Source organism: Enterobacter mori, assembly GCF_025244905.1.
GTDB lineage: Bacteria > Pseudomonadota > Gammaproteobacteria > Enterobacterales > Enterobacteriaceae > Enterobacter > Enterobacter mori_A.
Map to the genome: position 1 here is coordinate 1,496,706 of NZ_CP104285.1, position 57,671 is coordinate 1,554,376.

At 56.5% G+C, this 57,671-nt stretch carries 48 protein-coding genes (2 of these 48 cut by a window edge); 32 read left to right on the forward strand and 16 right to left on the reverse strand.

Annotated features, from left to right (window positions below):
- The 14 genes from gspD to N2K86_RS07105 form a co-directional block, all read left to right on the forward strand.
- Positions 1 to 869, forward strand: the 3' portion of a protein-coding gene (gene gspD / locus N2K86_RS07040) for a type II secretion system secretin GspD (RefSeq protein WP_260660950.1). It extends 1,051 nt beyond the left edge of the window; the window shows 869 of its 1,920 coding nt (coding positions 1,052–1,920); its start codon lies off the left edge, out of view; its stop codon occupies positions 867 to 869.
- A gap of 15 nt (positions 870 to 884) precedes the next feature.
- Entirely contained in the window at positions 885 to 2,363 is a 1,479-nt protein-coding gene (gene gspE, locus N2K86_RS07045) for a type II secretion system ATPase GspE (RefSeq protein ID WP_313771639.1), read from the forward strand.
- Complete coding sequence (gene gspF, locus N2K86_RS07050) at positions 2,363 to 3,571, forward strand: type II secretion system inner membrane protein GspF (RefSeq protein WP_260660951.1); 1,209 nt, start codon at positions 2,363 to 2,365, stop codon at positions 3,569 to 3,571. Before gspE ends, gspF begins: the two co-directional genes overlap by 1 nt.
- A 3-nt stretch (positions 3,572 to 3,574) precedes the next feature.
- Positions 3,575 to 4,024, forward strand: a complete 450-nt coding sequence (gspG, locus tag N2K86_RS07055; protein WP_028012525.1) for a type II secretion system major pseudopilin GspG — start codon at positions 3,575 to 3,577, stop codon at positions 4,022 to 4,024.
- Positions 4,024 to 4,509, forward strand: coding sequence for a type II secretion system minor pseudopilin GspH (gene gspH / locus N2K86_RS07060; protein WP_260660952.1), 486 nt, complete (start codon positions 4,024 to 4,026; stop codon positions 4,507 to 4,509). The genes gspG and gspH overlap by 1 nt, the downstream gene beginning before the upstream one ends.
- Positions 4,502 to 4,882, forward strand: a complete 381-nt coding sequence (gspI, locus tag N2K86_RS07065) for a type II secretion system minor pseudopilin GspI (RefSeq protein ID WP_260660953.1) — start codon at positions 4,502 to 4,504, stop codon at positions 4,880 to 4,882. Before gspH ends, gspI begins: the two co-directional genes overlap by 8 nt.
- Entirely contained in the window at positions 4,879 to 5,490 is a 612-nt protein-coding gene (gspJ, locus tag N2K86_RS07070) for a type II secretion system minor pseudopilin GspJ (protein WP_260660954.1), read from the forward strand. The genes gspI and gspJ overlap by 4 nt, the downstream gene beginning before the upstream one ends.
- On the forward strand, positions 5,487 to 6,497 hold the full coding sequence (gene gspK / locus N2K86_RS07075; RefSeq protein ID WP_260660955.1) for a type II secretion system minor pseudopilin GspK: 1,011 nt from the start codon (positions 5,487 to 5,489) through the stop codon (positions 6,495 to 6,497). Before gspJ ends, gspK begins: the two co-directional genes overlap by 4 nt.
- A gap of 15 nt (positions 6,498 to 6,512) precedes the next feature.
- Positions 6,513 to 7,646, forward strand: a complete 1,134-nt coding sequence (gene gspL, locus N2K86_RS07080; RefSeq protein ID WP_260660956.1) for a type II secretion system protein GspL — start codon at positions 6,513 to 6,515, stop codon at positions 7,644 to 7,646.
- Complete coding sequence (locus tag N2K86_RS07085) at positions 7,643 to 8,128, forward strand: type II secretion system protein M (protein ID WP_260660957.1); 486 nt, start codon at positions 7,643 to 7,645, stop codon at positions 8,126 to 8,128. Before gspL ends, N2K86_RS07085 begins: the two co-directional genes overlap by 4 nt.
- Entirely contained in the window at positions 8,125 to 8,922 is a 798-nt protein-coding gene (locus N2K86_RS07090) for a prepilin peptidase (RefSeq protein ID WP_260660958.1), read from the forward strand. Before N2K86_RS07085 ends, N2K86_RS07090 begins: the two co-directional genes overlap by 4 nt.
- A gap of 254 nt (positions 8,923 to 9,176) precedes the next feature.
- A complete protein-coding gene (locus N2K86_RS07095) occupies positions 9,177 to 11,891 on the forward strand; it encodes a glycosyl hydrolase family 18 protein (protein WP_260660959.1) in 2,715 nt (904 codons plus the stop codon).
- Positions 11,892 to 11,994: 103 nt separating this feature from the next.
- Entirely contained in the window at positions 11,995 to 12,432 is a 438-nt protein-coding gene (gene iagB / locus N2K86_RS07100) for a type III secretion system invasion protein IagB (protein WP_260660960.1), read from the forward strand.
- A 134-nt stretch (positions 12,433 to 12,566) separates the two neighbouring features.
- Positions 12,567 to 14,393, forward strand: coding sequence for a glycoside hydrolase family 19 protein (locus tag N2K86_RS07105; protein ID WP_260660961.1), 1,827 nt, complete (start codon positions 12,567 to 12,569; stop codon positions 14,391 to 14,393).
- A gap of 145 nt (positions 14,394 to 14,538) precedes the next feature.
- On the opposite strand, the gene N2K86_RS07110 is transcribed toward N2K86_RS07105, so the two are convergent.
- The 4 genes from N2K86_RS07110 to poxB form a co-directional block, all read right to left on the reverse strand.
- Entirely contained in the window at positions 14,539 to 15,552 is a 1,014-nt protein-coding gene (locus N2K86_RS07110) for an NAD-dependent epimerase/dehydratase family protein (protein WP_238459182.1), read from the reverse strand.
- 92 nt (positions 15,553 to 15,644) lie between these two features.
- Complete coding sequence (locus tag N2K86_RS07115; protein ID WP_260660962.1) at positions 15,645 to 17,081, reverse strand: SDR family oxidoreductase; 1,437 nt, start codon at positions 17,079 to 17,081, stop codon at positions 15,645 to 15,647.
- A 10-nt stretch (positions 17,082 to 17,091) separates the two neighbouring features.
- Positions 17,092 to 18,093 carry a low-specificity L-threonine aldolase gene (ltaE, locus tag N2K86_RS07120; RefSeq protein ID WP_260660963.1) on the reverse strand — a complete coding sequence of 334 codons (1,002 nt, stop codon included), beginning with the start codon at positions 18,091 to 18,093 and terminating at the stop codon, positions 17,092 to 17,094.
- 38 nt (positions 18,094 to 18,131) lie between these two features.
- Positions 18,132 to 19,850, reverse strand: coding sequence for a ubiquinone-dependent pyruvate dehydrogenase (gene poxB / locus N2K86_RS07125; RefSeq protein WP_248206625.1), 1,719 nt, complete (start codon positions 19,848 to 19,850; stop codon positions 18,132 to 18,134).
- 151 nt (positions 19,851 to 20,001) lie between these two features.
- Here poxB and N2K86_RS07130 point away from each other — a divergent pair, with 151 nt between their 5' ends.
- The gene (locus tag N2K86_RS07130; RefSeq protein WP_260660964.1) at positions 20,002 to 20,436 is read left to right on the forward strand and encodes a DoxX family protein; all 435 of its coding nucleotides are present in this window, start codon (positions 20,002 to 20,004) and stop codon (positions 20,434 to 20,436) included.
- Between the two features lie 115 nt (positions 20,437 to 20,551).
- Here the strand turns inward: N2K86_RS07130 and hcr are convergent, their stop codons facing one another.
- From hcr to N2K86_RS07145, 3 genes are all read right to left on the reverse strand, one after another.
- The gene (gene hcr / locus N2K86_RS07135) at positions 20,552 to 21,520 is read right to left on the reverse strand and encodes an NADH oxidoreductase (protein ID WP_260660965.1); all 969 of its coding nucleotides are present in this window, start codon (positions 21,518 to 21,520) and stop codon (positions 20,552 to 20,554) included.
- Positions 21,521 to 21,530: 10 nt separating this feature from the next.
- A complete protein-coding gene (gene hcp / locus N2K86_RS07140; protein ID WP_260660966.1) occupies positions 21,531 to 23,183 on the reverse strand; it encodes a hydroxylamine reductase in 1,653 nt (550 codons plus the stop codon).
- 144 nt (positions 23,184 to 23,327) lie between these two features.
- Positions 23,328 to 24,227 carry a lysine exporter LysO family protein gene (locus tag N2K86_RS07145; RefSeq protein ID WP_260660967.1) on the reverse strand — a complete coding sequence of 300 codons (900 nt, stop codon included), beginning with the start codon at positions 24,225 to 24,227 and terminating at the stop codon, positions 23,328 to 23,330.
- A gap of 304 nt (positions 24,228 to 24,531) precedes the next feature.
- Here N2K86_RS07145 and N2K86_RS07150 point away from each other — a divergent pair, with 304 nt between their 5' ends.
- On the forward strand, positions 24,532 to 25,518 hold the full coding sequence (locus N2K86_RS07150; RefSeq protein ID WP_260658920.1) for an IS110 family transposase: 987 nt from the start codon (positions 24,532 to 24,534) through the stop codon (positions 25,516 to 25,518).
- Between the two features lie 73 nt (positions 25,519 to 25,591).
- Here the strand turns inward: N2K86_RS07150 and aqpZ are convergent, their stop codons facing one another.
- Positions 25,592 to 26,287, reverse strand: a complete 696-nt coding sequence (gene aqpZ / locus N2K86_RS07155; protein WP_126543572.1) for an aquaporin Z — start codon at positions 26,285 to 26,287, stop codon at positions 25,592 to 25,594.
- A gap of 374 nt (positions 26,288 to 26,661) precedes the next feature.
- On the opposite strand from aqpZ, the gene N2K86_RS07160 reads away from it, so the two are divergent.
- Positions 26,662 to 28,320 (forward strand): ATP-dependent endonuclease, encoded by a 1,659-nt coding sequence (locus N2K86_RS07160; protein WP_260660968.1) that lies wholly within the window; start codon positions 26,662 to 26,664, stop codon positions 28,318 to 28,320.
- On the opposite strand, the gene N2K86_RS07165 is transcribed toward N2K86_RS07160, so the two are convergent.
- Positions 28,317 to 29,273 (reverse strand): VirK/YbjX family protein, encoded by a 957-nt coding sequence (locus N2K86_RS07165; protein ID WP_260660969.1) that lies wholly within the window; start codon positions 29,271 to 29,273, stop codon positions 28,317 to 28,319. The genes N2K86_RS07160 and N2K86_RS07165 overlap by 4 nt on opposite strands.
- A gap of 160 nt (positions 29,274 to 29,433) precedes the next feature.
- Between N2K86_RS07165 and macA the strand changes: the two genes are divergently transcribed.
- Positions 29,434 to 30,549 carry a macrolide transporter subunit MacA gene (gene macA / locus N2K86_RS07170; protein ID WP_260660970.1) on the forward strand — a complete coding sequence of 372 codons (1,116 nt, stop codon included), beginning with the start codon at positions 29,434 to 29,436 and terminating at the stop codon, positions 30,547 to 30,549.
- Positions 30,546 to 32,486, forward strand: coding sequence for a macrolide ABC transporter ATP-binding protein/permease MacB (macB, locus tag N2K86_RS07175; RefSeq protein WP_260660971.1), 1,941 nt, complete (start codon positions 30,546 to 30,548; stop codon positions 32,484 to 32,486). The genes macA and macB overlap by 4 nt, the downstream gene beginning before the upstream one ends.
- Positions 32,487 to 32,556: 70 nt before the next feature.
- On the opposite strand, the gene cspD is transcribed toward macB, so the two are convergent.
- Positions 32,557 to 32,778, reverse strand: a complete 222-nt coding sequence (cspD, locus tag N2K86_RS07180; protein WP_260660972.1) for a cold shock-like protein CspD — start codon at positions 32,776 to 32,778, stop codon at positions 32,557 to 32,559.
- A 267-nt stretch (positions 32,779 to 33,045) separates the two neighbouring features.
- On the opposite strand from cspD, the gene clpS reads away from it, so the two are divergent.
- From clpS to N2K86_RS07195, 3 genes are all read left to right on the forward strand, one after another.
- Positions 33,046 to 33,366, forward strand: coding sequence for an ATP-dependent Clp protease adapter ClpS (gene clpS, locus N2K86_RS07185; RefSeq protein WP_006174393.1), 321 nt, complete (start codon positions 33,046 to 33,048; stop codon positions 33,364 to 33,366).
- A gap of 27 nt (positions 33,367 to 33,393) precedes the next feature.
- Positions 33,394 to 35,673: an ATP-dependent Clp protease ATP-binding subunit ClpA gene (clpA, locus tag N2K86_RS07190; protein ID WP_260660973.1), complete on the forward strand. Its 2,280-nt coding sequence runs from the start codon at positions 33,394 to 33,396 to the stop codon at positions 35,671 to 35,673.
- A 725-nt stretch (positions 35,674 to 36,398) separates the two neighbouring features.
- Positions 36,399 to 36,848, forward strand: a complete 450-nt coding sequence (locus tag N2K86_RS07195) for a hypothetical protein (RefSeq protein ID WP_260660974.1) — start codon at positions 36,399 to 36,401, stop codon at positions 36,846 to 36,848.
- 71 nt (positions 36,849 to 36,919) lie between these two features.
- Here N2K86_RS07195 and infA read toward each other — a convergent pair whose 3' ends face one another.
- The 5 genes from infA to trxB form a co-directional block, all read right to left on the reverse strand.
- The gene (infA, locus tag N2K86_RS07200) at positions 36,920 to 37,138 is read right to left on the reverse strand and encodes a translation initiation factor IF-1 (protein WP_002211347.1); all 219 of its coding nucleotides are present in this window, start codon (positions 37,136 to 37,138) and stop codon (positions 36,920 to 36,922) included.
- 284 nt (positions 37,139 to 37,422) lie between these two features.
- Complete coding sequence (aat, locus tag N2K86_RS07205; RefSeq protein WP_010429175.1) at positions 37,423 to 38,127, reverse strand: leucyl/phenylalanyl-tRNA--protein transferase; 705 nt, start codon at positions 38,125 to 38,127, stop codon at positions 37,423 to 37,425.
- A gap of 46 nt (positions 38,128 to 38,173) precedes the next feature.
- Complete coding sequence (gene cydC / locus N2K86_RS07210; RefSeq protein ID WP_260660975.1) at positions 38,174 to 39,895, reverse strand: heme ABC transporter ATP-binding protein/permease CydC; 1,722 nt, start codon at positions 39,893 to 39,895, stop codon at positions 38,174 to 38,176.
- On the reverse strand, positions 39,895 to 41,661 hold the full coding sequence (cydD, locus tag N2K86_RS07215; RefSeq protein WP_260660976.1) for a heme ABC transporter permease/ATP-binding protein CydD: 1,767 nt from the start codon (positions 41,659 to 41,661) through the stop codon (positions 39,895 to 39,897). Before cydD ends, cydC begins: the two co-directional genes overlap by 1 nt.
- A 114-nt stretch (positions 41,662 to 41,775) precedes the next feature.
- Positions 41,776 to 42,744, reverse strand: coding sequence for a thioredoxin-disulfide reductase (gene trxB, locus N2K86_RS07220; RefSeq protein ID WP_260660977.1), 969 nt, complete (start codon positions 42,742 to 42,744; stop codon positions 41,776 to 41,778).
- A gap of 544 nt (positions 42,745 to 43,288) precedes the next feature.
- On the opposite strand from trxB, the gene lrp reads away from it, so the two are divergent.
- The 10 genes from lrp (at position 43,289) to N2K86_RS07270 (ending at position 57,282) form a co-directional block, all read left to right on the forward strand.
- Positions 43,289 to 43,783 (forward strand): leucine-responsive transcriptional regulator Lrp, encoded by a 495-nt coding sequence (gene lrp / locus N2K86_RS07225; RefSeq protein ID WP_002439523.1) that lies wholly within the window; start codon positions 43,289 to 43,291, stop codon positions 43,781 to 43,783.
- A gap of 136 nt (positions 43,784 to 43,919) precedes the next feature.
- Positions 43,920 to 47,585, forward strand: a complete 3,666-nt coding sequence (locus N2K86_RS07230; RefSeq protein WP_260660978.1) for a DNA translocase FtsK 4TM domain-containing protein — start codon at positions 43,920 to 43,922, stop codon at positions 47,583 to 47,585.
- A 128-nt stretch (positions 47,586 to 47,713) separates the two neighbouring features.
- Positions 47,714 to 48,328 (forward strand): outer membrane lipoprotein chaperone LolA, encoded by a 615-nt coding sequence (gene lolA, locus N2K86_RS07235; protein WP_260660979.1) that lies wholly within the window; start codon positions 47,714 to 47,716, stop codon positions 48,326 to 48,328.
- A 9-nt stretch (positions 48,329 to 48,337) separates the two neighbouring features.
- Entirely contained in the window at positions 48,338 to 49,681 is a 1,344-nt protein-coding gene (gene rarA, locus N2K86_RS07240) for a replication-associated recombination protein RarA (RefSeq protein WP_260660980.1), read from the forward strand.
- A gap of 92 nt (positions 49,682 to 49,773) precedes the next feature.
- Positions 49,774 to 51,066: a serine--tRNA ligase gene (gene serS / locus N2K86_RS07245; RefSeq protein WP_260660981.1), complete on the forward strand. Its 1,293-nt coding sequence runs from the start codon at positions 49,774 to 49,776 to the stop codon at positions 51,064 to 51,066.
- A 211-nt stretch (positions 51,067 to 51,277) separates the two neighbouring features.
- On the forward strand, positions 51,278 to 53,722 hold the full coding sequence (dmsA, locus tag N2K86_RS07250) for a dimethylsulfoxide reductase subunit A (protein ID WP_238460355.1): 2,445 nt from the start codon (positions 51,278 to 51,280) through the stop codon (positions 53,720 to 53,722).
- A gap of 10 nt (positions 53,723 to 53,732) precedes the next feature.
- Positions 53,733 to 54,350 carry a dimethylsulfoxide reductase iron-sulfur subunit DmsB gene (gene dmsB / locus N2K86_RS07255; protein WP_089597769.1) on the forward strand — a complete coding sequence of 206 codons (618 nt, stop codon included), beginning with the start codon at positions 53,733 to 53,735 and terminating at the stop codon, positions 54,348 to 54,350.
- Between the two features lies 1 nt (position 54,351).
- Positions 54,352 to 55,215 carry a dimethyl sulfoxide reductase anchor subunit family protein gene (locus N2K86_RS07260; protein WP_260660982.1) on the forward strand — a complete coding sequence of 288 codons (864 nt, stop codon included), beginning with the start codon at positions 54,352 to 54,354 and terminating at the stop codon, positions 55,213 to 55,215.
- Positions 55,216 to 55,488: 273 nt separating this feature from the next.
- Positions 55,489 to 56,637, forward strand: a complete 1,149-nt coding sequence (locus N2K86_RS07265) for an MFS transporter (RefSeq protein WP_260660983.1) — start codon at positions 55,489 to 55,491, stop codon at positions 56,635 to 56,637.
- 123 nt (positions 56,638 to 56,760) lie between these two features.
- Positions 56,761 to 57,282, forward strand: coding sequence for an RcnB family protein (locus N2K86_RS07270; protein ID WP_260660984.1), 522 nt, complete (start codon positions 56,761 to 56,763; stop codon positions 57,280 to 57,282).
- A 35-nt stretch (positions 57,283 to 57,317) separates the two neighbouring features.
- On the opposite strand, the gene pflA is transcribed toward N2K86_RS07270, so the two are convergent.
- Positions 57,318 to 57,671, reverse strand: the 3' portion of a protein-coding gene (gene pflA, locus N2K86_RS07275; RefSeq protein WP_010429226.1) for a pyruvate formate lyase 1-activating protein. Its footprint extends 387 nt past the window's final position; only the last 354 of its 741 coding nucleotides appear in the window; the start codon falls outside the window, past its right edge; the stop codon is at positions 57,318 to 57,320.

Consider the following 57,671-nt stretch of genomic DNA (forward strand, 5'->3'; position numbering starts at 1 on the left):
CTGAAGTGCAGGACGGCAACGGTCTGGATCTTGGCGTGCAGTGGACCAGCAAGCACGGCGGCGTGCAGTTTGGCTCCACCGGCCTGCCGATCGGCCAGATTAAGAACGGCACCATGAAGGGGGCGAGCTTCACCGGCCTTGCGACCGGCTTCTTTAACGGCGATTTCGGGGCGCTGATGACCGCGCTCTCCACCGACGGCAAAAACGACATTCTCTCCACGCCAAGCGTCGTGACGCTGGATAACAAAGAGGCGTCGTTCAACGTCGGCCAGGACGTGCCTGTACTCTCAGGCTCCCAGACCACCAGCGGCGACAACGTCTTTAACTCCGTTGAGCGTAAGACGGTGGGTACCAAGCTAAAAATTGTGCCGCAAATCAACGATGGCGACATGATCCATCTGAAGATTGAGCAGGAAGTCTCCAGCGTCGACAACAGCGCGACGGAGGATTCCAGCCTCGGCCCAACCTTCAATACGCGCACGATTAACAACGAAGTGATGGTCCACAGCGGCCAAACGGTGGTGCTCGGCGGTCTGATGGAGAACGTGACCAAACAGTCGGTCTCTAAAGTGCCGCTGCTGGGCGATATCCCGCTGGTCGGTCAGCTGTTCCGCTACACCTCGCAGGATTCGTCCAAGCGTAACCTGATGGTGTTTATCCATACCACCGTCCTGCGCGACGACGACAACTACAGCGCGGCGTCAAAAGAGAAATATGACCAGATCCGGGCCCGTCAGCAGCAGCGCGTAGAAGAGAAAAAGCTCGGGATTATTGAGCCAGCGGATAACGCGGTACTGCCCGCGTTTCCCGTCGACGCCAGCGCCGCGCCGGTGAAAACCAGCGCATCGCGTAATCCGTTTAAACACTAAGGCGGAGAGGGCACCGTGGACGAACTGACTAAAACCCTGTGTAGCAGCAGCTACGCAAAAGATAACGGCGTTCTGTTTTACAACAACGACGTCTATATCCGTGAAGACACCCCGGCGTTTGCACTGCTGGAGGTGCGCCGGGTGCTGGAACGCGCGTTCGTTCCGGTGACCCTGACATCAGAAGCCTTTGATGAGCTGCTGGCCAAAATCTGGCAGCAGAGCAGCGGCGTCTCTCAGCAGCTGGTGGACGACATGGACGCGGATATCGATCTGATGGCGTTAACCGAGGAGATCCCGGATAACGAGGATCTGCTCGATAACGACGAAAACTCCCCGGTGATCCGCCTGATTAACGCCATTCTCGGCGAGGCGGTGAAAGACGGTGCGTCGGATATTCATATCGAAACCTTCGAGCGCACGCTGAGCATTCGCTTTCGCGTTGACGGCGTGCTGCGCCCGGTGCTGCAGCCTGCGCGTAAGCTCGCGCCGCTGCTGGTGTCGCGCATCAAGGTCATGTCGAAACTCGACATCGCCGAGAAGCGCCTGCCGCAGGATGGCCGTATCTCCCTGCGCATTGGCCGCAAGGCCATCGACGTGCGCGTCTCGACCATTCCGTCCCAGTACGGCGAGCGCGTGGTGATGCGTCTGCTCGACAAAAGCAACCTGAAGCCCGACATCAACAGGCTGGGCCTGATCGATGAAGAGCTGGATAAGTTAAAAGGGCTGATTGACCGCCCGCACGGCATTATCCTGGTCACCGGGCCAACGGGCTCCGGTAAAAGTACCACCCTGTACGCCATTCTCTCGGCGCTGAACGGCCATGAACGCAACATCCTGACCGTTGAAGACCCGATTGAATACGAGCTGGAAGGGGTGGGGCAGACGCAGGTTAACCCGCGCGTGGACATGACCTTTGCCCGCGGGCTGCGCGCCATTCTGCGTCAGGACCCGGACGTGGTGATGATCGGGGAAATTCGTGACGGCGAAACCGCGCAAATTGCGGTGCAGGCCTCGCTCACCGGTCACCTGGTCATGTCGACGCTGCACACCAACAGCGCCGCAGGGGCGATTACTCGCCTGCGGGACATGGGGCTGGAGTCATTTTTAATCGGATCATCGTTGCTCGGTGTCATTGCCCAGCGTCTGGTGCGTCGGCTGTGTACCCACTGCCGGACCACCAGTCCGCTGGACGCCAATGAAAAAGCGCTGTTCAGCTTTATGGACGCGCCGCCAAAAGTGATTTACCGCGCGGTGGGGTGCGAACACTGCCGTCAGAGCGGCTATCAGGGCCGCGCTGGTATACATGAATTCCTGGTGGTGGACAGCGCCATGCGCCGCGCCATCCATGAAGATAAGGACGAAATGACCATCGAAACGCAGCTGTTTAAGCAGGCCTACAGCCTGCGCGAAAACGGGCTGCTGAAGGTGATTAACGGTGTGACCTCGCTGGAAGAGGTGATGCGCGTCACCGCCGAGCGTGGGGGGGATGCGTAATGGCCTTCTACGCCTGGACGGCGACGAATGCCGCGGGGAAAACCCAGCGCGGGACGCTACAGGCCGAGGGGCAGAAGCAGGTTCGCCAGATGTTGCGCGAGCAAAAGCTGATGCCCGTCAGCATCACTGAAACCCGCGAGGCAACGGCAGGCGGGAAAGTAAAAACCGGGGCGAAGCTCTCCACCCCGGTGCTGTCGATGTTTACCCGTCAGCTTTCGACGCTGGTCAACGCCGCGCTGCCGCTGGAGAGCGCGCTGAAAGCGATCTCGAAGCAGACGGAAGACAAAAAGCTGGCGGCGATGGTGGTGGAGATCCGCGAGAAGGTGGTGGAAGGTCATACCCTGTTTGACGCCTTCAGCCAGTTCCCGCGCACCTTCGACAAGCTCTACTGCACCCTGGTGATGGCCGGGGAAAAGACCGGCCACCTGGGGGACGTGCTGGAGAAGCTGGCGGAGTACAACGAACAGCGTCAGAAGATGAAAAGCAAGCTGACGCAGGCGATGGTCTACCCGATTACCCTGACGGTGGTTGCCATCGCGGTTATCAGCATACTGCTGGTGGCGGTGGTGCCGCAGGTAATCGAGCAGTTCACCCACATGAAGCAGCAGCTGCCGATCACCACCCGCACGCTGATTGCGGTGAGCGATTTCCTGCAGGCCTACGGCATCTATATCGTCGGGATCCTGGGCGGTGGGTTTGTCGGTTTTAAAACCTGGCTCAGAAATGCCAAAAACCGCTTTCGCTGGAACCGCTGGCTGGTGAACGGTTCACCGATTAAAAAGCTGGTCTGCGCCATCAACAGCGCCCGCTATATCCGCACCCTGAGCATCCTGCAGGCCAGCAGCGTGCCGCTGCTGGAGGGGATGTATATCGCCATGGACGGTATTGAAAACCTCTACGCCCGACAGGTGCTGGAGCAGGCCGCCGATACCGTGCGCCAGGGGGCATCCCTGTATGCCGCGCTGGAACAGGCGAAGCTCTTTCCACCGACCATGCTGTATATGATCGCCTCCGGTGAGGAGAGCGGCGAATTAGGCAATTTAATGGACCGCGCCGCGGAAAACCAGGAATCGGCACTACAGCATCGCATTACATTAACGCTGTCGGTATTTGAACCGGCGCTGGTGGTCTCCATGGCGACGATTGTTTTATTCATCGTGCTGTCAATATTACAGCCGCTTCTGCAACTTAATAATATGGTAGGTTAAATCATGGCTTTAAAACGTAAAAACCTGGCGCGCCAGGCGGGCTTCACGTTGCTCGAATTAATGGTGGTCATTGTTATTCTCGGCGTTCTGGCGAGTATGGTGGTGCCAAACTTAATGGGTAATAAGGAAAAAGCGGATACGCAAAAAGCGACGAGCGATATTGTCGCGCTCGAAGGCTCGCTGGATATGTATAAGCTGGATAACCACCGTTATCCGACCACAGAGCAGGGACTGCAGGCGCTGGTCACCAAACCTGAAATCGCGCCAATCCCGAACGGCTACCGCGCCGATGGCTATATCCGTCGCCTGCCGCAGGATCCGTGGGGCGGGGATTATATTCTCGTGAGCCCGGGTGAACACGGCGCGGTTGACGTCTTCTCGGCCGGTCCGGACGGTGAAGCCAATACCGCCGACGATATTACGAACTGGTCTCTGGATAAGAAAGAGAAATAATGAGAAATCAACGCGGCTTTACGTTGCTGGAAATTATTCTGGCGCTGGTGATATTTGCCAGCTGCGCCATGATGGTGGTGTCCACAATACCCTCGCGCAGCGGTGCGGATATATTTGGCCAGCAATTAAAAGCGCTCGTTGATTATGGTTCTGACCGCGCGGTGATGGATGGAAATATCGTTGGGCTGGTAATGACCACGAATAACTATCAGCTGGTGACGCTCGACGATAAAAACGGCGAGCGCCGCTGGGTGCCGTTATCTGCGGGGCGAATTACCACCAAAGGCGATTTCCCGGAGGAGATGCACGTTTCGCTCTCGCCGCAGCGTCTTGCCGCCACGGTATCGTCCGACCCGCAGGTGCTTTTTTTACCGGACGGCGAAATCAGCCGCTTCACCCTGACGCTGCAAAGCTACGACAAGCAGCACCATTTCCGCGTGGTGTCGCAGGGCGCGGCTCCGGTATCGGTAGAAAACGATGACTAACGCAAAGAAAAAGCAAACGGGAATGACGCTGCTGGAGGTCATGGTCGCGCTGGTGATCTTCTCCACCGCCGCGCTGGCGCTGATGAACTCGGTCTCCCTGAACGTGCGTTTTACCCACGGTCTGGCCGACACGCTGCAGGCGAGCTGGGTGGCCGAGAATCAGCTGGCAGAAGCGCAGCTCGCGAAAACTGACTTCCCGGATGCTGAGCAGCAGGGAACGGAAACCATGGGCGGACGCAGCTGGAACTGGCGCAAGCAGCGGGTCAAAACCGCCGACGGCGTCTGGGCTAACGCCATCCGCGTGTATGCGGAAGGCGACGACAGCCAGCCGGTTATTTCGCTACATATTATTCCGCCGGGAGAGAGCCAGTGAAGAGAACCCGACGCCAGCGCGGTTTTACCCTGCTGGAGATCATGATTGCGCTGACCATCTTTGCGGTGATCGGCACTCTGGCCTGGCAAATTCTGGACGGGGCGATGCGCACCAGTTCGGCCACCGATGCCAGCGCGGCGAAGCTCAATCAGCTGCAGCGTGCCTGGAGCCTGATGGAGCGCGATTTCTACCAGCTGCAGGCGCGCGCGCCGCGCAACGAGCCGGAACGGTTTCGTCCGGCTGATGATGCGCTTGAGCTGACCACGCTGAACGGCGTGAGCGGAACGGTCCAGCTGGAGCGCGTGCGCTGGCGGCTCGAAGCGGGGCGATTGTATCGCGACGTCTGGCCGGTGATTGACGGCCCGGCGGACGCCAAACCCGACGAGGTGCCGATTGTCAGCGAGGTGAAATCACTCCAGTGGCGCTTTTACCGTCAGGGCTGGCAGAAAAGCTGGAACGACCCGGCGCATCTGCCGGACGGCGTGGAGCTGACGCTGACCATGGAAAACGGCGATACCTGGCGCTGGGTCTTTACGACCCCGGGCGATTTGCCTGAAGCGGCCACACCCGCGCCTTCGCCACAACCGGCACCGGAAGCAAAATCATGAGTGCATTACGCAAACAGAAAGGGGTGGCGCTGCTGGTGGTGCTGATCCTGCTGGTGATGATGTCGGCGCTGGCCGCCAAAATCAGCCAGCAGTTCTGCCGCAACCTGCAAAAAACGCATTACCAGGTGAGCCAGCAGCAGCTGCGCTGGGCAATGCAGGCCCAGGAAAAGGTGGTGAAAGACCGGCTGCTGGCCGACGCCAGCGGGGAAAGCAAACCGCTCTCCCTCGACGGCGACTGGCATCAGCCGCTGGAAACCCGGGGTGAAGACTACACGGTGGTCAGCCAGGTGGAAGACGCGCAGGACTGCTTTAACGTTAACAACCTGCTGGCGGTCGAAAAAATTGCGCAGGGGAAAAATACCCCGGAGGTGCCGGAAAAGCCGCGCCGGGAGCAGATTGTGGAACAGCTTCTGACGCAGAGCGGCCTGAGCCAGACCAACGCGGAAGAGGTGTATCTGCAGCTGGTGGACTATCTCGATGGCGACACGACAACGGCCAAAGAGGGCGCCGAGTCCGATGCCTGGGCAGGCGTGGTGCCCGCTCGCCAACCGGCGAACCAGATGATGCGCACCATTGCCGAGATCAGGCTGCTGCCTGCGTTCCCGGCTGCCGCTTACCCGAAGGTAAGCAAGCTGCTGTGCGCGCTGCCGGACTCTGCCAGCAAGGTGGATGTGAACACCCTTAAACCGGAGCAGGCTGCCTTACTGGCCGCCCTGTTTCCCGGAAAACTCAATGAAGATGATGCCGTTCGCCTGATTGAATCGCGTCCTGAAACCGGCTGGGAAAATTGGGAAACCTTCAGCAAAGCGCTGGAGCAGACCTTCCCGCAGTTAAAAGACGATCTCCCGCAGGTGGCTGAGCAGCTCTCCATTAACAGCCGGTATTTCCGCGTGAACTCGACCGGCAATACCGATGAATTAACGCTTCGCGTGGTGAGCCAGCTTCAGGTGAATAACGAAGCCGGTGAGATCGTGACGTGGCAACGTCGTTACCGAATGATTGAATAAGAAAAGTAGAACGCTATGAAACAGGTCCTTTTTGTTCGTCCCGACAGCCGCGAGGGCGGGAAAATAATGTGGTGTGTCTCCGGCAGCGAGCAGGTTGAGGTGCTGAAGAGCCTGGACGCGCTGGCAGACCACCCACTTGCTGCACGCGTCTGTTTACTTCTGCCTGCCAGCAAGATGATCTTCCGCCACTTCACGCTGCCAAAAAAAGTCGCCTCGCAGGCGACGGCATTCTCGTGGATGGCGGAAGAGACGCTGATTGGCGACGTGGATAATCTCCACTGGACGGTGCTCAACAAAAAGGGCGCCGAGGTTGACGCGGTGGCCATCGACGCCGATTGCCTGCGCGGGTGGTTAACCCGCTGTCAGGAGGCCGGATTAAAGGTCATTCAGGCGCTGCCGGATGCGTGGCTGTTGCCCGTGACGGCGGGCGGAAGCACGCTTGTTGCCCAGGACGACGGCTACTGGCTGCGCTTATCGCCCCATGTCGCGGGTGAAATGGAGGCGAGCCTGCTGCCGCTGCTGATGCAGAAAGCCGGAGAGGGGAGCGTGTGCTGCTACGGTGACGTGCCTGCTGGCGTCGATATTGACGTCGGGCACCCCTGGCAGCATCCGCTGGTTCTGATCCAGCCGCAGTGGCACGCCTGCCGCGTCACGCTCCTGCACGGCGAATTCAGCGCGAAAGCGGCCTCGGGTAAAGCCTCGAAGGGCATCAAGGCGGCAATAGCCGCGGCGGGCCTGCTCTCTCTCGGCCTGTTGCTGGGACCGCGCGTCGCCATGGCCTGGATGCTCGTGCAGCAGGAAAACCAGGTTCAGCAGGAGATCGCTCAGGTTTATCAGCACCATTTTCCGAGTATGCGCCAGCAGACCAACATCAAATACCACTTTGGTCAAAACCTTAAGAAGCAAACCAAAGGCGTCTTTTTGCAGCTTGAGGCGCTGGAGAAAGCCAGGCAGGCCGTGCCGGCAATGGAAATCGATCTGCTGGAGTACGACGCCCAACAGAACACGCTGACGCTGAGCGTCAGTGCGCAAAGCCCAACCGCGTTGCAGACGTTTGTGAATCAGGCCGGTGAGAATTTTGATTTCATCCTGCAGCCTGTTTCCACCTCTGCACCTTATACCGCCATGATCGCAGGGAAATACAAATGAAAGAGCGAATTGCGCAGCTTAAGTCTCGTTATCAGAATTACAGCGCCAGGGAAAAAGTTATTCTGAAAATATGCGCCATCGCCCTTCTGGTGGCGGCAGTATATTACGGGGGCATAATCCCGCTGGATAATATGATTCAGAACAGCAAATCCACGCTGACCCGACAAAAAGAGTCGCTGAACTGGATGCGCAGTGAAATAGATAAAAACCATCTCCAGGTTCAGATTATCAAAACGGATAACCCGCGTGCGGTGGTAGAGAGTAGCGCGCAGGAAATTCATCTGCCCCTGACGGATATGCGTCAGGATGGACAAACGTTATCGTTCGTCGTTAATCGCGTAAACGTGTATGAATTAAAGAACTGGCTGCGGGAAATTAACCAGACCTCCGGCGTCAGGCTGCAAAAAATGAACCTCACGCCGGTCGATCACCTCAGTGATGTAAAAGCGGAAGTACAGCTCACCTGGAGCAAAATCGCATGAACACCTTCGCGCTGATGCGGGAGGTTTACCCGGTGGGGTTCCCGGTGATGAGTGCGATCCTGGGCGGCATTGTGGGGAGCTTTCTGGGCGTTGTCGCCGAGCGCGTGCCGAACATGGTGATGGAAGAGGAGAGCGGCGGTAATTTGCTCTTTCCGGCGTCGCACTGCCCGGCGTGTCAGCACGCGCTGGCCGCCTGGGAGAATATCCCGCTGGTCAGCTGGCTTGTTTTACACGGACGCTGTAGCCGCTGCGGCACCGCTATCCCGTTGCGGATATTTTTGTTCGAGCTTTTTTCCGCGCTGTTTTTTGGCATCACCGCCTGGTGTATGCCGGACGTCCAGGCTTTGTTCTCTCTGTGGCTGCTGGCGGCGTTTTTATTGCCCCTGGCCATGATCGACTGGCGGCACCAGCTGCTGCCGGACTGCCTGACGCAACCCCTGCTGTGGGCGGGATTACTGCTCCATGCCTTTGCTCATACGCTGCCGCTTCGAGATGCGCTGTTCGGTGCCGTGGCGGGCTATCTGTCGCTCTGGCTGTTGTACTGGGCGTTTCGCCTGACCACCGGACGGGAGGGGCTGGGATATGGTGATTTTAAGCTGCTGGCGGCTCTGGGCGCCTGGTGCGGCTGGCAGGCGTTGCCCATGATTGAATTAATCGCCGCGCTGGGCGGTATTATCGGTTATTTCGCTTTAACTCATTCAAATAAAAATAACCTCACTATTTCTTTCGGACCTTATCTCTCATTTGCTGGAATAGTGGTGTTTATTGGTCAGCAGTTTGCTTTCACATTTTAAATATACAGGTCAAGTTTTTTTATAATTCTTTTTGACGGTGGAAGAGAAGGACGTCTCTTTACGCTCAGTGTATCGTAAGGGATATAAGCTACACGGAATTTGGGCTTGTATCTTTTTATGGAGGAATACAGCGCAGCAAAACGTTTTTTTCACGGTTGTCAGGTTGGTTTAATACGCATTATGCAAAGCAAATCCATGTTCTCAAGGAAGGCATGGTTTATTAACGTTACGAATAAATTTATCAGGAAATAAAAATGAAATTTATGAAGCCTAAATATCTGGCGCTCTTTATTGCAGCGGCTACCAGCTCTGCATTTGCAGCGGCGCCAGGCACTCCGTCTATTAGCAGCGGTAATGATAAATTTGCGCTGGTAGAGGTCGATCAGGCGGCACAGGACTATAACAGCCTCGTTAAAGTTCACCCTGACGGTGTGGATGTGAAGGTTGAGTGGAACGTCTGGAGCGGCGACGCGCCAACCTCTGCCAAAGTCTTGCTGGACGGCCAGACCGTCTGGTCCGGCGCGGGCAGCGCCTCTGGCTCTGCGACCTTCAAAGTGAAAAAAGGCGGACGCTACCAGGAGCAGGTGGAACTCTGTAATGCCAGCGGCTGCACCAAAAGCGCCAGCAAGCTGATTATCGTAGCGGACACCGACGGTAGCCACCTGCTGCCGCTGAACGCGCCGATGCAGGAAAACAACAAAACCTTCGCGCAGCATACCGATAAAGTGGTCGGCGCCTACTTCCCTGAGTGGGGCGTGTATGGCCGCAACTTCCCGGTGGATAAAATCCCTGCGGCTAACCTGAACCATATTCTGTACGGCTTCATTCCCATCTGCGGCGGTGACGGCATCAACGACAGCCTGAAATCCATTGAGGGCGGTAACAGCTTTGAAGCCCTGAAGCGCGCCTGTAACGGCCGTCAGGACTACACCGTGGCGATCCACGATCCGTGGGCTGCCCTGCAAAAACCCCAGTCTGGCGTCTCTAACTGGGACGACCCGTACAAAGGTAACTTTGGCCAACTGATGGCGCTGAAAAAAGCACATCCGGGTCTGAAAGTTCTGCCGTCCATCGGCGGCTGGACCCTGTCTGACCCGTTCTATCAGATGAACGATCCGGCCATTCGCGCACGCTTCGTCTCCTCCGTGAAAGAGTTCCTGCAGACCTGGAAATTCTTTGACGGTGTGGATATCGACTGGGAATTCCCGGGCGGCGGCGGCGAGAACGCGGCGCTGGGTAACCCGCAGCAGGACAAGGCAACCTACACCGCGCTGATGCACGACCTGCGCACCATGATGAACGAACTGTCTGCGCAGACGGGCCGCACCTACGAACTGACCACTGCGATTGGTTCCGGTAAAGATAAGATTGAAGATGTGGACTACACCACGGCGCAGCAGTACCTCGATCATATCTTCCTGATGAGCTACGACTTCTACGGCGCGTGGAGCAACACCGTGCTGGGCCATCAGGCGGCGCTGCACGCGCCGGCATGGCGTCCTGACACGGACTACACCACCGAAAACGGCGTAAACGCGCTGCTGCAGCAGGGCGTACAGCCGGGCAAAATTGTGGTGGGTGCGGGCATGTACGGTCGCGGCTGGACCGGCGTACACGGCCAGACGGGCAACAACCCGTTCACCGGTACCGCAACGGGTCCGGTTAAAGGTACCTGGGAACCGGGCGTGGTGGATTACCGTCAGATTGTGAACGAGTACAAAGGCAAGCCTGGCTGGGAATACGGTTATGACGCTGACGCAGAAGCGCCTTACGTCTTCAACAAGTCAACCGGCGACCTGATCTCTTATGAAGATGCGCGTTCCGCTGCGGCAAAAGGCAAATACGTTCTGGCCAACAAACTGGGCGGTCTGTTCTCCTGGTCTATTGACTCTGACAACGGCGACATTCTGAATGCGATGAACGAAAGCCTGCTGGGGGGCGGCTCTACCCCGGTTGAGCCGGTTGTCACCAACCATGCGCCAATCGCGTCATCTGCGGATCAAAACGTCTCTGGCCCGGCAACCGTCACGCTCGATGGTTCTGCTTCCAGCGATCCAGACGGTGATGCAATCACCTACAAATGGACCCAGATCTCTGGCCCATCGGTGACCCTCACCAACAGCACCAAAGCGAAAGCAACCTTCAACGTTGCGGCAGCCACCAGCGACCAGACCATGGCGTTCCGCCTGACGGTAACGGATACAAAAGGGCTGAGCAACGCGATTGACGTGCAGGTTGTGAACAAAGCGCCGAAAGCGAACCAGGCACCCGTGGTGAACGCCATGGAAGCGGTGACGCTGCAGGCCGGTGAAACCTACGCTCTGCACGCGCAGGCTGCGGATCCTGACGGTGATACGCTGACTTATGCCTGGAGCGTCCCGGCGGATATGCACGCCACCGGTACCGATACCGCGAACGTGACCATCACTGCGCCAGAGGTGACTTCTACGTCTACTTACACCCTGAGCGTGGTGGTCGGCGATGGGAAAACCAGCGTGCAGTCTAACGTGCAGGTTACCGTGAATCCGAAACCGGCTGACGTTACGCCACCGGCTGACGAGGTTACGCCTCCAGCCGATGAAGTGACACCGCCGTCTGACGAGGTGACCCCACCTTCTGACGAAGGCTCTGCCACCGGAAGCTGCGACGCGCCTGTCGATGCTAACGCCAGCAAATATGCCGCGTGGGATGCCAGCAAAATCTACAACAATGGCGATACCGTGAGCGCTGACCATCTGGTGTGGAAAGCGAAGTACTGGACGCAGGGCAACCAGCCTGGCTTCGGTGTGGATGCCTGGGAGCTGGTCAGCAACGTCAAGATGAACTGGCGTTCAGACCTGGTTTACAACGGCGGCGAAACCACCACTTACCAGGGCAACGTTTACCGTGCCAAATGGTGGACCCGCGGTGATAACCCGGCTAACAGCGATGTCTGGGTGAAAGAAGGTCCGTCAACAGACTGTAAATAATCGAGCCCAATAAGCACTTCCCCTCCTCATTGAGGAGGGGATTAAAAATTCATTTTACAGGATGTTGCTAAGGAGAAATAACCGACGCTTACAGCAGGTAAAAATGAAAAAGTTAATGTTGTTGTTATTGATAATAAGCCAAAGCGCACTGGCAAACTGTTGGGACAGAGCCGCACACTATTATCATGTCGATCCTTATTTATTGTATGCCATAGCCAACGTTGAATCCGGTATGAATCCGTATGCGGTTGGGAAAAATCATGATGGCACGCGTGATGTCGGGCTAATGCAAATTAACAGCTCCCACTTTACCGCGCTGGAAAGTCGGGGAATCGACGAATACCGGCTGATGACCGAGCCCTGTACCTCCATTATGGTCGGCGCGTCCATCCTTTCCGGGATGATCAAGGTGTATGGCTATAACTGGGAAGCGGTAGGTGCCTATAACGCCGGATTGAAGAAAGAGAATTATTCGCAGCGAATGAAATATGCCCATAAGGTCTGGGCGAAATATCAGCAGTTGAAATTAGCGGCACGTTAGTAATGTTTTTTATTTTTGAAGAATTCCTGAGGGTGTTCTTCGAAAAGTGAAAACAGCTGTCTATGGTTTATTTATTAATGGATTAATACATAAGCCGGGATTTAACTTTAACTTCAATTAACAGGAATACTGAAATGAATAAAAGGACGTTACTGAGTGTACTCGTTGCCGGCGCATGCGTAGCACCGTTTATGGCGCAGGCTGCCTCTCTGCAGGCGACCACCAGTGAACCATACACCATGAAAGCCAGCGATCTGGCGAAGAAAGAAAAAGAGCTGACCAGCTTCCCCCTGATGGCCTCCGTGAAAGAGACCATCAAAACGTTGGACAATGCTCAGGTAGAAATGATTGAGCCAGGCCGCGCGGCAAACCCTGACAACGTGAAGCGTGTGGAAGGGATCGTAAAGGCCAGCGACTGGGAATACCTGTTCCCGATGCGCGCGCAGTCTTACACCTACAGCAACTTCCTGAAAGCGGTGGGCAAATTCCCGGCGCTGTGTAAGACCTACAACGACGGTCGCGACAGCGATGCCATCTGCCGTAAAGAGCTGGCAACCATGTTTGCCCACTTTGCTCAGGAAACCGGCGGCCATGAAAGCTGGCGTCCGGAAGCCGAATGGCGTCAGGCCCTGGTTCACGTGCGGGAAATGGGCTGGACCGAAGGCCAGAAGGGTGGCTATAACGGCGAATGTAACCCGGATATCTGGCAGGGGCAGACCTGGCCTTGTGGTAAAGATAAAGACGGTGACTTCCTGAGCTACTTCGGTCGCGGTGCGAAGCAGTTGTCCTATAACTACAACTACGGTCCGTTCTCTGAAGCAATGTACGGTGACGTGCGTACCCTGCTCGACAAGCCTGAGCTGGTGGCAGACACCTGGCTGAACCTGGCGAGCGCGATCTTCTTCTTCGCCTATCCGCAGCCGCCAAAACCAAGCATGCTGCAGGTTATCGACGGTACGTGGCAGCCGAACGATCACGATAAAGCCAGCGGTCTGGTGCCGGGCTTTGGCGTGACCACCCAGATCATCAACGGCGGCGTTGAGTGCGGCGGCCCGACTGAAATTGCCCAGTCTCAGAACCGTATCAAGTATTACAAAGAGTTCGCGAATTACCTGAAAGTGCCCGTTCCGGCGAACGAGGTGCTGGGCTGCGCCAACATGAAGCAGTTCGACGAAGGCGGCGCAGGTGCGCTGAAGATTTACTGGGAGCAGGACTGGGGATGGAGCGCCGATACGCCAGACGGAAAGACCTACTCTTGCCAACTGGTGGGCTACCAGACGCCTTTCAGCGCCTTTAAAGAGGGTGACTACAGCAAGTGTGTGCAGAAGTTCTATAACGTGAACATCGTTAACGACGATGGCTCTGCCACCACCCCGGACGAAACCCCGGTCACGCCAGCGCCGACGCCAGCAGAAGATGAAACACCGGCTCCAGCGCCAGCGCCGACGCCGGATGAAACCCCGGCTGAACCTGCTACTGTGAACCACGCTCCGGTCGCGCATATTGCGGGTCCAATCGGTGCGGTTGACGCCGGTGCGCAGGTTTCTCTGAGCGCGGAAGGGTCTACCGATGCGGATGGCAACAAGCTGACCTACACCTGGCGTTCACAGGATGGTCAGACCGTCACCGGTCAGGATAAAGCGGTTGTGACTTTCAAGGCACCAGAAGCGGCAACGGCTCAGCAAATTGAAGTCAGCCTGACTGTTAGCGATGGCGAACTGAGCAGCACCACGTCCTATCTCCTGAACGTGAAAGCGAAAGCATCAACGCCTGCACAGGATGACGGTGCTTACCCGGCATGGAGCGCGAACAGCAAGTACAACGCAGGTGATATCGTGAACAACCACGGTAAACTGTTCCAGTGCAAACCGTTCCCGTACAGCGGCTGGTGTAACAACGCCCCGGCATACTATGAACCGGGCGCAGGTCTGGCATGGTCTGATGCCTGGACGGCATTATAAACAGCAAACGGCAACCGAAAGGTTGCCGTTTTAGTGTTTGCACCCTCTCCCTGTGGGAGAGGGACGGGGTGAGGGCATCAGGCCGCACTCCCTGTCTTTTTCCGGGTGGCGCTGCGCTTACCCGGCCTACGTGAGCCTGAATCGCTTATCGGTGCAATTTCCCGTGATCCCGCAGCCACGCCGCCGTGCGCACAATCCCTTCATCCAGCGTCACAACCGGTTTATACCCTAGCTCGTTCTCTGCCCGCGAAATATCCAGCGTAAAATCAAAGTTAAGCTTCGACACACCGTAATGCGTCAGCGCGGGCTCTTTGGCCGATTTACTGCCAAAACGCTCCATGCTGCGGGCAATCATGTCCAGCATCGGGTAGGGCACAGAACGGATACGGCAGTCGATCTGCAGCTCGTCAATCAGCCTTTGCACAATGCTGCGAAGCGTGCACGGTTCGCCGTTGGTGATGTTGTAGGCGCGACCGGAGATCAGCTTATCGCAGTCCGGCTGGCTTGCCAGCCACATGGCGTGAACGGCATTTTCGTAGTAGGTCATATCCACCAGCGCATCGCCGCCGCGCGGCAGCAGCACGCTGCCGTAGTGGTGCATCATCTGCGCCAGACGCGGAATAAACACTTTGTCGTGTGGCCCGAACAGGCTCTGCGGGCGCAGCACCGTAAAACGGGTATGCGGGTTCGACTGCGCCAGCAGGTCGATCACCTCTTCGCTGGCCGCCTTGCTGCGGGCAAACTCACAGGCAAAGCGAGCCGGGCGGAAATCTTCCTGCACATCGCGATGGTGGTGATAGTCAAAATAGAGTGACGGAGAGGAGATATGAATGAAATTACGCACGCCCCAGGCAACGGCCCATTCGCCCAGGCGGCGCGTGGCGCGCACGTTGGCGAGATCGAAGGCTTCCTGGGTGCCCCACGGGGAGGTAAAACTGGAGCAGTGCCACAGTGTGTCGATACCGGCGAGCATCACTTTCGCCTGAGAGGAGACCAGCTCCGTCAGGTCGGCATGGACAAACTCTGCGCCCATTTTTTGCAGCAGCTTACCCATCGCCTCGTTGCGACCGGTAGCCCTGACGCTGATGCCTTTGTTGCGCAGAAACTCGACCGCATTTCGGCCTAAGCCGCTGGTCGCCCCGGTAACCAGTACCTTCATATCAATCCACTGTGTCGAAAAAGAATTTCGTGCGCATTCTTTCGTGAATTACGACGCTATGCAATGGGAAAGGTGAAAGAATAAGAGTTTTATTAAGTTGTTTTCGTTTTTTGTTCTGCCAGTTGCGCAATACGTTTTGCCATTCCGCGGAAGATAAACAGGTGTGCGGGGATCATCAACAGCCAGTAGAACAGACCCGGCATTCCGTGCGGATGCCACCAGGCGCGGACGTCCAGTTCCCGGTGGTCGCCTTTGTCCTTCAGCGTAAAGCAGAGCCGGCCCAGCCCTGGCGCTTTCATCCCAAACAGCAGCGCCAGCTGTTTTTCCGGCTCGACGATAATTACCTTCCAGCTGTCTACCGTATCGCCCACCGCCAGATACGGATGCGCCGGACGGCCTTTCGCCAGCCTGTGCCCCACCAGCAGATCCATCGCCCCGCGCGTTTGCCAGAGGAGATTACCGAAGAAATAGCGTTCTTTGCCGCCAATCTGGTTCACGACCTCCCACAGCGCTGCAAGGCTGGCGGAAGACTTCACCGTGCAGCCCGCCTGTTTCGGGTAATAGCCATACTCCGGCCGCCAGCGGGCAAAGGCCTGCGCGTCGTAGCCCCAGTCGCTGGAGTTCACCAGCTGCTCTTCCTCTTTCAGCGTATTACGCACGGCATCGTCAAAGCGGATCAAATCCTGGGGAATGATCGCCCGCAGCGCGCGATCGTCCGCCAGCAGATCGTGTTTGAGTCCCTGGATCAGCGCCCTGGCGGTCGTCGGCGGCACGGAAGTGATCACATTCAAAAACCACACCGAAATCCAGCGGGTCGGGAAGGGAATGGGGATGAGCCAGCGGCGGCGTCCGCTGACGCGCATAAAATGTTCGAACTGCTCCTGATAGCTCAGCACTTCCGGGCCAGCCGCTTCCAGCACGCGGTGTTGCTCCGCCGGGTGATCCAGCAGCGCCACCAGGTAATGCAGCAGGTTCTCCAGCGCAATCGGCGTGGTGCGCGAACGGACCCAGCGCGGCGGCGTGAGTACCGGCAGGTTGTAGACCATATCGCGCATCACTTCGAAGGCGGCTGAACCCGCGCCAACGATGATCCCGGCGCGCAGTTCGGTGACGGGGATATTGGCACCGCGCAGCGTATCGGCCGTCAGCTGGCGGGCACGCAGATGATCGGACTGCTCGCTTTCGGGGGCCTGGAGCGAGCTTAAAAAAATCACCTGCTTCACCGGCGTTTGCAGCAGGGCATCGCGGACGTTCATCGCCACCTGCCGCTCGTGGGCGATAAAATCTCCGCCTTCGCCCATGCTGTGCACCAGGTAGTAAAGCGTGTCGACCCCTTCCAGCAGCGCGGGAAGTTCCTTCGGCCAGTTGAGGTCAACGCTATGGCAGGTGACGCCAGGCAAGCTGAGCTTTTGCAGGCGTTCGGTGTTGCGTGCCGCAGCCAGCACCTGGTGTCCCTGCTGGCTTAGCGCCGCGGTGAGATGCTGACCGATATACCCGCTGGCGCCGAGCACCAGAATGCGTTGCGGCACGTGCTGCTCCTTAGCGCTGTAAAAACGCCTGCCAGTGTTTCACCACGTCCGCCAGCTGTTCGCGGCTCACGTCGAGGTGCATCACCAGACGCACGACAGGTGAGGCGTTGATCAGCACGCCACGGGATTTCATAAAGTCGCCCAACGCGGCGGCGTGCTCGTCACCGACGCGCACGAACAGCATGTTGGTGTCGTGGCGCATCACGTCGGCGCCAATTTCGCGCAGCTGCGCCGCCATCCACGCGGCGTTGTCGTGATCGTCCTTCAGGCGCGCCACGTTGTTTTTCAGGGCATACAGCCCGGCCGCCGCCAGAATACCCGCCTGACGCATGCCGCCGCCGGTCATTTTACGCCAGCGGTTGGCGCGCTTAATGTAGTCCGCATTGCCGACCAGCAGAGAACCCACCGGCGTGCCCAGACCTTTAGAGAGGCAAATGGTGAACGAGTCGCAATATTGCGTAATCTCTTTCAGCTCGCAGCCGTATGCCACCACGGCGTTAAAGATACGCGCGCCGTCCACGTGCAGGCCCAGCTTACGTTCACGGGTGAATTCCCACGCTGCTTTCAGGTATTCGCGCGGCAGCACTTTACCGTTATGGGTGTTTTCGAGGCTGAGCAGCCTGGTGCGGGCGAAGTGAATATCGTCAGCTTTGATTTTCGCGGCGACCTTATCGAGCGGCAGGGAGCCGTCCGGCGCGGCGTCAATCGGCTGCGGCTGAATGCTGCCGAGCACCGCTGCGCCGCCGGCTTCGTAGAGATAGTTATGCGCGCCCTGGCCGACGATATACTCTTCACCGCGCTCGCAGTGGCTGAGCAGCGCCACCAGGTTAGCCTGCGTTCCGGTGGGCAGGAACAGGGCGGCCTCCTTACCGCTCAGCTCAGCCGCGTAGCGCTGCAGTTCGTTGACCGTCGGGTCATCGCCGTAGACGTCGTCCCCGACCGGGGCGGCCATCATCTCTTCGAGCATGGCGCGGCTCGGGCGGGTTACGGTATCACTGCGTAAATCGATCATGGCATGTCCTTATTATTTAAAAGGCGATGCCAGATGTTTTACCTGAGCCAGTTGGTTTTTGCCAGTTCGATCACTTCGTCGCCGCGCCCGCTGATGATCGCGCGCAGCATATACAGGCTAAAGCCTTTGGCCTGTTCCAGCTTGATCTGCGGCGGGATCGCCAGCTCCTCTTTGGCGACGACGACATCCACCAGCACCGGACCGTCAATGGAGAAGGCGCGCTGCAGGGCTTCATCCACCTCTGAGGCTTTCTCCACGCGAATACCGGTGATGCCGCAGGCCTCGGCGATGCGCGCGAAGTTGGTGTCGTGCAGCTCGGTGCCGTCCGTGAGGTAGCCTCCGGCCTTCATCTCCATCGCCACAAAGCCCAGCACGCTATTGTTAAAGACCACGATTTTCAGCGGGAGCTTCATCTGCACCACCGACAGGAAATCCCCCATCAGCATGCTGAACCCGCCGTCGCCGCACATCGCCACCACCTGACGCTCCGGCGCTGTCGCTTTTGCGCCCAGCGCCTGCGGCATGGCGTTGGCCATCGAGCCGTGGTTGAACGAGCCAAGCAGGCGGCGTTTGCCGTTCATCTTCAGGTAGCGGGCCGCCCAGACGGTGGGCGTGCCGACATCGCAGGTAAAGATGGCGTCGTCGTCCGCGAAATGACTGATCTGCTGAGCCAGATACTGCGGGTGAATGGCTTTGTCGCTCGGTTTGGCGAGGTCATCCAGCCCCTTGCGGGCATCGCGATAGTCGCTCAACGCCTTATCAAGGAACTTGCGATCGGTTTTCTCTTCCAGCAGCGGCAGCAGGGCGGCAAGGGTCGATTTGATGTCGCCCACCAGCGCCATATCGACCTTGCTGTGCGCGCCGATGCTGGCCGGGTTGATATCAATCTGAATAATTTTCGCATCCGCCGGGTAGAACGGACGATACGGGAACTGGGTGCCGAGCAGGATCAGCGTGTCGGCATTCATCATGGTGTGGAAACCGCTGGAGAAACCGATCAGACCGGTCATTCCCACGTCGTAAGGGTTGTCGTACTCGACGTGCTCTTTGCCGCGCAGGGCGTGGACAATCGGCGCTTTCAGCTTCCCGGCAAATTCGAGCAGCTCTTTATGCGCGCCCGCGCAGCCGCTGCCGCACATCAGGGCGATATTGCTGGAGTAACGCAGCAGCTGCGCCAGCTTTTTCAGCTCCTCTTCAGCAGGCGTTACCACGGGCTGTGGGGCATGATACCAGTGGGTGCTGGCCCCTTCAGGCGCGGCCTTGAGGGCCACATCGCCCGGGATAACGACCACAGAAACCCCGCGGTTCAGCACGGCTTTACGCATGGCAATCGCCAGCACCTGCGGGATCTGCTCCGGGGATGAAACCAGCTCGCAGTAGTGGCTGCATTCACGGAACAGCTCCTGCGGATGCGTTTCCTGAAAATAGCCGCTGCCGATTTCGGAAGAGGGGATATGGGCGGCGATGGCCAGCACCGGTACGTGATTGCGGTGGCAGTCGAAGAGACCATTGATCAAGTGCAGGTTACCTGGTCCGCAGGATCCGGCGCAGACGGCCAGTTCCCCCGTAAGCTGTGCTTCCGCGCCTGCGGCGAAGGCGGCAACCTCTTCATGGCGGGTGGGCATCCATTCGATGGTCTTCATCTTGTTGAGGCTGTCGCTAAGCCCGTTTAGGGAATCGCCTGTTACGCCCCAGATACGCTTTACGCCAGCCTGTTCGAGGGTTTTCGCTATGTATGCAGCCACGGTTTGTTTCATGGGTGTCCTTCTCCTTTTTGTGATATCGCTTACAAGCTTAGAAGAAAGTCTCCGTATTGCCCGTCCAATCCCCCCAATTAAAAGGTGCTTTTCATGCGCAACGCTTCGGCATAATCTGGTGATACCTCAGTGAAAACAGGAATCATTTCAAATGGTTAAATCATTGTTAATTGCTGTTAATGAAAAGCTATCGTGCGACGATCTTGGCAAACTCTTGTTACGACTTGCCGTCGGCGGGCTGATGCTGTTTCACGGGTTGCATAAGCTTTTTGGTGGCGTGGGGTTCATCAGCGGCATGCTGGTGGAAAAGGGGTTGCCGGGGTTTATCGCCTACGGCGTATTGATTGGCGAAGTGGTGGCCCCGATCCTGATTATTGTCGGGCTCTTCACACGCCCGGCCGCGCTGGTGCTGGCGTTTACGATGATTGTGGCGTGGCTGATGGTGGGAACGAGTGAAACGTTCGCTCTCGATAAGGTTGGGGCATGGGCGATTGAAAGCCTGGTGTACTTCTTTATTGGCTCGCTGGCAGTCGCGTTTTTAGGGGCAGGGCGGTTTGCGGTAGGGAAAGCGCCGGCGTGGCGGTGAGGATAACAAAAGCCCGGTGGCGCTAGCGCTTACCGGGCCTACGAAGAGCAAACCTGTACAAAGTAGGCCGGGTAAACGCAGTGCCACCCGGCAAAGAAGGGGGCACCGCAGCGGATTACGCCAGCACCAGATCCCCCTGCGGATGACAGGAACATGCCAGCACATAGCCCTCGGCAATTTCCGCGTCGGTCAGCGTCATGGTGCTGGTGACGCTATACTCCCCGGAAATCACCTTCGTCTTACAGCAGCCGCACACGCCCGCACGACAGGCCGCCACTACCGGCACCTTGTTGCTTTCCAGCGCCTCCAGCAGCGTGGTGCCCACGCGGCCAAAGAAGGTCTGCGCAGGCTGCAGTTTGGTGAACTTAACGCCGCTGGTTGCCGCTTCCGCCACCGGCGTGAAGAACTGCTCTTTGAAGAAGCGGGTCACGCCAAGCGCTTTCACCTCTTTTTCGACGATATCCATGTAAGGCGCCGGGCCGCAGGTCATCACGGTGCGGTTCGCCATATCCGGCACGCTTTGCAGCAGCTCGCGGCTCAGGCGACCGGGCACAAAGCCGTGGGTCGCGTTGTGCTCAGCCACCAGCGTCACCGGATAATTACGCCACTCCTCGGCAAAAATGACATCTTCCGGTGAACGCACGCTGAAGATCACCTGCACGTCGGCCTGTGGGCGGTTCTTCGCCAGCCAGCGGCGCATCGACATAATCGGCGTTACGCCACACCCCGCCGCCAGCAGCAGGAACTTATCGTCTGCTTTATCGTCACAGGTGAAATCCCCCTGCGCGTCAGACAGCCAGATATAATCCCCGCGCTTCACGTCCCGCGTCAGCCACTGCGAGCCCGCGCCGTCGTCAATGCGGCGGACGGTGAGCGTAATGTACTCGCTCACGCCTGGCGTTGAGGAGATCGTGTAGGCGCGCAGGGTGTCCGCGGAATGGCGAACGCTGACCAGCGCATACTGGCCTGCACGGTACGGATAATAGTCATGGCACAGCAGTGACAGCGTCCACACATCCGGCGTCTCCTGATGGATGTGATGAACCTGCATCCGCCACGGACATTGTGAGGTTGGCATGGTCATGAATTACTCCTTACGCGCTCAGCAGCTGCTTCATGTCATCTTCAACGTTGGTCACGGAACGCAGACCGAATTTCTCGTTCAGCACCGCCAGCAGGTCCGGCGTCAGGAAGCCAGGCGCGGTTGGGCCGGTCACGATGTTGGTCACGCCCAATGAAAGCAGGGTCAGCAGGATGACAATCGCTTTCTGCTCGAACCAGGAGAGCACCAGCGACAGCGGCAGATCGTTCACGCCGCAGCCCAGTTTCTCCGCCAGGGTGACCGCCAGAATGATGGCCGAGTAAGCATCGTTACACTGGCCCGCATCGATCAGGCGCGGCAGACCTTCGATGTCGCCGAAGTCCAGCTTGTTGAAACGGTATTTGCCGCACGCAAGCGTCAGGATCAGGCAGTCTTCCGGCACGCGGGTGGCGAAATCGGTGAAGTAGTTACGCTCGCCGCGCGCGCCGTCGCAGCCGCCAACGAGGAAGATGTGGCGCAGCTTTTCACGGCTGACGAGATCGATCAGCGAATCAGCGGCGCCCAGCAGGGTCTCGCGACCAAAGCCGACGGTGATCAGGTGTGGAATTTCGCTGTACGGGAAGCCCGCCATCTGCTGTGCCTGGGCGATAACCGGACCGAAATCGTCACCTTCAAGATGGCTCACGCCCGGCCAGCCGACGATGCTGCGGGTCCAGATGCGGTCGTCATACGCGCCCACGGTAGGGTCGATGATGCAGTTTGAGGTCATCACGATAGGGCCCGGGAAGCGAGCGAACTCCACCTGCTGGTTCTGCCAGCCGCTGCCGTAGTTACCGATCAGATGCTTAAATTTACGCAGCTCCGGGTAGCCGTGCGCCGGCAGCATTTCGCCGTGGGTATAGACGTTAACGCCGGTGCCTTCGGTCTGCTTCAGCAGGTTGAAGAGATCTTTCAGGTCGTGACCGGAAATCAGGATGCACTTACCTTCGGTCGCCTTGACGTTGACCTGCGTTGGCGTTGGGTGGCCGTAGGTGCTGGTTTCACCGGCATCCAGAATGCTCATCACGCGGAAGTTCATCTGGCCGATTTCCATCGCGCATTCCAGCAGCGCGTTCATATCGGCAGGCCAGGTGCCCAGCCACGCCATGATTTTGTGGTACTGGGCGTAGATGTCGTTGTCGTACTGACCGAGCACATGCGCGTGTTCCATATAGGCCGCAGCGCCTTTCAGGCCGTACAGGCACAGCAGGCGCAGGCCGAGAATGTTCTCGCCAATCGCCGCTTTGTCTTTATTCGGGGTGAATTCTGCTGCCTGACGCTGGAGGTCGCCCAGATCGTCGCTCACCAGCTGCAGTTCAGACATCGGGTTTTCCACGCGGGCGCTGGCATCAGCCTTCAGGCACTGCGCTTTCAGCGCTTCACGCAGGGCAATCGCTTCGCGGGCATAACCTACAATGCGCGGAGAGTCGAAGTTAACGTTGGTCAGCGTGGAGAAGAAAGCGCGAGGGGCGAAGTTGTCTACATAGTGGTCGACAATGCCGTATTCACGGGCCTTGAACGCCCAGGCGGAAAGGCCTTGCAGGGCAGCAATCAGCAGATCCTGCAGGTCAGATGTTTCTGCGGTTTTGCCGCACATACCCTGTGCGTAGGAGCAGCCATTGCCTGCCGGGGTACGGATGGTTTGTTCACATTGCACACAAAACATAATCACACCTGTTAAAGTTATATTTGATATACATGTTTAAGGTTATGCCTGTGCCAGAACGGTGAAAAGGGCTTTCTGCTACAAAATAGAGGGAGATTGATTTAGCGCAATTTTGGCGGCAGGGAACCTACCGCCAAAGAAGTATCAGGCCGAGAAGAAGGCCATCAGAATGGGGACCAGCAGACTTAAAATAAAGCCGTGTACGATGGCGGCAGGCACCAGCTCCAGCCCTCCCGATCGTTGTAAAACCGGCAGGGTAAAGTCCATCGAGGTCGCGCCACACAGCCCCAGCGCGGTTGAGCGGCTGCGGCGTACCAGACCTGGGATCAGCATAATGGCAATCAATTCGCGCGCAAGGTCATTGAAGAAAGCGGCGCTGCCAATGACCGGACCGAACGATTCGGTCAGAAGAATACCGGAGAGGGAGTACCAGCCAAAACCTGACGCCATCGCCAGGCCGGTTTTCAGCGGCAGGTCGAGAATAACGGCATTAATCACGCCTGCGACCATTGAACTGGCGACGACGACAATGGCCACTATCATTCCCCGGCGGTTGAGGACAATCTGTTTCAGCGTCATGCCATTATTTCGCAGTTGAATACCGATCAGGAACAGCAGGAAGATCAGGGTATATTCGCTGGCCTCCGTGGCGTGCTGTAAAAATGACCATCCGGTAAGGCCCAGAAGAAAACCGAGTACCACGACGCCGCAGAGTTTTAATGATTCCAGCGCCATCGCAATACGGGAAGGGAGTTTTTCCTGTTGATGGTTATTTTTCCAGGGAATAGTGCGTTCCAGCCAGAAGAGTGCGGCAATATTGCACAGCAAAATAACCACCACAGTGACGGCGGAATAATGGAGGATGGAGAGTAAATTCGCTGACAGATTATCCAGGAATGCCAGGCTTATCCCCATAAAGAAAAGAATAACGTAAACAATCCAGCTGAGAAAACGGTTGATAAGCCGTAATGCGGATGCCTGATGCAGCGGAATAAGGTAGCCCACAATCAGGGGCAGCAGAATAATGAGGAGTCCTGAAAACATGAACAGCCGGTCCTTTTAGGTATCTGTTAAGCGCCAGAGACACTACCCAATAAAGGCTGTTCAGTAAAGCGGCAAAAGAAAGCCGGGTGGCGGCTGCGCCTTACCCGGCCTTGTATTATCCTCCCGTACAGAAAGAACCGGCCAGTTCTTTCTGTCAGGCAGTCCACATGCCGTACCCGGCCTTAGGCCTCGAGCCTGTGTTGTAGATCCCTGCAGTGGACTGCCCCTTCTCCACAAGTGACAAACCGGACAGTATCATGGACCGGTTTTCCCGGTAATCCGCATTCACAAGGTTGGTTTCACTATGGAACAGGAACTTCACTTTATTGGTATCGATGTCTCCAAAGCTAAGCTGGATGTCGATGTGTTGCGACCTGATGGCCGTCACCGCAGCAAAAAGTTTACTAACACCCCTAAAGGTCACGAGGAGCTGCTCAGGTGGCTCCGCAGCCATAATGTGGCTCCGGCCCACATCTGCATGGAGGCGACCAGCACCTATATGGAAGACGTCGCGGCTTCCCTCAGCGATGCCGGTTTCACCGTATCCATCATCAACCCGGCTCTGGGTAAAGCCTTTGCGCAGAGCGAAGGCCTGCGCAGTAAAACCGATGCCGTGGATGCCCGTATGCTGGCAGAGTTCTGCCGGCAGAAGCGTCCGGCAGCCTGGGAGGCACCGCATCCGGTGGAGCGCGCGTTGCGGGCGCTGGTACTGCGGCATCAGTCCCTGACGGACATGCACACGCAGGAGCTGAACCGCCGTGAGACGGCGCGGGAGGTGCAGATGCCGAGCATTGATGCGCACCTTCTGTGGCTGGAAGCGGAGCTGAAGCGGCTGGAGAAACAGATAAAGGACCTGACGGATGACGACCCGGACCTGAAGCACCGGCGAAAACTGCTGGACAGCATACCGGGTATCGGTGAAAAGACGTCCGCCGTGCTGCTGGCGTATGTGGGACTGAAGGACAGGTTCGGGCAGGCGCGGCAGTTCGCGGCGTTCGCAGGGCTGACACCGCGGCAACATGAATCCGGAAGCAGCGTAAACAGGGCAAGCAGGATGAGTAAGGCTGGCCATGTCTCGCTTCGCCGGGCGCTGTATATGCCCGCGATGGTGGCGCTGTACAAAACGGAGTGGGGAAAAGGATTCAGGGCGCGTCTGGAAAAGAACGGTAAGGGAGCGAAGCTGATAATCGGAGCGATGATGCGTAAGCTGGCGCAGGTGGCGTATGGCGTCCTGAAGTCAGGACGCCCGTTCGATGTCACGTTGCATCAGGAAAATGCTTGCGTGGCATAACAGTATCTACAAGTGCACACTCACGTAGGTCGGGTAAGCGTTAGCGCCACCCGACACCACAGGCCGCACGTAATTAATCGCGTTTTTCCAGCAGGGTGCGATACAGCACGCCGCCCAGAATACCGCCGATAATTGGCATCACCCAGAACAGCCACAGCTGTTCAAGCGCCCAGCCGCCCTGGAAGATGGCAACCGCGGTGCTGCGCGCCGGGTTAACGGAGGTGTTGGTCACCGGGATTGAGATCAGGTGAATCAGCGTCAGCGCCAGACCAATGGCGATTGGCGCGAAGCCTGCAGGTGCATATTTGTCCGTAGCGCCGTGAATGACCAGCAGGAAGCCTGCGGTCAGTACGATTTCAATCACGATGGCAGACAGCATTGAGTAGCCGCCTGGTGAGTGTTCACCGAAACCGTTAGAGGCGAAACCACTGGCTGCGGCGTCAAAGCCTGCTTTGCCGCTGGCAATTACGTACAGGACTGCGGCTGCAATAATGCCGCCAATAACCTGGGCAATAATATAGCCTAATACGTCTTTCAACGGGAAACGACCGCCCGCCCATAAACCCAGCGTGACAGCAGGGTTAAAATGACCGCCGGAAATATGCCCTACCGCGAATGCCATGGTTAAGACCGTTAAGCCGAATGCCAGTGCGACACCGACAAAACCAATTCCTAATTCCGGGAATGCCGCTGCCAGCACTGCACTACCGCAGCCACCAAACACCAGCCAGAATGTACCAAAGCATTCTGCTGCTAATTTTCTGAACATAACCACCTCAATAATAAATTTCCGCACACTATCCTGCGCACGGGATATATCGCCATAAAGGGATGACGACTCAAAGAGCCTTTATTTTAGAAAGCAACAACACCCCTTCGCCACTTAAATAAATTCGGATAATTTGATTTAAGGCAATGTGATGTCAATCCTTGTTCAAACTGGAGGTAAATAGAGCATAGTCCAATTTTCGAACGGGAGTATCTTGTTCTGGAAGCACCTTTTCAAATGAAATTTGACGGGTAAATTCTGAATTTTTCGTGCGTCATCGGAATAACGGAGGTATCTGGCAGTGTCCAGTCGGCGCCGCTGCCGCTATACTGCTGATAACTTAAAGGAAAAAGTGATCATTCCGCGGGGGATTTATGCTTCTCGAACGTGTGGAAATTGTCGGGTTTCGCGGTATTAACCGCCTGTCGCTGCAGCTGGAACAGAACAACGTCCTGATCGGTGAAAACGCCTGGGGTAAATCCAGCCTGCTGGATGCGCTGACCCTGCTGCTTTCCCCTGAAAATGACTTGTACCACTTCGTTCATGATGACTTCTGGTTTCCGCCGGGCGACGTAACGGGGCGCGAGAAGCACCTGCATATCATCCTGACGTTCCGCGAGTCCGAGCCGGGACGGCATCGTGTGCGTCGTTTCCGCCCGATGTCGCCATGTTGGGTGCCATGCGATGATGACTATCACCGGATTTTCTATCGGCTGGAAGGTGAAATGGCGGAAAACGAGGGGGTACTCACCCTGCGTGAATTTCTCGATGAGAAAGGTAATCCCATCCCGCTGGAGAATATCGACGACCTGGCGCGCCACCTGATCCGCTTGACGCCGGTGCTGCGCCTGCGCGATGCACGCTTTATGCGCCGGATCCGCAACGGTACCGTACCCAATATGCCGGAGGTGGAAGTTACCGCCCGCGAGCTGGATTTCCTGGCGCGTGAGCTGGTCTCTCGCCCGCAGAACCTCACCGACGGTCAAATCCGCCAGGGGCTTTCGGCCATGGTGCAGCTGCTGGAGCACTATTTTTCCGAGCAGGGGACGTCACAGTCACGCCATCGCCTGATGCGTCGCCGTTCGCACGATGAACAACGCAGTTGGCGTTATCTTGATATCATTAACCGGATGATAGACCGGCCCGGTGGACGTACCCATCGGGTGATCCTGCTGGGGTTATTCTCAACGCTTTTGCAGGCGAAAGGCACCGTCCGGTTAGATCGGGACGCCCGCCCGTTGCTGCTGGTAGAAGATCCTGAGACGCGCCTGCATCCGATCATGCTCTCCGTTGCGTGGCACTTGTTGAACCTGCTGCCGCTGCAACGCGTGACCACCACCAACTCCGGTGAGTTGCTCTCGCTAACGCCCGTGGAATATGTTTGCCGTCTGGTGCGTGAATCCTCACGCGTATCCGCATACCGGCTGGGGCCGGGTGGCCTGAATGCGGAAGACGGTCGCCGCATTGCGTTCCATATACGCTTTAATCGTGCGTCATCGCTGTTTGCCCGCTGCTGGCTGTTGGTGGAAGGTGAAACCGAGACCTGGGTTATCAACGAACTGGCACGTCAGTGCGGTCACCACTTCGATGCGGAAGGTATTAAGGTCATAGAGTTTGCCCAGTCGGGATTAAAACCGCTGATCAAATTTGCTCGCAGGATGGGGATTGAATGGCACGTTTTGGTCGATGGCGATGAAGCAGGTAAAAAGTATGCCGCAACCGTGCGCGGTTTGTTGAATAACGATCGTGAAGAAGAGCGTGATCACCTGACTATGCTGCCCGCGATGGACATGGAACATTTTATGTATCGCCAGGGGTTTGACGATGTTTTTCACCGCGTGGCGATGATCCCGGTGGATGTTCCGATGAACATGCGGCGGGTGATCGCCAAAGCGATTCATCGATCGTCAAAACCGGACCTGGCCATCGAAGTGGCGACGGAGGCGGGAAGGCGAGGCGTGGAGTCCGTGCCCACGCTGCTGCGTAAAATGTTCTCCCGCGTGCTTTGGCTGGCACGAGGGAGAGCGGATTAACGTCGGGTCGCCTGCGTCATTTGTAGGATCAGGCTATCCAGCAGTCCGTAGCGGCGGCGGTATTCAGCACGTTTCTTACTCGCAATCTCTTCCATCGGTTTACGCGGCATGGTTAACGGCAGCGCGAAATGACCGCTTTCCTGGCGCTGACCGCCCAGGGAGAACCAGAAACTGTCGTAATCCGCCAGCAGTTTCCCCTCTTTTTTCTTGCGGTAACGCCAGCTACGGTAAATGTGGGTGGCATTGCTCACGGCGAAGATCTGTTCAACCGGGAACGTGGTGCCCAGCGTCATCGCAGCTTCAACCAGCAGACGTTTCGGGAACAGGCCGTGGCACGCTTTGGTTGCGCCCTGAATCAACTCATGCGGAACGTGCGCTTTTGCGCCCTGTAACCCGCCGATGAACAGCGTGGATTTTCCCTCAAACGGGCACAGCGTAAAGGTCATTTCGGCCAGCACGGTGTTCTGATGGTCACAGAAGGTGAGAGTCGCTTCACCCTCTTTGTCCATAAAGGCATCGGCGCACAGGCGAATCGTGAATTGCTGCTCGTCCTTACCGGTTAGCGTCAGCAGCGTCATCCCCTGCCTTGAAAGATAGCCATTGAGCAGCGCCGTGGGAAGGTGTTGGCTCATCGTCTGATAGTGCCCGTTTAGCGCCTCCAGCGCGTTCCGGCGGTTCATACTGACTGTCAGCCACGGACGATGCAGGCGGCACGGCAACCCGGGCTGAACCTGCAAGATTTGCATCAGACGCGGTTGCTTTGCCAGGCTTGCCAGCAGGCGAGCGGTGCTGAAGGGGGAAGCCAGGGAACGTAACATAAATTTGCGTCGATATGAGGAATTCTGCCACGCCAGACCAGGCGTGATGGCACCGGTTGCCAGACTTTTAAAAAGCGCCCAGCCGGATGTAGGCTGCGGCAGAGAGGAATAAGGTGTATCGACGATGGAAGACATGTTAGATCCTGCTTCTTGGGGGAAGAACGCTATTTCAGCAGGCGTTTTGTCAACGTCATGTAAACAAATACGGCCATTTCCAGAAAACAGGGGTTTCGTTGAGGAGTGGTTTAGATAGAATCAACGGTGATGTTAGCCAGAATAATTATTTGGAATATTTATGAACCTTAAGGGAAAACGCAGAAAACTGTTTCTGCTGCTGGCGGTCGTGCTGGTGGTCGGTGGATTCTGGCTTTGGCAGGTCCTCAATGCGCCTGTACCCCAGTATCAAACGCTGATCGTTCGCCCCGGCGAGCTGCAGCAAAACGTGCTGGCGACCGGCAAACTGGATGCCCTGCGTAAAGTCGATGTTGGCGCGCAGGTGAGCGGCCAGTTGAAAACGCTGTCCGTCGAGATTGGCGACAAGGTCAAAAAAGGCCAGCTGCTTGGCGTTATCGATCCTGAACAGGCCGAAAACCAGATCCGCGAAGTGGAAGCGACGCTGATGGAGCTGCGCGCGCAGCGTGCGCAGTCGCTGGCAGAGCGTAACCTGGCTCAGGTGACGCTGACCCGTCAGCAGGCGCTCGCGAAAACTCAGGTTATCTCAAAACAGGATTTAGACACCGCCGTGACTGAACTGGCGGTAAAGCAGGCGCAGATCGGCGCTATCGATGCGCAAATCAAACGCAATCAGGCCTCGCTGGATACGGCGAAAACCAACCTCGACTACACCAAAATTGTCGCGCCGATGGCCGGAGAAGTGACGCAAATCACCACGCTGCAGGGCCAGACGGTGATTGCGGCGCAGCAGGCGCCAAATATCCTGACGCTGGCGGACATGGGCACCATGCTGGTCAAAGCCCAGGTTTCCGAGGCGGATGTGATCCATCTTAAGCCGGGGCAGAACGCCTGGTTTACGGTGCTTGGCGATCCGCAAACTCGCTACGAAGGGGTGCTGAAAGACATTCTGCCGACGCCGGAAAAAGTGAACGATGCCATCTTCTACTATGCCCGCTTTGAGGTGCCTAACCCGCAGGGCGTGCTGCGTCTGGACATGACCGCTCAGGTGCATATCCAGCTGACCGGCGTGAAAAACGTGCTGACCGTGCCGCTCTCTGCGCTGGGTGAATCCGCCGGGGATAGCCGCTACAAGGTGAAGGTGCTGCGCAACGGCGAAACGCGCGAGCGGGAAGTGGTGATTGGCGCGCGCAACGATACCGACGTGGTGGTGGTAAAAGGGCTGGAAGAGGGTGAGGAGGTTGTCACCAGCGAAAGCCTGCCCGGAGCCGCTAAATGACCGCGCTGCTTGAGCTGAAGGATATTCGCCGCAGCTATCCGTCCGGTGACGGCCCGGTGGAGGTGCTGAAAGGGATCTCGCTGCGTGTGGAAGCGGGCGAGATGGTGGCGATTGTCGGCGCGTCCGGTTCGGGTAAATCAACGCTGATGAACATTCTCGGCTGTCTGGATAAACCCACCAGCGGTACGTACCGGGTGGCCGGAACGGATGTCTCCACGCTCGACGGCGACGCGCTGGCGAAGCTGCGCCGGGAACACTTTGGCTTTATCTTCCAGCGTTACCATCTGCTTTCTCACCTGAGCGCGGCACAGAACGTTGAGGTTCCTGCGGTCTATGCGGGCGTCGAGCGGAAGAAACGGCTTGAGCGCGCCAGGGCGCTGTTAACGCGTCTGGGGCTGGCGGAACGCGTGGAGTATCAGCCGTCGCAGCTTTCCGGCGGCCAGCAGCAGCGCGTGAGTATCGCGCGCGCCCTGATGAACGGCGGGCAGGTGATCCTCGCGGATGAACCGACGGGAGCGCTCGACAGCCATTCCGGCGAAGAGGTGATGGCGATCCTCCATCAGCTTCGCGATCAGGGGCACACGGTGATTATCGTTACCCACGATCCGCTGGTGGCGGCGCAGGCGGAACGCATTATTGAGATCCACGACGGCGAGCTGGTCAGCAACCCGCCGCCGCGTGAGTCCCGGGCGGCGGCACCGAAAGAAGTGCTACCGGCATCAACCGGCTGGGGGCAGTTCTCCAGCGGTTTTCGCGAGGCGCTGACCATGGCCTGGCTGGCGATGGCGGCCAACAAAATGCGTACCCTGTTGACGATGCTCGGCATCATTATCGGTATCGCCTCGGTGGTGTCGATTGTGGTGGTGGGCGACGCGGCCAAGCAGCTTGTTCTGGCGGATATTCGCGCCATCGGCACCAATACCATTGACGTTTATCCCGGCAAAGACTTTGGCGACGACGAGCCGCAGTATCAGCAGGCGCTGAAGTATGACGATCTGGCGGCGATCCAGAAGCAGCCGTGGGTGAACTCCGCCACGCCTGCCGTCTCGCAAAACCTGCGCCTGCGCTACGGCAACATTGACGTAGCGGCCAGCGCCAACGGCGTCAGCGGTGACTACTTCAACGTCTACGGCATGACCTTCAGCGAAGGGGCGACCTTCAACGCCGAGCAGCTGGCGGGCAGGGCGCAGGTGGTGGTATTAGACGCCAACTCCCGCAGGCAGCTGTTCCCGAATAAAACAAACGTGGTGGGGGAAGTGATCCTCGTCGGCAACATGCCTGCCACGGTGATCGGCGTGGCGGAAGAGAAGCAGTCGATGTTCGGCAGCAGCAAGATCCTGCGCGTCTGGCTGCCCTACACGACGATTTCCGGGCGCATTATGGGACAGTCCTGGCTTAACTCTATCACCGTTCGCGTGAAGGAGGGCTACGACAGCGCTATGGCCGAACAGCAGCTTGAGCGATTGCTCACCCTGCGCCACGGGAAGAAGGATTTCTTCACCTGGAACATGGACGGCCTCTTGAAAACGGCGGAAAAGACCACACGTACTCTTCAGATGTTCCTGACGCTGGTGGCGGTGATTTCGCTGGTCGTCGGCGGTATCGGGGTGATGAATATCATGCTGGTGTCGGTCACGGAGCGCACGCGGGAGATTGGCATCCGCATGGCGGTTGGGGCCAGAGCCAGCGACGTGCTCCAGCAGTTTCTGATTGAAGCGGTGCTGGTGTGTCTGGTGGGCGGCGCGATGGGGATTGCGCTTTCGATGATGATCGCGTTTGCGCTCCAGCTCTTTTTACCCGGTTGGGAGATTGGCTTTTCCCCCGTGGCGATCCTCACGGCGTTCTTATGCTCGACCTTCACGGGTATTTTGTTTGGCTGGTTACCGGCACGCAATGCGGCGCGGCTGGATCCGGTGGATGCGCTGGCGCGGGAATAACCCGAAAATAAAAATGCCAGCCGATCGGGCTGGCATTTTGCCTGCGTGGTGTACACAATAAATCAGAGAGCTATGCGGCCGTTTCAGCTTCAACGGGCACGATAAGACTGGCATGATTGCCTTTTGGCCCCTGGTGTACATCGAACCGGACGGATTGCCCGGCTTTGAGCGTCCTGTAACCATCCATCTGAATGGTGGAATAGTGAGCGAAGATATCCTCGCCGCCGCCTTCAGGGCAGATGAAACCAAACCCTTTGGCGTTGTTGAACCACTTAACAGTACCCATTTCCATGCTTCGACATCCTTCGTAAATCTTATAAATTAAGATGGAATGAACCGGTGGTGGAGTGGGGGCTGTTCAAAACCTCGCCATCTCACGCTTGTACAATTTAGAGAAACGGAAGAAGCCGTCAAGCGTTTGGCGCTGGAGTTGGGACAATAATCAACCAAAATTTGAGGCAGTTAACGCTATTGCAACAGTTTGTGACAGACATCGCGGATGACAGTAATAGATGATTGTTATCTAACATCTGAGGTAGATTCAAAGTGGTTATGCATAATGGGTAAGACCAACGATTGGCTGGATTTTGACCAGCTGGCGGAAGATAAGGTGCGCGACGCGCTAAAACCGCCATCTATGTATAAAGTTATGTTAATGAACGATGATTACACGCCGATGGAATTTGTTATTGACGTGCTACAAAAGTTCTTTTCTTATGATGTAGAACGTGCAACGCAACTGATGCTTACCGTTCATTATCGAGGCAAAGCGATCTGCGGCATCTTTACTGCCGAAGTCGCGGAAACCAAAGTGGCGATGGTGAACGACTATGCGAGGGAGAACGAGCATCCGTTGCTGTGTACGCTGGAAAAGGCCTGATAAGGCATAAAATTGGGGGAGGTGCCTATGCTCAATCAAGAACTGGAACTCAGTTTAAACATGGCTTTCGCCAGAGCGCGTGAGCACCGACATGAGTTTATGACCGTCGAGCATTTACTGCTCGCACTGCTCAGCAACCCATCTGCCCGCGAAGCGCTGGAAGCCTGCTCCGTGGATCTGGTGGCGCTACGTCAGGAACTCGAAGCCTTCATCGAACAAACCACACCGGTGCTGCCAGCCAGTGAAGAAGAGCGCGACACGCAGCCGACGCTCAGCTTCCAGCGCGTGCTGCAGCGCGCGGTATTCCACGTCCAGTCTTCCGGGCGTAGTGAAGTGACTGGCGCAAATGTCTTAGTCGCCATCTTCAGCGAGCAGGAGTCACAGGCTGCCTACCTGCTGCGTAAACACGAAGTCAGCCGCCTCGACGTGGTTAACTTTATTTCTCACGGAACGCGCAAAGACGAGCCTAACCAGGCATCGGATCCCGGCAATCAGGTCAATAACAATGAAGAGCAAGCAGGCGGGGAGGATCGTATGGAAAACTTCACCACCAACCTTAATCAGCTTGCTCGCGTTGGCGGTATCGACCCGCTGATTGGCCGCGATAAAGAGCTGGAACGTGCGATCCAGGTGCTGTGCCGTCGCCGCAAGAACAACCCGCTGCTGGTGGGTGAGTCAGGCGTGGGTAAAACCGCGATTGCCGAAGGCCTTGCCTGGCGTATTGTGCAGGGCGACGTGCCGGAAGTGATTGCCGACTGCACCATCTACTCGCTGGATATCGGTTCGCTGCTGGCGGGCACCAAATACCGCGGTGATTTTGAAAAACGCTTCAAGGCGCTGCTGAAACAGCTGGAGCAGGATACCAACAGCATCCTGTTCATTGATGAGATCCACACCATCATCGGCGCGGGTGCGGCCTCCGGTGGCCAGGTGGATGCGGCTAACCTGATCAAACCGCTGCTCTCCAGCGGCAAGATCCGCGTGATGGGCTCCACGACCTACCAGGAGTTCAGCAACATCTTTGAGAAAGACCGTGCGCTGGCGCGTCGCTTCCAGAAAATCGACGTTACCGAGCCGTCTGTTGACGAAACGGTGCAGATCATCAACGGCCTGAAAACCAAGTACGAAGCGCACCACGACGTGCGTTACACCGCGAAAGCGGTACGTGCGGCGGTGGAGCTGGCGGTGAAATACATCAATGACCGTCATCTGCCGGATAAGGCGATTGACGTGATTGATGAAGCAGGGGCGCGTGCGCGCCTGATGCCGGCCAGCAAGCGTAAGAAAACCGTTAACGTGGCGGATATTGAGTCCGTGGTGGCCCGCATCGCGCGTATCCCTGAGAAGAGCGTTTCTCAGAGCGACCGCGACACGCTGCGCACCCTCGGCAATCGCCTGAAAATGCTGGTCTTTGGTCAGGATAAAGCCATTGAGGCCTTAACCGAAGCGATCAAGATGGCCCGTGCCGGACTGGGGCATGACCACAAGCCTGTCGGTTCCTTCCTGTTCGCAGGCCCGACCGGCGTGGGGAAAACCGAGGTGACGGTTCAGCTCTCCAAAGCGCTGGGCATTGAGCTGCTGCGCTTTGATATGTCCGAATATATGGAGCGTCACACCGTCAGTCGTCTGATTGGTGCACCTCCGGGATACGTGGGCTTTGACCAGGGCGGCCTGCTCACCGACGCGGTGATCAAGCATCCGCACGCGGTTCTGCTGCTTGATGAAATCGAGAAAGCGCACCCGGACGTGTTCAACATCCTGCTGCAGGTGATGGATAACGGGACGCTGACCGACAACAACGGGCGCAAGGCGGACTTCCGCAACGTGGTGCTGGTGATGACCACCAACGCCGGGGTGCGTGAAACCGAGCGCAAATCCATCGGCCTGATCCACCAGGACAACAGCACCGATGCGATGGAGGAGATCAAGAAGATCTTCACACCGGAGTTCCGTAACCGTCTGGACAACATTATCTGGTTTGATCACCTGTCTACCGAGGTGATCCATCAGGTGGTGGACAAGTTCATCGTCGAGCTGCAGGTTCAGCTGGATCAGAAAGGCGTGTCGCTGGAAGTGAGCCAGGAAGCCCGCAACTGGCTGGCCGAGAAAGGCTACGACCGTGCGATGGGTGCCCGTCCGATGGCGCGCGTGATTCAGGACAACCTGAAGAAACCGCTGGCGAACGAGCTGCTGTTTGGCTCGCTGGTGGACGGCGGCCAGGTGACCGTGGCGCTGGATCAGGCGAAGAACGAGCTGACGTACGATTTCCAGAGTGCGGCGAAGCACAAGCCGGAAGCGGCTCACTGAGTTAAACGTTAAACGTAAAAACCGGGCGAATGCCCGGTTTTTTTATGCCTGCCAAGGTAAAAGCAAAACGACAACAGTGTTGTCTTTTTTAGTGTTTTCTCCCTCTCCCTGTGGGCTGAGGAATCCCCAGTAAATTTTTTCCTGAACCGATGAACATTGCTTCAGAGAAATGAATAACTTACAGCGATGTCCTGGTCCGGCTGTAAATCGCTGAGGCGTTTGCCTTCCGCTCATCCCCGACAAGCCGGAAGGAATAAGCCGAAGGCACCGCGAAGCGGCGATTGAGCCGCCCTGGCACGTTCACAGGTCATGTCATTACAGAGTAGCAAGGAACATAAAGTGAACGGAATGACCACCAGAGCCGTATGTTCCCCCTCACCCCAGCCCTCTCCCTCAAGGGAGAGGGGGTCGTCCGTGCTGGTATTATTTTGTGGGGATCCCTCAGCCCTGTAGGAGAGGGCTGGGGTGAGGCATCAGGCCAAGGTAAAAGCAAAACGGCAACAGGGTTGTCGTTTTTAGTGTTTTCTCCCTCTCCCTGTGGGAGAGGGTTGGGGTGAGGGCATCAGGCCGCAGAGGAATTTTGCGAGGCGCTTTCCAGTTTCTTTCGAAGTTAGTTGCTGGATAAATCCACAGTAATAAAATGGCGGCGCACCTGCAAAATCAGGTGCCGGGATTGGCGTCCTGAAAGTGTGCACAAACAATCTTACGTGCATAAAGGATCACATATGACTGATATTAATAATTTCGCCCAACTTTACACCGAACTCTCCCTCAACCCCGATCTCCCCACCCTGGCCGAGCGCTGCAAACTGCTCACCGAAATCCTCCTCGACTGCAAATCACTCCCGCAAACGCAGCCCGTTTGCCGCTGTCTCGGAGCCTACCTGGAAGAGGTAAAAACCGGTCTCACAGAATCAATGCGTGATTTTCAGATAGTGGAATTTGAGGATGAAGCGGAACAACCGCGACAAAAAGAGTGGCTGCTGGAAGATACCGAAACGAAATGTGACTACTGCCGGGCGTTGAATCATGTACTGCTGGTATCGCATTTTGACCGCGATATGTTGCCGCATCTGACGGGATTACTCCACGACATGGCTCATTCTATGGCAGGGGATTTAATCGCTCCTGCACAACCGTGGATGACAATACATCTTCCGACGCAGCAACACTAAAGCCATAAATAAAAAAGGCCGGGATTATCCCGACCTTTTAAATATTCATCTGCCATTACAGGCGAAAACAATTAGCGACTACGGAAGACAATGCGGCCTTTGCTCAGGTCGTACGGGGTCAGTTCAACAGTCACTTTGTCGCCCGTTAAAATGCGGATGTAGTTTTTGCGCATTTTACCGGAGATGTGCGCAGTTACCACGTGACCGTTTTCCAGCTCTACGCGAAACATGGTATTAGGCAACGTATCAAGTACGGTACCCTGCATTTCAATATTGTCTTCTTTGGCCATCTAATCCTCTGGGGTATCACTACCAAGTTTTGAACCGGCAAGATAATGCCGAAATTCATCAATTAAGTAAAGAATTGCGCGTTTAAAACGCAGCAAAACAGTTTCAGCGCATTGCCCAAGCGTCACGGTACAACCGAACGGAAAGCGCATTCGTAAAGGGGAAACGACAGGATAAACGTCAGGACGTTATCTGAAGCGAGGGTCCCAAACGGCGGCGGGGCAACAGGCAGAAGCTACTCTGCGGCATAATTATAACACCCTCATAAAAAATATGCGGAAAACATTTAGGCATTGGGCAGAAAGAGTGTACGCGGTACCCAGAAGTCGCGCGGGAGCTTCTCCTGACGACAATTATCGAGATGTTCAATGTAGTGGCGGCGGGAGATTTCGACTGCGCCGAGCGAGGCGGTGTGCTCGTTAAGCACCTGGCAATCCATCAGTCGTCCCCCACGTTGGGCAAACTCCTCGCAGAACACCAGCAGTGCCGTTTTTGACGCATTAACCGCACGCGAGAACATCGACTCCCCACAAAACAGCGTTCCCTGCGCTACGCCGTACATGCCGCCCATCAGCTCACCCCCATCCCATACTTCAATAGAATGCGCGTAACCCAGCTCATGCAACTGATGATAGGCGGTGATGATATCGCGAGTGATCCATGTGCCTTCGTGCCGGTCTTCAGCACAGCCTTCAATGACCTGACCAAAGGCGTGATTCAGGGTAACGCGATACGGCGACTTCGCGTGAAAGCGCTTCATGCTGCGGCTAATGTGAAACTGTGCTGGCCACAATACGGCTCGGGGATCGGGCGACCACCATAAAATCGGGTCGCCTGGGGAAAACCACGGAAAAATCCCGCGCTGATAAGCCATCAACAGGCGAGCAGGGCTGAGATCGCCGCCCAGTGCCAGCAACCCGTTGGGTTCACGTAGCGCGCCTTCCGGAGAAGGGAACGCAATATTATGACGAGACAGCTGGACCAGGCGCATGACAGCAGAACTCCAATACGCGAGTGAGGATCGGTAAAAATATAGTCTACAGACGCTGTTTAAACTGGTAGTAGCGACCCTGTTTTGCCAACAGTTCTGCGTGATTACCTTGCTCAATAATGTGTCCGTTGTCCATCACAATTATCCGATCGAAACTCGCCAGCCCACGCAGGCGATGCGTGACCATCAACACCGTTTTACCCGCCATGACGGTAGCCAGTAAATCAAGGATTTGACTCTCAGTCGTCGCATCAAGCCCTTCGGTCGGTTCGTCGAGCAACATCAGCGGCGCATCGTGAAGCAGCGCCCGCGCAATCGCCAGTCGGCGCAGTTCGCCGCCGGAGAGCTGGCGACCCCCTTCACCCAGCCAGCTGTTTAGCCCTTCGTCTTCAAGCAACTTATGCAGCCCGACCTGTTCGAGCGTGGTACGAAGTGCATCGTCAGATGCGTCCGGCGCTGCCAGCAGCAGGTTGTCGCGCAGCGTAGCGCTAAACAGATGCACGCGCTGTGGGACAACGCTGACGGTCTTGCGTAAGGTCTGCTCGCTGAAATCAACCAGCGGCACCTCGTTAAACAGGATCTGACCGTGCTGCGGATCCCAGGCGCGCGTCAACAGCTGCAGCAGCGTTGACTTACCGCAGCCGGTACGACCCAGGATTGCAATGCGCTGGCCCGGGTTAACGGAGAGATTGATATCTTCAAGTGCATTCTGCGCCTGTGTGTCATAGGCGAAGGTGACGTTATTCAGCGTCAGCGCAACCTGCGCGGGGACCGCACTCTGTTCAGCAGTGAATTTCACCTCTGGTTCCTGCTCGGCAATTTCCGTGATGCGCAGGGCAGAGGCGATAACCTGTCCAAGATGCTGGAAGGCCCCCGTCACGGGTGCCAGCGCTTCGAAGGCTGCCAGGGCACAGAAAACAAAGAGCGCAATTAGCGGGCCTGGCTGCAGATTTCCACCCACGCCGCCGGAGGCCATCCACAGCATCGCGATAACAGCCACGCCACCGATGAGCATCATCAGCGCCTGGGAAAAGGCCGTGAGTTCAGACTGTCGACGCTGGGCTTCATGCCAGTTCAACTCCGTACTTTCCATACGCGCACGGTAACGCTTGCTGGCACCGAAAATGGTCAGTTCTGCCTGTCCCTGCAGCCAGGAGGTCAGCTGCTGACGATATTCTCCCCGCAGGCGCGTCAGGCTTTCGCCAGTGGATTTACCGGCTCGATAGAACAGCGGCGGCAGGATAATCAACGTCAGCAGCATAATGCCGCCTAGCGTCAGCGCGATCGGTACGTCCAGAACACACAGACCCAGCGTGACGACAACAATCACCACAAACGCGCCGACTATCGGTGAAATCACGCGCAGATAGAGGTGATCCAGCGTATCGACATCCGCAACCACGCGGTTGAGCAATTCTCCCTGACGAAAACGCGCCAGCCCGGCAGGGGAGAGCGGGAGCAGCTTGCTGAAAGTGTAAATGCGCAGGTGCTGGAGCACGCGGAACGTAGCGTCATGGCTGACCAGACGCTCGAAGTAACGCCCAGCGGTACGGGTAATGGCGGTGCCACGCACGCCTGCTGCCGGGAGCATGTAGTTAAAGCTGTAGAGCCCGGCGAAACCTGCAACGGCAGAGGCAGACAAGAACCAGCCGGAAAGGGTGAGCAGGCCTATGCTGGCAAGCAGGGTAATAATCGCCAGAACGATCCCCAGCGCCAGCATCCATCTGTGACGCTTATACAGGGCAAGATAAGGAAGCAGGGCACGCATCAGATGTCCTCCTGGCGATTTGCGAGAAGGGCCGCAAAAGGCCCCTGCGCGGCAACGAGTGAGGCATAATTGCCTTGCTCAACGAGTTGACCGTTTTCCATCACCCAAATCTGGTCCCAGTCGGCGATGCCTTCAAGCTGGTGGGTGACCATCAGCGTCGTCTGCTGCTGTGAGGCGGCGTTAAGCGCTTCCATCACGCGTTGTTCGCTGTGCGCGTCCAGGCTGGCGGCTGGCTCATCCAGCAACATTAGCTGGCAAGGATTCAACAACGCACGGGCAACAGCCACACGCTGCGCTTGCCCTACGGACAGCCCGGCAGACTGATCGCCAACGACCGTATCCACGCCCTGCGGGAGCAGCGGCAGAAACTCGCTAACCCAGGCGCGATCGAGGACCGATTGCAACTCATCTTCCCGCGCGTTCGGGCGAGCCAGAAGCACGTTTTCACGTAGCGTGGAAGCCGGAAGCTGCGGATTTTGCCCCACCCAGCTCAGCTGTTTGCGCCAGGCATCAGGCTCCAAATCGCGCAACTCAGTTTTATTAATGCACAGCGAACCGGTGTAAGCCATAAAGCCGGAGAGTGCGTTTAACAACGAGCTTTTCCCGGAGCCACTGGTTCCGACCAGCACCACGCGCTGCCCGGCAGGCAGGGTAAAGTTGAGCGGACCTGCCAGCACTTTGCCTTCTGGTGACAACACAGAAAAATCTTTCGCCTCAATCGTCACGGGCTCTTTGGCGTTCAGAACGATGTCACCACGCTCGGGATGCGCCAGCGGTGTTTCAAGGAAGGTTTTCAGGCTATCGGCAGCGCCAACCGCCTGTGCTTTGGCATGATAAAAGGTACCGAGATCGCGCAGCGGCTGGAAAAACTCCGGAGCCAGGATCAGTGCCAGGAAACCTGCTGAAAGCGTTACGGCTGTGCCGTAGTGGCCGAAATCCAGCGCACCGAGATACGAGAACCCGAAGTAGACCGCTACAAGGGCAATCGACAGCGAGGTGAAGAATTCAAGCACGCCAGAGGAGAGGAATGCGAGACGCAGCACCTCCATGGTGCGCTGACGGAAATCCTGAGACGCCAGGCGAATATTTTCCGTTTCCGCTTCACCCCGGCCAAAAATACGCAGGGTTTCCATTCCGCGCAGCCGGTCAAGGAAATGGCCGCTCAGGCGGCCCAGCGCGAGGAAGTTACGACGGTTAGCATCCGCCGCACCCATCCCGACCATCGCCATAAACAGCGGGATCAGCGGGGCGGTACCCAGCAGGATCAGCGCCGCTACCCAGTTGGTCGGGAAAATCGCAATCAGTATCAGTAGCGGTACGCAAACGGCCAGCGCCATCTGCGGCAGGTAGCGGGCGTAGTAGTCGTGCATATCGTCGATCTGCTCAAGGATCAGCGTCGCCCAGCTTCCTGCCGGTTTACCCTGGATCCAGGCCGGCCCGGCCTCCTGAAGACGATCCAGGACCTTACGGCGGATCTCGTAGCGGATATGCTGCCCGGCATGAAAACCAACACGTTCACGCAGCCAGACTACCCACGCACGAAGAACAAAAACCAGAATCAGGACAATAAAGGGCAACAGGAGCGCTTCACGCGGAATGTTCTCCATGATCATATGATTAAGAATGCGGGCCAGCAGCCATGCCTGGGCAACAATCAACAAACCACTGACGAGTCCCAGAAGACGGGAAATCATGAGCCAGCGGCGGGAAAGAACGCTTTGCTGTTTCAGCCAGCGTGTTAACTCTTGTTGACGGGTTTTTTCCATTGCGTACTTTGCAGGTGACGTTATAAGAAATTAGACCACTGCATGTTACACGTGGGGAAAAATAAAGGCGACCTGTGGCCGCCTTTATTTACGTTTGTTACTGACTTGTAAAGATTATTTACCTTGTTCAGCCAGTCCGTCGAGGTAGCGTTCGGCGTCAAGCGCGGCCATACAGCCGGTGCCAGCAGAGGTAATCGCCTGACGGTAAATATGGTCCATCACGTCGCCTGCCGCGAACACGCCCGGGATGCTGGTCTGGGTCGCGTTACCATGAATGCCGGACTGCACTTTGATGTAGCCGTTTTCCAGCTCCAGCTGACCGTCGAAGATCGCGGTGTTCGGGCTGTGACCGATAGCCACAAACAGACCCGCCACTTCAAGCGTCTCGATGTTATCGGTGTTCTGGGTATCGCGCAGACGCAGACCGGCAACGCCCATTTGATCGCCCGTCACCTCTTCCAGGGTTCGGTGGGTGTGCAGCACGATGTTGCCGCTTGCCACTTTATCCATCAGGCGTTTGATCAGGATCTTCTCCGCGCGGAAGGTGTCGCGACGGTGGATCAGGTGCACTTCAGAGGCGATGTTTGCCAGGTAGAGCGCTTCTTCCACCGCGGTGTTACCGCCGCCGATCACTGCAACTTTCTGGTTGCGATAGAAGAAGCCGTCGCAGGTGGCGCAGGCAGAGACGCCGCGGCCCTTGAACGCTTCTTCAGACGGCAGACCAAGGTAACGGGCAGAGGCGCCGGTGGCGATGATCAGCGCGTCACAGGTGTATTCGCCGCTGTCGCCCGTCAGGCGGAACGGACGGTTCTGCAGATCGACCTTATTGATGTGGTCGAACAGAATTTCAGTTTCGAATTTAGCGGCATGCTCGTGCATACGTTCCATCAGCAGCGGCCCGGTCAGGTCGTTTGGATCCCCTGGCCAGTTTTCCACTTCGGTGGTGGTGGTCAGCTGACCGCCTTTTTCCATACCGGTGATGAGTACCGGGTGCAGGTTAGCGCGTGCAGCATAGACCGCTGCGGTATATCCCGCAGGTCCAGAACCAAGGATTAGCAGCTTACTGTGTTTGGCCGTGCCCATGAGATCCCCATTGTTGTTTGCAGACATTTGGCTGGATTGTAGGGAATTTGTTGTCGTAAAAAAAGAGCGCAGCAATTTTGATATCAATCTGTGTAATAGCCACGGACGATGAATGATGCGCTATAACATCACTATTTCTCCTGAAAACCGGTCGTTTATAAGGCAATAAAATGACGATTAATACCCTGCCGTAATGAATATCCGGCATGTTGTACTAAAAATCGATGTTTTGCTTTGACAATCCCCTGCGCTTTTGCGAAAACATTCAAGGAAGAAAAAAAACCGCGTTAACCGTGTGCCGCATAGGCATGCACGTAAATGCCATTTTTACCGTGTCAGTGAAATCTACGCATGGCGTGGACAGACGCCATACGTGATGTCGGTGACTGCCTTCGGGCAACGGTTTTCTTACCAACAGAACCCGAATCCGCATCGCGTCTAATACATAACCAGGCGATGTGATGACTAACGGGTACAGGCTCTGAACAGTGATGTGCACAGGGTCCAGGCAGGAGTAGGGAAGGAATACAGAGAGACAATAATAATGGTAGATAGCAAGAAGCGCCCTGGCAAAGATCTCGACCGTATCGATCGTAACATTCTTAATGAATTGCAAAAGGATGGGCGTATTTCCAACGTCGAGCTTTCAAAACGTGTGGGACTTTCCCCGACGCCGTGCCTTGAGCGTGTGCGCCGACTGGAAAGACAGGGTTTTATTCAGGGCTATACGGCTCTGCTGAACCCGCATTATCTGGATGCCTCACTTCTGGTATTTGTTGAGATTACTCTGAATCGTGGTGCGCCGGATGTGTTTGAACAATTCAACTCCGCTGTACAAAAACTTGAAGAAATTCAAGAGTGTCATCTGGTTTCCGGTGATTTCGACTACCTGTTGAAAACCCGTGTGCCTGATATGTCCGCCTACCGTAAGCTGCTGGGTGAAACCTTGCTGCGTCTGCCGGGCGTGAACGACACCCGTACGTATGTGGTGATGGAAGAGGTTAAACAGAGCAATCGTCTGGTTATTAAGACGCGCTAACACGGAACAGGTGCAAAATCAGCGTAGTTTGATTACACTCCTGTTAATCCATACAGCAACAGTGCCGGGGAGTCCCCGGCGCTGTTGTCCGTTTTAGCAAACAGGCAGGATATGCCTGATACCTGGAGAGCCTTTCTTGAGCCAGGAATACACTGAAGACAAAGAAGTCACACTATCGAAGCTAAGCAGCGGACGTCGTCTCCTCGAGGCTTTGCTGTTGCTTATTGCCCTTTTCGCCGTCTGGCTGATGGCAGCCTTACTCAGTTTCAATCCCTCCGATCCCAGCTGGTCGCAAACCGCATGGCATGAGCCTATCCATAATTTAGGCGGTGTACCGGGTGCCTGGCTTGCGGATACGCTGTTTTTCATTTTCGGTGTAATGGCCTATACCCTTCCCGTCATTATCATTGGCGGATGCTGGTTTGCCTGGCGTCATCGTCAGAATGATGATTACATCGACTACTTCGCGGTGTCGCTGCGCCTGATTGGCGCGCTGGCGCTGATCCTCACTTCATGCGGGCTGGCGGCTATAAATGCCGACGATATCTGGTACTTCGCTTCCGGTGGCGTCATCGGTAGCCTGCTGAGTTCCGCCCTGCAGCCGATGCTTCACAGCAGTGGCGGCACCCTGACGCTGCTTTGCATCTGGGCCGCAGGGTTGACCCTGTTTACTGGCTGGTCGTGGGTGAACATCGCCGAGAAGATCGGCAGCTTTATTCTCACTATCCTTACTTTCGCCAGTAACCGTACCCGTCGTGACGATACGTGGGTCGATGAAGACGAATATGAAGATGAGTACGAAGAGGAAGACGAGGCACCGGTACAGCGTCGTGAATCTCGTCGTGCCCGTATTCTTCGCGGCGCGCTCGCGCGTCGTCAGCGCGTCGCTGAAAAATTTGCCAATCCGCTTGGGCGTAAAACCGATGCGGCGCTCTTCTCCGGTAAACGCATGGATGAAGGCGAGCAGGTTGAGTACCGTGCGGCGGGTGCCGCCGTCGATCCTGATGATGTGCTCTTCTCCGGCAACCGTGCGATGCCTGGCGATTTTGACGAATACGATCCGCTGCTGAATGGTCATTCAGTTACAGAGCCGGTCGCAGCCGCCGCTGCCGCAACCACGGCAGCGCAGGCTTTTACTGCGCCAGCGGAAGCCGTAATGCCGTCTGCGCCCGTTCCTGCTCCGGAGTCGGTTATCCAGCAACCTCAGGTTGACTGGCAGACTGCGCCGGGTGTTCACACCCCGGAACCTGTTATTGCGCCGGAACCGGAGAGCTATGTTCCTGTGCAGCAGGAACAATGGCAGCAGCCTTATCAGCCGGAGCCTGTGTATGAACCACAGGGTTACCCGGAATATGAGCAGCCGGTCGCACAGCCCTATGTACCGGAACCGGTTGAACCTGCGCAGCCATACGTACAACCTGAGCCTGACGTGGCGGAAGAGGCGAAACCGTCTCGTCCACCAATGTACTACTTTGAAGAAGTGGAAGAGCGCCGCGCCCGTGAGCGGGAGCAGCTGGCTGCCTGGTATCAACCTGTGCCGGAGCCGGTGCAAGAGCCTGTCACAAAAGCGCCATCCGTTTCCGTACCGCCAGTAGATCCAACGCCTGTGGCAGAGAGCGTGAAGCAAGCCTCTGTCGCTGCCGCCGCTGCGGCACCGGTCTTTAGCCTGGCGACAGGCGGCGCGCCTCGTCCTCAGGTGAAAGAGGGCATTGGCCCGCAATTGCCTCGTCCTAATCGCGTGCGTGTGCCCACGCGCCGCGAGCTGGCTTCCTACGGTATCAAGCTGCCTTCCCAGCGTATGGCTGAGGAAAAAGCGCGTGAATCGGACTATGAAGACGACGCCGATGAACGTCATCAGGATGAGCTGGCGCGTCAGTTCGCCGCGCAGCAAAATCAGCGTTACGGTGAAGAATATCAGCACGACGAGCAAATTCAGGAAGATGAAGACGATGCGGCAGAAGCGGAATTAGCCCGCCAGTTCGCCGCTACGCAGCAGCAGCGTTATTCGGGTGAACAGCCTTCGGGCGCGAACCCGTTCTCGCTGACGGATTTTGAATTCTCACCGATGAAAGATCTGGTGGATGATGGCCCAAGCGAACCGTTGTTTACGCCGAGCGTAATGCCGGACGCTGAGCCCGTGCGCCAGCAGCCAGCAGCTCAGACCTACGCGCAGCCGCAACAACCTGCTCAGCAGCCGTATGCGCAACCGCAGCAGCAACAGCAGCCGCCGCAGTTCCAGCAGCCTGCGCCTCAGCAGCAGGAAAGCCTTATTCATCCGCTGCTAATGCGTAACGGTGATAGCCGTCCGCTGCAGCGTCCAAGCACGCCGCTGCCGTCGCTGGATCTGTTAACGCCGCCGCCGTCAGAAGTGGAGCCGGTCGATACCTTTGCGCTCGAACAAATGGCGCGTCTTGTAGAAGCCCGTCTGGCTGATTTCCGCATCAAGGCGGATGTGGTGAACTACTCACCGGGTCCGGTGATCACTCGATTCGAACTGAATCTGGCGCCAGGCGTAAAAGCGGCGCGTATTTCTAACCTGTCCCGCGACCTGGCGCGTTCTCTGTCGACCGTTGCGGTACGTGTGGTGGAAGTCATCCCAGGCAAGCCGTACGTTGGTCTTGAACTGCCGAACAAGAAACGTCAGACGGTTTACCTGCGTGAAGTGCTGGATAACACCAAGTTCCGCGATAATCCGTCCCCGCTGACCGTGGTGCTGGGTAAAGATATCGCGGGCGATCCGGTGGTGGCAGATCTCGCGAAAATGCCTCACCTGCTGGTTGCCGGTACCACCGGTTCCGGTAAGTCAGTCGGCGTGAACGCCATGATCCTCAGCATGCTGTACAAAGCGCAGCCGGAAGATGTGCGTTTCATCATGATCGACCCGAAAATGCTCGAACTGTCGGTCTACGAAGGTATTCCGCATCTGCTCACTGAAGTGGTGACGGATATGAAAGACGCCGCCAATGCCCTGCGCTGGAGCGTCAATGAGATGGAACGTCGCTACAAGCTGATGTCAGCGCTGGGCGTGCGTAACCTGGCCGGTTATAACGAGAAAATCGCCCAGGCTGTGCGCATGGGACGTCCTATTCCGGATCCTTACTGGAAGCCGGGTGACAGCATGGATGCCCAGCATCCGGTGCTGGAAAAACTGCCTTATATCGTCGTGCTGGTTGATGAGTTCGCTGACCTGATGATGACCGTCGGTAAGAAAGTGGAAGAGCTGATTGCTCGTCTGGCGCAGAAAGCGCGTGCGGCGGGTATTCACCTTGTGCTGGCGACACAGCGTCCTTCCGTAGACGTTATTACCGGGTTAATCAAAGCGAACATTCCGACGCGTATTGCGTTTACCGTATCAAGTAAAATTGACTCCCGTACCATTCTTGACCAGGGCGGCGCTGAGTCGCTGCTGGGTATGGGTGATATGCTTTACTCAGGCCCGAACTCCACCTCGCCAGTGCGTGTCCACGGTGCGTTTGTCCGCGATGAGGAAGTTCACGCTGTGGTGCAGGACTGGAAAGCGCGCGGTCGTCCACAATATGTGGACGGGATCACCTCTGACAGCGAGAGCGAAGGCGGCGGCGGTGGCTTTGACGGCGGTGAAGAGCTGGATCCGTTGTTCGACCAGGCGGTTAACTTCGTGACCGAAAAACGTAAGGCGTCTATTTCTGGCGTGCAGCGTCAGTTCCGCATCGGCTACAACCGCGCGGCGCGTATCATCGAGCAGATGGAAGCGCAGGGCATTGTGAGCGAGCAGGGGCATAACGGTAACCGCGAGGTGCTGGCTCCGCCGCCGTTTGATTAACCTTCAGCGATTGCAAAGAAGGGTAAATCAGCCAAAATTAAGCATTTTCTTCTGTCGCCTGCCTGCGGGCAGGTCCAGAATGGAAGACGGAAACCCCATATCGGGAAGACGTATTTTAAGGAATAACAATGAAAAAAATCGCCATCGCCTGTGCATTACTCACCAGTTTTGTCGCCAGCAGCGTCTGGGCTGATGCAGCCAGCGACCTTAAAAGCCGACTGGATAAAGTGAGCAGCTTCCACGCCAGCTTCATGCAAAAAGTGACGGACGGCAGCGGCAACGCGGTGCAGGAAGGCCAGGGAGATTTGTGGGTAAAACGCCCAAATCTCTTCAACTGGCACATGACCCAACCGGATGAGAGCATCCTGGTGTCCGACGGTAAAACCCTGTGGTTCTTCAACCCGTTTGTTGAACAAGCCACGGCGACCTGGCTGAAAGACGCGACCAGCAATACGCCATTTATGCTGATTGCCCGCAACCAGTCCAGCGACTGGCAACAATACAACATCAAACAAAATGGTGATGAGTTTGTTCTGACGCCGAAAGGCAGCAACGGCAACCTGAAGCAGTTCACCATTAACGTGAGCAGCAACGGTACGATCAATCAGTTCGGTGCGGTTGAGCAAGATGACCAGCGCAGCAGCTACCAGCTGAAAACGCAGCAAAACGGCGCTGTTGATGCATCGAAATTCACCTTTACCCCGCCGCAGGGCGTAACGGTGGATGACCAACGCAATAAGTAAGAGGCATGAGTGGGCAACCTGTCGCTCGATTTTTCAGATAATGCGTTTCAACCTCTGGCCGCTCGTATGCGGCCAGAAAATTTAGCGCAGTACATCGGCCAGCAGCATCTGCTGGCTGCCGGGAAACCGTTGCCACGCGCCATTGAGGCCGGGCATCTGCACTCGATGATCCTCTGGGGGCCACCAGGCACCGGTAAAACGACCCTCGCTGAAGTGATCGCCCGATATGCAAACGCGGACGTTGAGCGGATTTCTGCCGTGACCTCCGGCGTGAAGGAGATCCGCGAAGCAATCGAGCGTGCGCGGCAGAACCGCAATGCAGGACGTCGGACTATCCTCTTCGTGGACGAAGTTCACCGCTTCAACAAGAGCCAGCAGGATGCCTTCCTGCCGCATATTGAAGACGGTACGATTTTCTTCATTGGTGCCACCACGGAAAACCCGTCGTTTGAACTCAACTCAGCGCTGCTGTCCCGTGCGCGCGTTTACCTGCTCAAATCGCTGACGACCGAAGATATCGAAAAGGTGCTCACGCAGGCGATGGACGACAAAGCGCGGGGGTACGGTGGACAAGACATCGTTCTACCGGATGAGACGCGTCTCGCGATTGCTCAGTTGGTTAATGGCGATGCGCGTCGGGCATTGAATACGCTGGAAATGATGGCCGATATGGCCGAAATGGATGATTCCGGCAAGCGGGTGCTGAAACCTGAATTGCTCACCGAAATAGCCGGTGAACGCAGCGCGCGTTTTGATAATAAAGGCGATCGTTTTTACGACCTGATTTCGGCGCTGCATAAGTCTGTGCGCGGTAGTGCCCCCGATGCGGCGCTCTACTGGTACGCGCGCATTATTACCGCAGGTGGTGATCCGCTGTATGTTGCACGTCGCTGTCTGGCGATTGCATCAGAAGATGTCGGTAATGCCGACCCGCGCGCCATGCAGGTGGCTATCTCCGCCTGGGATTGTTTCACCCGCGTCGGGCCTGCAGAAGGCGAGCGTGCGATTGCGCAGGCGATTGTCTATCTGGCCTGTGCGCCGAAAAGTAATGCGGTTTATACGGCCTTCAAAGCAGCGATGTCTGATGCACGTGAGCGTCCGGACTATGATGTGCCGGTTCATCTGCGTAACGCACCAACAAAGTTAATGAAAGAGATGGGGTACGGGCAGGAGTATCGTTACGCCCACGACGAACCCAATGCCTACGCCGCCGGAGAGGACTATTTCCCGCAGGAGATGGCACAAACCCGCTATTATCACCCTACAAACAGAGGTCTTGAGGGTAAGATTGGCGAAAAGCTCGCCTGGCTTGCCGGACAGGATCAAAATAGCCCTATAAAACGCTACCGTTAGTTCAATCGTTGCGGTAATGTTGGCATAGTATCCTTGTGGCCGCAGGCTGTGGTCACATTTTCCTATTTTAATTCGATAAGCACAGGATAAGCATGCTCGATCCCAATCTGCTGCGTAATGAGCCAGACGCAGTCGCTGAAAAACTGGCACGCCGGGGCTATAAGCTGGATGTAGATAAGCTGCGCGCTCTTGAAGAGCGTCGTAAAGTTCTGCAGGTACAAACTGAAAATCTGCAGGCAGAGCGTAATTCTCGATCGAAATCCATCGGCCAGGCGAAAGCGCGCGGGGAAGATATTGAGCCATTACGCCTGGAAGTGAACAAACTGGGTGAAGAGCTGGATCAGGCGAAAGCTGAACTGGACGTCCTTCAGACCGAAATTCGTGATATTGCCCTGGCTATCCCGAATATTCCTGACGACAGCGTGCCTGTCGGTAAAGATGAAAACGATAACGTTGAAGTGAAACGCTGGGGTACGCCTCGCGAGTTCGACTTCGAGGTTCGCGATCACGTGACCCTGGGCGAAATGCACGCGGGCCTGGACTTTGCGGCGGCGGTTAAGCTGACCGGTTCTCGCTTCGTGGTAATGAAAGGCCAGATTGCCCATCTGCACCGCGCGCTGGCACAGTTCATGCTGGATCTGCACACCGAGCAGCATGGTTACAGCGAAACCTACGTACCGTATCTGGTTAACCACGATACGCTGTACGGTACGGGCCAACTGCCGAAATTTGCTGGCGATCTGTTCCATACCCGTCCGCTGGACGAGGAAGCAGACAGCAGCAACTATGCGCTTATCCCAACCGCGGAAGTGCCGCTGACTAACCTCGTTCGTGATGAGATCATCGACGAAGACGACCTGCCAATCAAACTGACGGCGCACTCTCCGTGCTTCCGTTCTGAAGCAGGCTCCTACGGTCGCGACACGCGCGGTCTGATCCGTATGCACCAGTTCGACAAGGTTGAGATGGTGCAGATCGTCCGTCCGGAAGAGTCTATGGACGCGCTGGAAGAGATGACCGGCCACGCTGAGAAAGTGCTGGAGCTGCTGGGTCTGCCGTACCGCCGTATGGCGCTGTGCACTGGCGACATGGGCTTTGGTGCCTGCAAAACCTTCGACCTGGAAGTCTGGGTGCCTGCACAGAACACCTACCGTGAAATCTCCTCCTGCTCTAACGTCTGGGATTTCCAGGCGCGTCGTATGCAGGCTCGTTGCCGCAGCAAGTCCGACAAGAAAACCCGTCTGGTGCACACCCTGAACGGTTCTGGTCTGGCTGTGGGTCGTACGCTGGTTGCCGTGCTGGAAAACTATCAGCAGGCAGACGGACGTATTGAGATCCCGGAAGTGCTGCGTCCCTACATGAAGGGCCAGCAGTTCATCGGCTAATAATTTGTCTTAAAACAAGAAAGCGCCTCAGGGCGCTTTTTTTATGCCTGCTAATTGACACGACTCAATAATCTCTCCCTCTAAAGTAGTAATACTCCTCCGAATGAAAGTCAGCATAAAAAGCTGATAACGAAGAAATTCGTTATATATAAAACTATATAGCGGTCTACGCCGCCTCTCTTTTCTTTGTGAGCAACCAAAGTGAGTCTTTATGAAAATCAAAGCGCCTGAAGCGTTAATGGCTGCCGAGGTCACTCGCCGTGGGTTGATGAAAACCACGGCAATTGGCGGCCTGGCTGTAGCCAGCAGCGCCTTCACGCTCCCTTTTACACGGCTGGCTTCGGCTGCGGATGCGTTATCCCCGGCTACAGCACCGGAAAAAGTAGTGTGGAGTGCCTGTACCGTAAACTGCGGTAGTCGTTGTCCATTACGCATGCATGTGGTGGACGGCGAAATTAAATATGTCGAAACCGATAATACCGGGGACGATAACTATGAAGGGTTACATCAGGTTCGCGCCTGCCTGCGCGGGCGCTCCATGCGTCGCCGCGTCTATAACCCGGATCGTCTTAAATACCCGATGAAGCGTGTCGGTAAGCGTGGGGAAGGGAAGTTCGAGCGCATTAGCTGGGACGAAGCCTACGATATTATCGCGACCAACATGCAGCGTCTGATCAAGGAGTATGGCAACGAGTCCATCTACCTGAACTACGGCACCGGGACGCTCGGCGGCACGCTGACTCGCTCCTGGCCACCGGGAAAAACGCTGGTGGCGCGCCTGATGAACTGCTGCGGCGGTTATCTCAACCACTACGGTGACTACTCTTCCGCGCAGATTGCTGCGGGTCTCAACTACACCTACGGTGGGTGGGCCGACGGCAATAGCCCGTCCGATATCGAAAACAGTAAGCTGGTCGTCCTGTTCGGTAACAATCCGGGCGAAACCCGCATGAGCGGCGGCGGGGTGACTTACTACCTCGAACAGGCGCGCGCCAAATCCAATGCACGCATGATCATCATCGATCCGCGCTACACCGACACCGGTGCAGGGCGTGAGGATGAGTGGATCCCAATCCGTCCGGGTACCGATGCGGCGCTGGTCTCCGCGCTGGCGTGGGTGATGATCACCGAAAACCTCGTCGATCAGCCTTTCCTGGATAAATACTGCGTCGGTTATGACGAGAAAACGCTGCCCGCCAGTGCGCCTGCTAACGGTCACTACAAGGCTTATATTCTCGGACAGGGCAGCGACGGCGTAGCGAAAACGCCAGAGTGGGCGTCCACCATCACCGGGATCCCGGTGGAGCGTATTGTCCAGCTGGCGCGTGAGATTGGCTCAGCTAAACCGGCCTACATCAGCCAGGGCTGGGGACCGCAGCGTCATGCAAACGGTGAAATTGCGACCCGCGCCATCTCCATGCTCTCCATTCTGACCGGCAACGTCGGCATTCACGGCGGTAACACCGGCGCGCGTGAAGGTTCATATGAAGTGCCGTTTGAACGGATGCCAACCCTGGATAACCCTGTTCAGACCAGCATCTCCATGTTTATGTGGACGGATGCGATTGAACGTGGTCCGGAAATGACCGCCCTGCGCGACGGCGTGCGTGGCAAGGACAAGCTGGACGTGCCGATCAAGATGATCTGGAACTATGCCGGTAACTGTCTCATCAACCAGCACTCCGAAATCAACCGTACCCATGAAATCCTGCAGGATGACAAGAAGTGCGAGATGATTGTGGTGATCGACTGCCACATGACGTCGTCGGCGAAATATGCCGATATCCTGCTGCCGGACTGCACCGCCTCCGAGCAGATGGATTTCGCGCTGGACGCCTCCTGCGGCAACATGTCCTACGTGATCTTTACCGACCAGGCAATTAAACCGCGCTTCGAGTGCAAAACCATCTATGAGATGACCTCTGAGCTGGCGAAACGTCTTGGCGTTGAGCAGCAGTTTACCGAGGGACGGACTCAGGAAGGGTGGATGCGCCATCTGCACGAGCTCTCTCGTAACGCTATCCCTGACCTGCCGGATTTCGATACCTTCCGCAAGCAGGGTATGTACAAACAGCGCGATCCGGAAGGGCACCACGTGGCGTACAAAGCCTTCCGCGAAGATCCACAGGCTAACCCGCTGACCACGCCATCGGGCAAAATCGAAATTTACTCCGAAGAGCTGGCAAAAATTGCCTCCACCTGGGAGCTGCCGGAAGGGGATGTTATCGATCCACTGCCAATCTACACGCCGGGTTTCGAAAACTACAACGATCCGCTTACCGCGAAATTCCCGCTGCAGCTGACCGGTTTCCATTACAAGGCCCGCGTCCACTCAACCTACGGCAACGTCGACGTACTGAAAGCCGCGTGCCGCCAGGAGATGTGGATCAACCCGATGGATGCCAAAGCACGTGGAATAAACAATGGTGACCGCGTGCGTATCTTCAATGGTCGTGGTGAGGTACATATCGAAGCCAAAGTCACTCCGCGCATGATGCCTGGCGTTGTCGCGCTGGGGGAAGGGGCCTGGTATAACCCGGATGCAAACCGTATTGACCAGGCGGGCAGTATTAACGTACTGACCACACAGCGGCCGTCGCCACTGGCGAAGGGCAACCCGTCCCACACGAACCTTGTTCAGGTTGAAAAGGTGTAAGGAGTAACCGATGACAACCCAGTATGGATTTTTTATTGATTCCAGCCGCTGCACAGGGTGTAAAACCTGCGAGCTGGCCTGCAAAGATTACAAAGACCTGACACCGGACGTGAGCTTCCGCCGTATTTACGAATACGCCGGTGGCGACTGGCAGGAAGATAACGGCGTCTGGCATCAAAACGTCTTTGCCTACTACCTGTCGATTGCGTGCAACCACTGCGAAGATCCGGCTTGTACCAAAGTCTGTCCGAGCGGTGCGATGCACAAGCGTGAAGACGGCTTTGTGGTAGTGGACGAAGATGTCTGCATCGGCTGCCGCTATTGCCACATGGCGTGTCCGTACGGTGCGCCGCAGTACAACGAAGCAAAAGGTCATATGACCAAGTGCGACGGCTGCCACTCCCGCGTGGCCGACGGTAAAAAGCCGATCTGCGTGGAATCCTGCCCGCTGCGCGCGCTGGACTTTGGCCCGATTGAAGAGCTGCGTAAAAAACACGGCCAGCTTGCTGCCGTCGCGCCGCTGCCGTCCGCACACTTCACCAAACCGAGTATTGTCATTAAACCTAACGCCAACAGCCGTCCTACAGGTGATACCACCGGCTATCTGGCAAACCCGAAGGAGGTGTGAGATGGGAAGTGGATGGCATGAATGGCCGCTGATGATCTTCACGGTCTTTGGGCAGTGTGTTGCGGGTGGCTTTATTGTGCTCGCGCTGGCGCTGTTAAAGGGTAATCTCAACGCTGAACAGCAGCAGCGTCTGGTGCTGAGCATGTTTAGCCTGTGGGTACTGATGGGGCTTGGCTTTATTGCTTCTACGCTGCACCTCGGTTCACCAATGCGCGCGTTCAACTCACTGAACCGCGTAGGCGCATCGTCCCTTAGTAACGAGATTGCCAGTGGGGCGATTTTCTTTGCTGTTGGCGGGCTGGGCTGGCTGCTGGCTGCGCTGAATAAATTGCCTGCGGCTCTGCGCAACCTGTGGTTGATTGTGACGATGGTGCTGGGCGTAGTGTTCGTGTGGATGATGGTGCGTGTCTATAACACCATTGATACTGTCCCAACCTGGTACAGCGTCTGGACACCGATGAGCTTCTTCCTGACGATGTTTATTGGCGGTCCGCTGCTGGGCTACCTGCTGCTGCGTGTGGCAGGTGTGGATGGCTGGGCAATGCGGTTGCTGCCTGCCGTTTCGCTACTGGCTTTGGTCGTGAGCGTTGTGGTTGCGCTGATGCAAGGGGCGGAGCTGGCAACGATTCACAGTTCGATTCAGCAGGCATCTGCCCTGGTCCCGGATTACGGTTCTCTGATGGCCTGGCGCATCGTTCTGCTGGTCGCGGCGTTGGTATTCTGGATCGCCCCTCAGCTTAAAGGTTATCAGCCCGCGCTGCCGCTGCTGTCACTGGCCTTTGTGCTGGTACTGGCGGGTGAACTGATTGGCCGTGGTGTGTTCTACGGCTTGCATATGACCGTTGGTATGGCTATCGCCAGTTAGCGTTGTTTTTAGTTCTATCGAGCCGGGCCTGAGCGCCCGGCTTTTCTTTTTCAATCATGAAATTTTTCGACTGTCGTTTTGTTTTAATTTTGGGCATTAATAAATAAAAACAGATACATAATTAATATCTATAGCAGGCGTGGCATTAGCAGGATAAGTTTTTTAAATCGACAGGGATCATATTGTGCGTGGCGCGTAAATCAGTGGATTGACTTTGTTTTTGCCAGTGGCATGATGCGCACGAAATCTGAACTTCCTCACGGTTTTTAATCCATGACCACCTATACCCGGCCAGTGCTTCTGTTGCTCTGTGGCCTGCTTCTGTTGACCCTGGCGATCGCAGTGTTAAATACGCTCGTCCCGCTGTGGCTCGCCCATGAAAACTTACCGACCTGGCAGGTGGGTATGGTGAGCTCGTCCTTTTTTACCGGGAACCTGCTGGGCACATTATTAACCGGTAGCCTGATTAAGCGTTTTGGATTTAATCGCAGCTATTATCTGGCTTCGCTGATTTTTGCCGCCGGCTGTGCCGGACTGGGCCTGATGGTTGGTTTCTGGAGCTGGATGGCATGGCGCTTTATCGCTGGCGTTGGCTGCGCAATGATTTGGGTGGTGGTTGAAAGTGCGCTGATGTGCAGCGGTACCTCCCGCAACCGCGGACGCCTGCTGGCAGCCTATATGATGGTTTACTACATTGGTACCGTGCTGGGTCAACTGATGGTCAGCAAGCTGCCAACCGATCTGATGAGCGTTCTGCCGTGGGTAACGGGCATGGTGCTGGCCGCGATCCTGCCGCTGCTCTTTACGCGCATTGTGAACCAGAACAGTGAACATCAGGAAGCAACGCACGTCTGGCCGATGCTGAGACTGCGTCAGGCGCGTCTGGGGGTTAACGGCTGCATTATCTCAGGGATTGTACTCGGCTCTCTCTATGGCCTGATGCCGCTCTATTTGAACCATCAGGGCGTGAGCGATTCCGGGATTGGTTTCTGGATGGCGGTAATGGTCAGCGCCGGTATTGTCGGGCAGTGGCCAATTGGTCGCCTGGCGGATCGTTTTGGACGCCTGCTGGTGCTGCGCGTTCAGGTCTTCGTGGTGATCATGGGTTGTCTTGCGATGCTCAGCAACGCCGCAATGGCTCCCGCCCTGTTTATTCTGGGGGCTGCGGGCTTTACGCTCTATCCTGTTGCGATGGCCTGGGCCTGTGAGAAAGTGGAACATCATCAGCTCGTGGCGATGAACCAGGCACTGTTGTTGAGCTACACTATCGGCAGCCTGCTGGGGCCAACGTTTACCTCTGTGTTAATGCAGAATTATTCCGATAACCTGCTGTTTATTATGATTGCCAGCGTGTCGTTTATTTATTTACTCATGCTGCTTCGCAAAGCGGGCGAGCACCCAACACCAGTGGCACATGCCTGATTAAATAAAAGCCTGTCATCGACAGGCTTTTTTGTCCCCATCACAACTAAGAGTTTTACTTATTGTTTGTTTATTGCGCCAGGTGATAATTCACAGGAGTCCTACCACAATAAGGCAGCAATCATGTCACTACGTCGTTTTTCCACTACTGTGCTTGCCGTAGTGTTGTCTTTAACGTTTGCAACTGCTCCGGTCATGGCTAATCCTGGCAACGGGAACGGCGGTGGTCACGGAAACGGTGGCGGACAAGGTGATGGCGGCAATCATGGCAACGGGAATTCTGGTGACCATGGTAATAAGCAAAATAGCGGTAAGGATAATCCAGGAAAATCGGATAAGAGCTTCAAAAACAGCAAAGATGTCGGTAATGATGTCTACGCTCGCGTGAGCTTCGATCATGCCCGCCATCTGGCACTGAACTACGGCTTAACGGGCTATGATTCTCTGCCTCCAGGGATTGCAAAAAACCTGGCGCGCGGTAAACCGCTGCCTCCGGGTATTGCGAAGAAAACCGTTCCAGCGTCTATGCTGGGTCAACTTCCTTCTTATCCGGGCTATGAATGGCGGGTGGTGGGGGATGACCTGGTCTTAATCGCATTGAGTACTGCGATTGTGACCTCCGTTATTAACGGCGTCTTCAAATAGAATATAGAAAAGGCCCGGTGAAACCGGGCCTTTCTTTAATACATCACCTTGTGGCCGTACTGTTCAAGAATACCTTTGACGCGTTCCATGGTCTCTTTTTTCGGCGGCTTCACGCCATCAAGCTTATATTCTTCGCCCATCGCCACCCACTTATGTTTACCGAGTTCGTGATAGGGCAGAAGCTCAATTTTCTCGACGTTGCCCATATCGCGGGTGAATTCCCCCAGGCGGTGCGCAGAATCATCATCATCTGACCAACCCGGCACTACCACGTAGCGGATCCAGGTTTTGATGCCTTTATCGGCAATGTATTTGGCAAATTCCAGCGTGCGATGGTTGGAGACGCCAACCAGGTTCTGGTGGATCTCATCATTCATCTGTTTGAGATC

Coding starts and splice junctions, on each gene's coding strand:
- ltaE (WP_260660963.1), bottom strand. CDS start 18,093: ATGATCGATTTACGCAGTGATACCGTAACCCGCCCGAGCCGCGCCATG.
- gspI (WP_260660953.1), top strand. CDS start 4,502: ATGACTAACGCAAAGAAAAAGCAAACGGGAATGACGCTGCTGGAGGTC.
- cspD (WP_260660972.1), bottom strand. CDS start 32,778: ATGGAAATGGGTACTGTTAAGTGGTTCAACAACGCCAAAGGGTTTGGT.
- dmsA (WP_238460355.1), top strand. CDS start 51,278: ATGAAAATCAAAGCGCCTGAAGCGTTAATGGCTGCCGAGGTCACTCGC.
- gspH (WP_260660952.1), top strand. CDS start 4,024: ATGAGAAATCAACGCGGCTTTACGTTGCTGGAAATTATTCTGGCGCTG.
- macA (WP_260660970.1), top strand. CDS start 29,434: ATGAACCTTAAGGGAAAACGCAGAAAACTGTTTCTGCTGCTGGCGGTC.
- infA (WP_002211347.1), bottom strand. CDS start 37,138: ATGGCCAAAGAAGACAATATTGAAATGCAGGGTACCGTACTTGATACG.
- N2K86_RS07195 (WP_260660974.1), top strand. CDS start 36,399: ATGACTGATATTAATAATTTCGCCCAACTTTACACCGAACTCTCCCTC.
- N2K86_RS07130 (WP_260660964.1), top strand. CDS start 20,002: ATGGTTAAATCATTGTTAATTGCTGTTAATGAAAAGCTATCGTGCGAC.
- trxB (WP_260660977.1), bottom strand. CDS start 42,744: ATGGGCACGGCCAAACACAGTAAGCTGCTAATCCTTGGTTCTGGACCT.
- N2K86_RS07165 (WP_260660969.1), bottom strand. CDS start 29,273: ATGTCTTCCATCGTCGATACACCTTATTCCTCTCTGCCGCAGCCTACA.
- N2K86_RS07110 (WP_238459182.1), bottom strand. CDS start 15,552: ATGAAGGTACTGGTTACCGGGGCGACCAGCGGCTTAGGCCGAAATGCG.
- iagB (WP_260660960.1), top strand. CDS start 11,995: ATGAAAAAGTTAATGTTGTTGTTATTGATAATAAGCCAAAGCGCACTG.
- N2K86_RS07145 (WP_260660967.1), bottom strand. CDS start 24,227: ATGTTTTCAGGACTCCTCATTATTCTGCTGCCCCTGATTGTGGGCTAC.
- macB (WP_260660971.1), top strand. CDS start 30,546: ATGACCGCGCTGCTTGAGCTGAAGGATATTCGCCGCAGCTATCCGTCC.
- N2K86_RS07090 (WP_260660958.1), top strand. CDS start 8,125: ATGAACACCTTCGCGCTGATGCGGGAGGTTTACCCGGTGGGGTTCCCG.
- gspF (WP_260660951.1), top strand. CDS start 2,363: ATGGCCTTCTACGCCTGGACGGCGACGAATGCCGCGGGGAAAACCCAG.
- gspG (WP_028012525.1), top strand. CDS start 3,575: ATGGCTTTAAAACGTAAAAACCTGGCGCGCCAGGCGGGCTTCACGTTG.
- hcr (WP_260660965.1), bottom strand. CDS start 21,520: ATGACCATGCCAACCTCACAATGTCCGTGGCGGATGCAGGTTCATCAC.
- clpS (WP_006174393.1), top strand. CDS start 33,046: ATGGGTAAGACCAACGATTGGCTGGATTTTGACCAGCTGGCGGAAGAT.
- lolA (WP_260660979.1), top strand. CDS start 47,714: ATGAAAAAAATCGCCATCGCCTGTGCATTACTCACCAGTTTTGTCGCC.
- poxB (WP_248206625.1), bottom strand. CDS start 19,850: ATGAAACAAACCGTGGCTGCATACATAGCGAAAACCCTCGAACAGGCT.
- lrp (WP_002439523.1), top strand. CDS start 43,289: ATGGTAGATAGCAAGAAGCGCCCTGGCAAAGATCTCGACCGTATCGAT.
- dmsB (WP_089597769.1), top strand. CDS start 53,733: ATGACAACCCAGTATGGATTTTTTATTGATTCCAGCCGCTGCACAGGG.
- gspL (WP_260660956.1), top strand. CDS start 6,513: ATGAAACAGGTCCTTTTTGTTCGTCCCGACAGCCGCGAGGGCGGGAAA.
- clpA (WP_260660973.1), top strand. CDS start 33,394: ATGCTCAATCAAGAACTGGAACTCAGTTTAAACATGGCTTTCGCCAGA.
- N2K86_RS07105 (WP_260660961.1), top strand. CDS start 12,567: ATGAATAAAAGGACGTTACTGAGTGTACTCGTTGCCGGCGCATGCGTA.
- N2K86_RS07260 (WP_260660982.1), top strand. CDS start 54,352: ATGGGAAGTGGATGGCATGAATGGCCGCTGATGATCTTCACGGTCTTT.
- gspK (WP_260660955.1), top strand. CDS start 5,487: ATGAGTGCATTACGCAAACAGAAAGGGGTGGCGCTGCTGGTGGTGCTG.
- cydD (WP_260660976.1), bottom strand. CDS start 41,661: ATGGAAAAAACCCGTCAACAAGAGTTAACACGCTGGCTGAAACAGCAA.
- cydC (WP_260660975.1), bottom strand. CDS start 39,895: ATGCGTGCCCTGCTTCCTTATCTTGCCCTGTATAAGCGTCACAGATGG.
- N2K86_RS07160 (WP_260660968.1), top strand. CDS start 26,662: ATGCTTCTCGAACGTGTGGAAATTGTCGGGTTTCGCGGTATTAACCGC.
- aqpZ (WP_126543572.1), bottom strand. CDS start 26,287: ATGTTCAGAAAATTAGCAGCAGAATGCTTTGGTACATTCTGGCTGGTG.
- N2K86_RS07265 (WP_260660983.1), top strand. CDS start 55,489: ATGACCACCTATACCCGGCCAGTGCTTCTGTTGCTCTGTGGCCTGCTT.
- serS (WP_260660981.1), top strand. CDS start 49,774: ATGCTCGATCCCAATCTGCTGCGTAATGAGCCAGACGCAGTCGCTGAA.
- N2K86_RS07085 (WP_260660957.1), top strand. CDS start 7,643: ATGAAAGAGCGAATTGCGCAGCTTAAGTCTCGTTATCAGAATTACAGC.
- aat (WP_010429175.1), bottom strand. CDS start 38,127: ATGCGCCTGGTCCAGCTGTCTCGTCATAATATTGCGTTCCCTTCTCCG.
- N2K86_RS07150 (WP_260658920.1), top strand. CDS start 24,532: ATGGAACAGGAACTTCACTTTATTGGTATCGATGTCTCCAAAGCTAAG.
- hcp (WP_260660966.1), bottom strand. CDS start 23,183: ATGTTTTGTGTGCAATGTGAACAAACCATCCGTACCCCGGCAGGCAAT.
- N2K86_RS07095 (WP_260660959.1), top strand. CDS start 9,177: ATGAAATTTATGAAGCCTAAATATCTGGCGCTCTTTATTGCAGCGGCT.
- N2K86_RS07270 (WP_260660984.1), top strand. CDS start 56,761: ATGTCACTACGTCGTTTTTCCACTACTGTGCTTGCCGTAGTGTTGTCT.